This window comes from Streptomyces sp. NPDC044044 (genome assembly GCF_056434405.1).
On the sequence record NZ_JBWKFG010000009.1, the window covers coordinates 509,474 to 564,992 of the forward strand.

Genomic DNA, 55,519 nt, shown 5'->3' on the forward strand with positions numbered 1-55,519 from the left:
CACGTTTACGGGTGAGGGCGGTACGGCTCATCGGGCTCACGGGAGGTCCTCCGTCTGCGGTGCCTGTGCCCGGTCCCTCCGGGCGGGATCAACACTCCCGTGGGCCGGCGCCCCGCACATCGCACGTGAGGCGGTGACCGCCTCCGCCGCGTGGCGGGGGCGGCGGCTTCCGGGACCCTCCTCGGGGAGGAGCCGCCCGACCCCTGTACGGGTGGCTCCCCGGTTCCGTGGCTGTCGCGGTCGGGTGTCAGTTCGTCGGGTACGGCACCTTCCACGGCACGACGTCGAAGTCGCCGGTGCCCTTCTTGACCTTCTCGTGCGGCGCCGAGCTCGTGCACTTGGTCAGCTTCTTGGTGTTGTCGGGGACGCCCGTCGCGGCCCAGCTGTACCCCACACGGTCCTGCCCGCCCTGGTCGTGGACGGTGAAGCCGACGCGGCCGCCCTTGATCTGCTTCAGGTTCGTGTCCGTGATGACGCCGGTTGCCGTGGCGACCTTGCCGCCCGTCATCAGGCAGTCGATGCGGCCCTTCGCCCAGCCGCCCTCGCCGCCCGGCTTGTCCAGGTGGACGAAGTGGAAGGTGCCGGTCGCCTTGGTCGGGTCACCGTTGTTCTTCGCCGCCAGGTGCGCGTCGAAGGTGAACGTCACGTCCTCGGTGGTCTTGCGGTACATCTTCGCCGAGCCGGTGAGCGCGGCCGCCTCACGGGGCTTGGCCTGGGCGTCGGTGGGTGACGCGGAGCGCGCCGTGTCCCTGTGCGCCGTGCCGGGGTGCGCCGCGTCGTCGCCGGACGCGACGGCCACGCCCGCGGCCCCGGCGGTCAGAAGCAGCGCGGCGCCCACGGCGATGGCGCGGGGGTAGTTGCGGTGGCGGGGCGAGGTCGTGCGGCTCATGGGAGCCCTCCGTCTTCGAGGCCGTTCACCCGGCGTTTCCGGGTGGGATCACGCTCTCGCGGAAGGGGGTCCGGCACGTCAGGCCACGGGCGGGACCCCGCTTCCGCCGCGCGGCGGGGACCCGAGGCGGACCCCTGCGCCTGGAGGCGGACACCCCCGATACCCGAGGCGCACGGCACCGCGCAACGAATCGCCGCAGAGGGCCCCGCACGCGCAACGGATCGAGCATCTGCCCGCAACGCTCGCGCCTTGTCCGGCCAGGCCCGCCGACCGTACGGTCTAACGGTCCCCACCAGTCCGTCAGTCCCTTCGCATGCCCCGAGGTCCCGCCATGCCCCCGCTGCGCACCGCCCTGCTCCAGAGCTCGGGCCGCCCCGGCTCCGTCGCCGCCAATCTGAAGGCGCTCGACGAGGCCGCCGCCCGTGCCGCCGCTGCGGGCGCGGGCCTCGTGGTGGCCCCCGAGATGTTCCTGACCGGGTACGCGATCGGCGACGACGTGGCACGCCTCGCCGAGCCCGCCGAAGGGGCGTCCGCCACCGCGATCGCCGAGACCGCCGTACGCCACGGCGTCGCGGTCGCCTACGGCTACCCGGAGCGGGACGGCGAGCGGGTCTTCAACTCCGTCCAGCTGATCGGTCCCGACGGCGCGCGCCTGGCGAACTACCGCAAGACCCACCTCTTCGGCTGCTTCGAGCGCGACTCCTTCACCCCCGGCGAACAGGCCGTCGTACAGGCCGAGTTGGGCGGTCTGCGGATCGGCCTGATGATCTGCTACGACGTGGAGTTCCCGGAGAACGTCCGCGCGCACGCCCTCGCGGGCACCGACCTGCTGCTCGTGCCCACGGCCCAGATGCACCCCTTCCAGTTCGTCGCCGAGTCCGTCGTGCCGGTGCGGGCCTTCGAGAACCAGATGTACGTCGCGTACGTCAACCGGGTCGGCAAGGAAGGGGAGTTCGAGTTCGTCGGGCTCTCCACGCTGGCCGGTCCCGACGGCGTCGCGCGCACCCGCGCCGGACGGGACGAGCAACTGGTGTTCGCCGACGCCGACCCGGCCTTCCTCGCCGCGTCGCGCGAGGCCAACCCCTATCTGCGCGACCGCCGCCCGGGTCTGTACGCGTCCCTGATCTGACCCTCCCCCCCTTCGAGCTCGCCCTTCTTCTGTTCTGCCGTTCCCGCAAGGAGTCCGTACCCCATGACGTCCACGGTGCCCACAGCCGTCCAGCACACCGACGCGCAGCCGCCGATCACCATGTTCGGTCCGGACTTCCCTTACGCGTACGACGATTTCCTCGCGCACCCGGCGGGCCTGGGCCAGATACCCGCGACCGAGCACGGCACGGAGGTCGCGGTCATCGGCGGCGGCCTCTCCGGTATCGTGGCGGCGTACGAACTGATGAAGATGGGCCTCAAGCCCGTCGTCTACGAGGCCGACCAGATCGGCGGGCGCCTTCGCACCGTCGGCTTCGAGGGCTGTGACGGCGACCTGACCGCCGAGATGGGCGCGATGCGCTTCCCGCCGTCCTCGACGGCGCTGCAGCACTACATCGACCTGGTGGGCCTCAAGACCCAGCCCTTCCCCAACCCCCTCGCGGAGTCGACCCCCTCGACGGTCGTCGACCTCAAGGGCGAGTCCCACTACGCGACCTCCGTCGACGACCTGCCCCAGGTCTACCGCGACGTGATGAACGCCTGGAACTCCTGCCTGGAGGAGGGCGCCGACTTCTCCGACATGAACCGCGCCCTGCGCGAGCGCGACGTTCCCAAGATCCGTGAGATCTGGTCCAAGCTCGTCGAGAAGCTCGACAACCAGACCTTCTACGGCTTCCTCTGCGACTCCGAGGCCTTCAAGTCCTTCCGGCACCGCGAGATCTTCGGCCAGGTCGGCTTCGGCACGGGCGGCTGGGACACCGACTTCCCGAACTCCATCCTGGAGATCCTGCGCGTCGTCTACACCGAGGCCGACGACCACCACCGCGGCATCGTCGGCGGCAGCCAGCAGCTGCCCCTGCGGATGTGGGACCGCGAGCCGCAGAAGATCGTGCACTGGGCGCCCGGCACGTCCCTGAGCTCGCTGCACGAGGGCGGTGTGCCCAAGCCCGCCGTGACCCGTCTGGACCGCACCGCGGGCAACCGCGTCACCGTCACCGACTCCTCGGGCGACATCCGCACCTACCAGGCGGCGATCTTCACCGCCCAGTCCTGGATGCTGCTCTCCAAGATCGCGTGCGACGACACGCTCTTCCCCATCGACCACTGGACGGCGATGGAGCGGACCCACTACATGGAGTCCTCCAAGCTCTTCGTGCCGGTCGACCGGCCGTTCTGGCTGGACAAGGACGAGGAGACCGGCCGTGACGTCATGTCGATGACGCTCACCGACCGCATGACGCGCGGCACCTACCTCCTGGACGACGGCCCGGACAAGCCCGCGACCATCTGCCTCTCCTACACCTGGTGCGACGACAGCCTGAAGTGGCTGCCGCTGTCGGCGAACGAGCGCATGGAGGTCATGCTCAAGTCGCTCGGCGAGATCTATCCCAAGGTCGACATCCGCAAGCACATCATCGGCAACCCGGTGACGGTGTCGTGGGAGAACGAGCCGTACTTCATGGGCGCCTTCAAGGCGAACCTGCCGGGCCACTACCGCTACCAGCGGCGCCTGTTCACGCACTTCATGCAGGAGAGCCTGCCGGCGGACAAGCGGGGCATCTTCCTCGCCGGTGATGACATCTCCTGGACGGCCGGATGGGCCGAGGGGGCGGTCACGACCGCCCTGAACGCCGTGTGGGGCGTCATGCATCACCTTGGCGGGGCCACGGACGGGACCAACCCCGGTCCCGGTGACGTGTACGACGAGATCGCTCCCGTCGAGCTGCCTGAGGACTGACGGCGCCGTTCTTCCTGGGGCGCGTGGGAATCCGACTGGCCGTCGTGGCTGGTCGCGCAGTTCCCCGCGCCCCTGAGGCTGCGCCCCTTCGGGGCGGCTGCCTCTATACCCCGGCTGCCCGCGCCGCCTCGTAGACCTCCGCCGCCAGGTCCTTCAGCTCCTCCGCGTCCCGCGTGCTGCCCGCGAGCTCGATGAGGATCTCCTCCACCGCGCCCACCGAGGCGTGTGCCTCGATGTCCTCGACGATCTGCGCGACGTTGCCCCGGAAGGGCGCGCGCTTCTCGCCCTCGTACGCGGCCGGTGTGTACCGGGCGTTGACCCGCAGGACGCTCTGGACCGGGCGCGTGCGGCCCCGCTCGGCGGCCAGTTCCTTCAGGGCCTGCGCCTGCTCGGCCAGCTTCTCGGCGCCCGCGCCCACCGGCATCCAGCCGTCGGCGCGGTCGACGAGCCTGCGCAGCGCGCGCGGGCTGCCCGCGGGCAGCAGGATCGGGATGGGGCGCGCGGGCTTGGGGCCGACCACCGAGGGCGCGATCGTCGTCAGCTCCCCTTCGTACGACACCGGGTCCGGGCCCCACACCGCGTGGCAGACGTCGATCAGCTCGTCCAGGACCTTGCCGCGCTTGTCGAAGGGGGCCACCCCCGCGGCCGCGTACTCGTCGTGGGACCAGCCCGTGCCGAACCCTGCGACGACGCGGCCGCCGCTCGCCGCGTCCAACGTGGCCAGGGAGCGCGCCAGTTGGAACGGCACGTGCAGCGGGGCGACCAGGACGCTGGTGCCCAGGCGGGCCCGCTCGGTGACCGCGGCGGCGAGCGTCAGCGTGATCAGCGGGTCGGCCACCGAGCGGTACGAGTCGGGCCAGGGCAGGCCCTCGATGCCGTACAGACCCTGGGTCGCGGGCTCGGGGAACAGGACGCGTTCATAGACCCACAGGCTCTCGTACCCGATCTCCTCGGCCGCGCGGGCCACGGCCGGGACGTCACGGCCGAGGTGATACTGCCGGCCCTGCGGGAGGCCGAGTCCGAGTCGTGTGGCCATGCTGGTGCTCCTTCGCATCCGGGGTCACTGCATTCAACGTACAGCTATCGCCGGGGAGTTCCTCGGCGGCGGACGCGGGGCGGCCGGATCAGTCGGGCAGGGGCGTCAGCAGCATCCGGCCCACCAGGCCGACCGCTCCGTCGAGGCGACCCTGGAACTCCTCGGCGACGGCGGGCAGTTCGCGCAGGGCCCGCAGCGCGAGCGCCGTCGCCCACGCGCTGTCCCTGGCCCGCTCCAGGCTCCAGGAACCCAGCAGGTGGGTGAGCGGATCGGCGATCTGGAAGAGATCGGGGCCCGGCATCAGCTCTTCGCGGATGCGCTCCTCCAGCGAGACGAGGATGTCGCCCACGCGGTCGAACTCGTCCTCCAGGTCCGCCGGTTCGCAGCCGAGCGTACGACAGGCGTCCATCACGGCCAGCGGAAGGTCGTGCCCGATGTGCGCATTGATGCCCGCGAGCGCGAACTGCAGGGGGCGTACGCCGGGATGGCGCCGCAGCTGGAACAGCGGCCGCCAGCAGGCGGGCGGTCTGCGGTCGGCCGCCACCGTCTCGACCGCCGTCAGATAGCGCTCGGCGAACAGGACGTCCAGCGTGATCGCGGCTCCGGTGTCCGGGAATCGCCCCCTGTCGAGGTGCCGGCCGACCTCTTCGGTGACCGCGAGATAGACCCGGTTGAAGACCCCGACCCCGTCGCCCGAGGGGAAGCCGGCGCCCAGCGCGCGCATCCGCGTCACCACGCCGTCAACCCCGTGTGCCGAGCCTGTGAACTCCGCGAACCGCTCCAACTGCGCCATGGTGGCAGGGTCCCAGTCCTAGGCTGGCCGGAATGCCGCCGCACCGGCCGCTTCCCCAGAACGAGGGAACGGCGACCGTGTGTGCCCCTGAGGAGGGGAGCCGGCGCGCCGTGTCAGGGGGACACGGGGGAGGGGAGGGGCCGCATCGTGTCAGGCAACCGCGCGCGACACCGCGCCGAACGGCGGGCCGGACGGAGGCACGCCGCCCGCCGTGGGGTCATGGTCGCGGCGGCCTCGGTCGTGGCCGCGGTGGGCGCCGTCGCCGGAATGGTGTCCGCCCTGGACGAGGGCGGCGGCAGGGACCGGGCGCGCCCGAAGGTGACGAAGTCGCCGACGCTCGAACCGCTGCCCGCGGTGCCGACACCGTCCGCGTCGGCGTCATCGGCCAAGCCGTCACCCGTGAAGTCCTCCGCATCGCCGGTGCCGAAGCCCAAGCCGAAGCCTGCGACCCCGCGTCCGAAGAGGACCACCGCCGATCCCTCGGCCAACTCCCTCTACCGGCACGGCGATTCGCAGGTCATCGACTGGGTCAGGGCTCATCGGGGCGACCCGCGCCGCCCGCTCATCGAGTCACGGATCGCCGACCGCCCCGCCGCCGTGTGGTTCGCGGAGTACGCGCCGGGGACCATCACCTCGCGGGTGCGCGCGGTGACGTCGCGGGCCGGAAGCCGGGTGCCCGTCGTCGTGCCGTACGCGATACCGGACCGCGACTGCGGGGGCGCGTCGCAGGGCGGGGCGCCGGACCTGGCCGCGTACGACGCGTGGATCGGGAAGTTCGCCGCGGGCCTCGGCTCCGGCGAGGTCGTCGTCATCCTCGAACCGGACGCGATCGCGCTCTCCGAGTGCCTCTCGGCGAAGCAGCGCACCGCCCGCGATGCCTCGCTAGCCCGCGCGGGCCGCACCCTGAAGGCCGCCAATCCGAAGGCCAGGGTCTACTTCGACGCCGGGCACTCCGGCTGGAACGCCGCGGCCGAGCAGGCCGGACGGCTGCGCGCGGCGGGCGCCGCGTCGCCCGCGTCGTCCGACGGCATCTTCACGAACGTCTCGAACTTCCACCGCACCGGCGACGAGGCCGCCTACGCCCGCAAGGTCCTGTCCGCACTCGGCGGCCCGCCCGGCCTGGGCGCCGTCATCGACACGAGCCGGAACGGCAACGGCGCCCCCGCGGACGGCGAGTGGTGCGACCCGGCGGGACGCGGGCTCGGGCCGAGCCCGACGCTGCGGACCGGCGAGGCCCGCATCGACGCCTATCTGTGGATCAAACTGCCGGGCGAGTCCGACGGCTGCAAGGGCGCGCCCGGCACGTTCACGCCCGGCTACGCCTACGACTTGGCGCGCGGCTGAGAGCCGTCGCCGCCCGCTTCCGGGGACCCGTCGCCCTCGTCGTACGTGGACGTGCCCGAATCGAGCAGCGGTTCCTGCGACTTGAGGTGGGGCGGGGCGAAGGCACGCAGGACGTGATAGCCGGTGATGACGACGATCGTGCCGAGCGCGATGCCGCTCAGCTCGAAGTTGTCGCTGATCTTCAGCGAGACGCCACCGACGCCGATGATGATGCCCGCCGCGGCCGGGACGAGGTTCAGCGGATTGCGCAGATCCACCCCGGCGTTGATCCAGATCTGGGCGCCGAGCAGGCCGATCATGCCGTAGAGGATGACGGTGATGCCACCGAGCACGCCGCCCGGGATGGCCGCCACGACCGCGCCGAACTTGGGGCAGAGGCCGAAGAGCAGGGCGAAGCACGCGGCGGCCCAGTACGCGGCCGTGGAGTAGACGCGGGTCGCGGCCATCACGCCGATGTTCTCGGAGTACGTCGTGTTGGGCGGGCCGCCGACCGCCGTCGAGAGCATGGACGCGGCGCCGTCGGCGGAGATCGCCGTGCCGAGCTTGTCGTCCAGGTTGTCGCCGGTCATCTCGCCGACCGCCTTGACGTGCCCGGCGTTCTCGGCGACGAGGGCGATGACGACGGGCAGGGCGACGAGGATCGCCGACCACTCGAAGCTCGGCGCGTGGAAGGACGGCAGGCCGATCCAGTCGGCGTTGCCGACGGCGGAGAGGTCGAGGCGCCAGTGGTCGACGACCTTGCCCGAGCCGTCCGCCGAGTGGATCTTGCCGAAGACCAGGTCGAGGGCCCAGGACAGGGCGTACCCGAAGATCAGCCCCAGGAAGATCGCGACGCGTGACCAGAACCCGCGCAGGCACACCACGGCCAGACCGGTGAACAGCATCACCAGGAGCGCCGTCCACTGGTCCTGCGGCCAGTACGTGGAGGCGGTGACCGGCGCCAGGTTGAAGCCGATCAGCATGACGACGGCGCCGGTGACGATCGGCGGCATCGCGGCATGGATGATCCGCGCCCCGAACTTCTGGACGGCGAGGCCCACCAGGAACAGCGCCGCGCCGACCACGAAGACCGCGCCCGTCACGGTCGCCGATGAGCCGCCCTGCGCGCGGATGACCGCGGCCACGCCCACGAAGGAGAGCGAACAGCCCAGGTAGCTGGGCACCCGGCCACGCGTGGCAAGCAGGAAGATGACGGTCGCCACGCCCGACATCATGATCGCGAGGTTCGGGTCGAGGCCCATCAGGACCGGCGCCACGAACGACGCGCCGAACATGGCGACGACGTGCTGGGCGCCGAGCCCGAAGGTGCGCGGCCACGAGAGCCGCTCGTCGGGACGGACGACGGCTCCGGGCGCGGGGGTGCGCCCGTCGCCGTGCAGTCTCCAGCGCACGCCGAGATCCATGGTTGTGTTCCGCCTTCTGTGCGCCCGACTTTGTCAAGACCTGAATGAGTCAGCGCAATGTTAATCCGGCATAAGTTCCCCGGTTTCACACCGGCCACTGGCGGGGCGCCCGCCAGTGGCCCGCGGAACCGCTGGTTCAGGACTTCGGGCCGGGAACCTTCGCGTCCACGGGAGCGCTCGGTGTGGCCTCGCGGCTGTCCGTGCGCAGGACCCCCGCGAACACCGCGAGCCCGCAGGCGAGCACCGTCACCAGGCCGAAGGAGACCACCAGGCTCGTCGCGTCGGCGAGCGTGCCGATCGCGGACGGGGCGATCAGGCCCGACGTGTACGTGATGGTGGCGACGCCCGCGATGGCCTGGCTCGGGTTCGGGCCGCTGCGCCCGGCCGCGGCGAACGCGAGCGGCACCACGACCGCGATGCCGAGCCCGAGCAGCGCGAAGCCGAGCATGGCGAGCGCCGGATGCGGTGCCACCACCACGAGCAGCCCGCCGAGCGCCGCGACCACGCCGCCCACGCGCACCGTGCGGACGGCCCCGAAGCGGTCCACCACCGCGTCGCCCGCGAGCCGCGCGATCGCCATGGTGAGCGTGAACCCGGTGGTGGACGCGGCGGCGACACCGGCCGAGCTGTCCAGGACGTCCCGCAGATAGACCGCCGACCAGTCCAGGCTCGCGCCCTCCGCGAAGACCGCGCAGAAGCCGACAGCGCCGATGAGCAGCGCCGACTTCGGCGGCAGCGAGAAGCGCGGCGGCGCCTCGTCCTCGGGCTCCGCCTGCAGGTCGAGCACGCCCTGGCAGGCGACCAGACCGATCGCGGTGAGCGCCACGGCGGCCAGCGCGTGGTGCAGCCGGGCGTCCGCGCCCAGATGGGCGGCGACGGTTCCGGCGGCGGAGCCGATCAGGGCGCCGACGCTCCACATGCCGTGCAGGCCCGACATGATCGACTTCTTCATGCGGGTCTCGATCTCGACACCGAGGGCGTTCATCGCGACGTCCGACATGCCCGCCGTCGCCCCGTACACGAACAGGGCCAGGCAGAGCGTGAGCAGATTCGGCGCGAGCGAGGGCAGGATCAGGGCCGTCGTCCACAGGGCGAGCAGCCCGCGCAGCGCCGTCCGGGCGCCGAAGCGGTGACTGACCCAGCCCGCGAGCGGCATCGCCACGGAGGCGCCGATCGCCGGGAAGGCGAGCGCGAGGCCGAGAAGACCGGCGCTGAGGCCGGCGTGCTCCTGGATCCAGGGCACGCGCGTCGCGAAGGAGCCGGTGACGGCGCCGTGCACGCAGAAGACGGCGGCCACGGCATACCGCGCCCGCTTCAACTGACGTACGTCGTGGACCACTTCACTCATCGTTGCCCCGTCCCTCCCAAGGTGCCTCCCCGCTACGGCGACGTAAACTATCAGGAACCCTGCCTGATAAATAGCAGCTTTATGGAAGGATCCCCGGCATGCCCGCATCACCGAGCACCGCCCGGGCCATCAACGACCGGCTCGCCCTGGGGCTCCTGCAGCGCGAAGGACCGCTGACGGCGAACCAGTTGAAGCAGCTGACCGGCCTGTCGAGGCCCTCGGTCGCCGACCTGGTCGAGCGCCTCCAGGGCTCCGGCCTGATCGCGGTCGTGGGGGAGGCGGGTGCCCGGCGCCGGGGCCCCAATGCCCGGCTGTACGGGATCGTCGCCGACCGGGCGCATCTCGCCGCCCTCGACGTACGCACCGGTGGCGTCTCCGTGGTCGTCACCGACCTGCTCGGCGCGGTGCTCGCCGAGGCCTCCGCGCCCATCGGCGGCGACACCGGCACCGGAGCCGCCGTCGAGCGCGCCGTCGCCCTCGTGGAGCGCACCGCGAAGGACGGCGGCGTCCAGCGGCTGCACACCGTGGCGATCGGCGCCCCCGGCCTCATCGACCCCGCCACCGGCGAACTGCGCGACACCACCTCGCTCCCCGCCTGGCACCGGCGCCTGGCGGGCGCCCTCCAGGAGCGGTTCCCCGCGCGCGTGCTCGTGGAGAACGAGACCAACCTCGCCGCCCGCGCCGAACAGCGCGACGGCGCCGCCCACGACCGCGACACCTTCGTGCTCCTGTGGCTCGGCGAAGGCGTCGGCGCCGCCGTCGTGCTCGACGGAAGCCTGCGCCGCGGTGCGTCGGGCGGCACCGGGGAGATCGGCTTCCTGCCGGTCCCCGGCACAGGCGTACTGCCCTCCGCCACCGGCTGCGAGGGCGGCTTCCACTCGCTGGCCTGCGCCGCCGCGCTCCGTGACCTCGCCGCCGAGCACGGGATCCTGAAGCCGGGCGCGAGCGCCGCCGACGTGGTGCGGCACGCCGCCGAGTCGGGCCACGGGGCCTACCTCGACGCGGTCGCCGACCGGATCGCCGTCGGCGCCGCGGCCATGGCCGCGATCCTGGACCCCGGCTGCGTGGTCCTCGGCGGCGAGATCGGCCGAGCGGGCGGCGACGCGCTCGCCGCCCGTGTGGCGGAGCGTGTCGCCGCCATGTCACCGCTGCGCACCGAGGTGCGCGCCAGCGTGCTCGGCGGCTCCGCGGTGCTGCGCGGCGCGCTGCTCGCCGCTAGGGACTCGGCGCAGGACGAGCTGTTCGGCCCGCGTCCCTAGCCGCGAGCAGCAGCAGCCAGGCCGGGAGCAGGACGGCGCCCCCGAGGAGCGCGAGCAGCGTGGCCGCGGAACCGGCGGACAGGTGGCCCGAGTACGCCGAGTGGAAGACCAGGTGCGGCACGGTGAAGGTCAGATCGGCGGCGAGCGCGACGGAGACGAGCCGCGGCTCCATGCTCCGCGCGGCCGCCGCCACGACCACCCCCAGCGCGAGCACCATCGCGCCCAGGTCGCGCATCAGGTGTTCGTTGTACGGGGGCAGGGTGGAGACCCAGAGCACACCGAAGAAGGACCGGGGCGCCAGCAACTGCCAGAATCCGACGGCGAATTGGGTGAGGGCGAGAAAGGCAAGGCCGCAGCGGAGCAGCGGCGAGCCAAGCTCGGTCCGTCCCACGGTGCGGCTGCCCTCGCCGGAGCCCTGCCTCCGCCCACCGGCGCCTGCGAGGGCCCCAGGGGCCGCAGACCGCTGGTCCGAGGCCTTCCGGGGCGTGGGTGCCTGATCACGCGCACCGCCGGCGGGAAGGCCCCGATCCCTCCCGCCCGCCGCGAGCAACTTCTCCAGGCCCGCGAGATTCCCCTCCCGGGCAGCCGAGACGAACGACTCCAGGAACGCGTCCCGCCGCTCGGCCACCGCGTCGAACCGCACCCGCTCGTCGGCCACGGCCCGCGCCGCCCTGCGGTACAGCTGGCGGCAGTTGGCCTCGCCGATGTCCAGGACACCGGCGGTGTCCCGATGGCTGTACGCGAACGCCTCCCGCAGCACGAACACCGCGCGCTCCACCGGGGTGAGCCGCTCCAGCAGGATCAGCAGCGCCATCGACACCGCGTCCCGCTGCTCCGCCGACTCCAGCGGGCCGAGCGCGCCGCCCGACGTGACGACCGGCTCCGGGAGCCAGGGACCCACGTACTCCTCGCGCCGCGCACGCGCCGAAGTCAGCCTGTTCAGACAGAGGTTGGTGACGACCTTGGCCAGCCAGGCGGCGGGCCGGCCGATGTCCGCGCGGTCCGCGCCGCTCCAGCGCAGATACGCGTCCTGAACGGCGTCCTCCGCCTCCTGGGCGGAGCCGAGCATGCGGTAGGCGAGCGAGAACATACGGGGGCGATGGGACTCGAACTCATCGGCCGGAGCTGCGGTCGTCACGCGCTCAGCGTGCCAGAGCGGCGGCCGTCACCGCCGGTCAGGGGCCTGTCACGGGCTGCTGTGAGCCAGGCCACAGGGGTTCGCCCGTATGGGCGTCGATCAGGCGTGGCACACTGGCTACGTACCAAAAGCAGCGCACTCCGGGGTCGGTGTAATTCCGAACCGGCGGTTATAGTCCGCGACCCGGCCGCCTCCAGCGGTCGGTTGACCAGGTGAAACTCCTGGACCGACGGTGAAAGTCCGGATGGGAGGCAGTGCGCGGCGGGCGGGCATTCGTGCACGTCGCCGAGTGGCTTGTTTTTGGGATACCCGTCTCTTCGGGTTCCCAGGGAGAAGTCTCGTTTCCGGCGTCGCTCCCGGTGCCGCAGTCCGTACATTCTGTCGTCATCGACAGGCCCCGGAGTCCGTGCCCTATGAGGCAGGAGGACCCGGTGGCCACCGCAGCCGCAGTCACAGCGAATGAGCACGAGCGTGCCGCCATGCGCCGCGCCGTCGCGCTCGCCGCCCTCGGACTCGGCTCCACCAGCCCCAACCCGGTCGTCGGATGCGTGATCATCAACGCCTCCGGAGAGACCGTCGGCGAGGGCCACCACCAGCGCGCGGGCGGCCCCCACGCCGAGGTCCACGCCCTGCGCGCGGCCGGCGAGCAGGCCCGTGGCGCCACCGCCCTGGTCACCCTCGAACCCTGCAACCACACCGGACGCACCGGCCCCTGCGCCCAGGCGCTCATCGACGCCGGAATCGCCCGCGTCGTCTACGCGGTCAGCGACCCGAACCCCGCCGCGACCGGCGGCGCGCAGCGACTGCGGACCGCCGGGGTCGACGTGGAGTCGGGCCTCCTTGAGGCCGAGGCCGCCGCGGGGAACGCCGCCTGGCTGACCTCCGTCCGCCTCGGCCGCCCGCACGTCACCTGGAAGTACGCCGCGACGCTCGACGGCCGCATCGCCGCCGCCGACGGCAGCAGCCGCTGGATCACCTCCGCCGAGGCCCGCGCCGACGTCCACCGGCTGCGCGCCGAGTGCGACGCGGTCGTCGTCGGCTCCGGCACCCAGCGAGCCGACGACCCGCACCTCGCCGTGCGGGGCATCGAAGGCGCCGTCCAGCCGCTGCGCGTCGTCGTCGACACGAACGGCACCGCCGTGGCACCCGGCGCCCGCGTCCTGGACGACGCGGCGCCCACGCTCGTCGCGGTCGCCGACGACGTGAGCGCCGGGGGCGAGGCCGAGACGGTGCGACTCCCGCGCACGGACGGCGGGTTGGACATCCCCGCCCTCCTCGACGCACTGCACGCGCGCGGCGTGCGCTCCGTCCTCCTCGAAGGCGGTCCGACGCTCGCCGGAGCCTTCGTCGCCGCGGGCGCCGTCGACCGCGTCGTCGCCTATCTCGCCCCCGTCCTGCTCGGCGCGGGGCCCGCCGCCCTCACCGGCGGCGGAATCACGACCATCACCGAAGCGTTGCGGCTCGACGTGAGCGAGACCGTCCGTATCGGCCCCGATCTGCGCGTCACCGCGACCCTCGTAACGAAGGAGCACTGAAGTGTTCACCGGAATCGTCGAAGAGCTGGGCGAGATCACCGCCGTCGAGAACCTGGACGACGCATCGCGCTTCCGTGTCCGTGGCCCCGTCGTCACCGAGGGCGCGAAGCACGGCGACTCCATCGCGGTCAACGGCGTCTGTCTGACGGTCGTGGAGCACGAGGGCGACGAGTTCACCGCCGACGTGATGGCCGAGACCCTGAACCGCTCCAGCCTGGGCGCCCTCGCGGCGGGATCGCGCGTCAACCTGGAGCGGCCCACCGCGGTCGGCGACCGCCTCGGCGGCCACATCGTCCAGGGGCATGTCGACGGCACCGGCGAGATCGTCGAGCGCAAGCCTTCCGAGAACTGGGAGATCGTCAAGATCTCGCTCCCCGCCGACCTCTCCCGCTACGTGGTGGAGAAGGGCTCGATCACCGTCGACGGCGTCAGCCTGACGGTGGTCGACGCCGGGCCCGACTACTTCACCATCAGCCTCATCCCCACCACCCTCGCCCTGACCACGCTCGGCATCAAGCAGCCCGGCGACCCGGTCAACCTCGAGGTGGACATCATCGCGAAGTACGTCGAGCGGATGCTCGGCGACCGCGCAGGCGCCCCGGCTGCCGCTCCCGCTCAGGAGGCCACGAAGTGAACTGGCTCAACTCCGAAGCCTTCACGGCCTTCGGGCAGCACGTGATCTGGTCCGACATGGTGGGCAACACCGTCGGCCTGATCGCCCTCGCGCTCGGCTGGCGGCGCTCCATATGGACCTGGCCCGCCCAGTTCCTCTCGGGCGTCATCCTCGTCGGCGCGTACGCCTCCGCCCACCTCTCCGGCGGCGTCGGCAAGCAGCTGCTCGTCATCGGCGTGGCCCTGTGGGGCTGGCGTCTGTGGGCCAACGGCAAGCAGCAGGCGCAGGACGGCTCCATCGCCGTCCGGTTCGCGACCTGGAAGGAGCGCGGGGTGCTGCTCGGCGGCACGGCCGTCGGCACCCTCGCGGTCGGCGCCCTGTTCTCCGCCGTCCCCGACCTGTCCTGGAACCCCTGGCCCGACGCCTACATCTTCGTCGGCACCCTCGCCGCGATGGTCGCCCAGGCCCGCGGCCTGGTCGAGTTCTGGTTCGCCTGGCTCCTCGTCGACGTGGTCGGGGTACCGCTCGCGTTCAGCAGCGGCCTGGCCTTCTCCGGCCTCGTGTACGTCATCTACCTCGCTCTTGTCCTGTGGGGCATGCGCGACTGGTGGCTGCGGTCGCGCACTGCGTCCTCGCAGGCCTCGCAGCCCAACATGGAAGGAGCCCCGGCATGAGCGCGGCACCTGTTTGGTACAGCACGGGTCACGAAGAAGACGCCTCTGACCTCGCACTCGACCCCGTCGAGGCGGCCATCCGCGACATCGCCGCCGGGCGGCCCGTCGTGGTCGTCGACGACGAGGACCGCGAGAACGAGGGCGACCTCGTCATCGCCGCCGAGAAGGCGACGCCCGAGATCATCGCGTTCATGATGAGCGAGTGCCGCGGCCTGATCTGCGCGCCCATGGAGGGCGACGAGCTGGACCGCCTCCAGCTCCCGCAGATGGTCGAGAACAACACCGAGTCGATGCGGACGGCCTTCACCGTCTCCGTCGACGCGAGCGCCGCGCACGGCGTCACCACCGGCATCTCGGCCGCCGACCGCGCCACCACGCTCCAGATGCTCGCCGCGGGCAGCTTCGAGCCCACCGACTTCGTGCGCCCCGGCCACATCTTCCCGCTGCGCGCCAAGTCCGGCGGCGTCCTGGTCCGCAACGGCCACACCGAGGCCGCGGTCGACCTGGCCCGGCTCGCGGGCCTGCGCCCGGCCGGCGCGATCGTGGAGATCGCGGGCGAGGACGGCACGATGCTCCGCCTTCCGGAGCTCATCCCGTTCGCCCGCAAGCACGGCCTGACGATCATCTCCATCGAGGACCTGATCGCCTACCGCAGCAGCTCCGAGCCGAAGGTCCGCCGCGAGGCCGAGGTCCGCCTGCCCACCGCCTTCGGCGACTTCACGGCGTACGGCTACCGCTCCACCGTCGACGGCGTCGAGCACGTCGCCCTCGTCCACGGCGAGGTCGGCGAGGGCGAGGACGTCCTTGTCCGCATCCACTCCGAGTGCCTGACCGGCGACGTCTTCCACTCGCTGCGCTGCGACTGCGGCCCGCAGCTCGAGGCGTCCATGCAGCGGATCACGGACGAGGGACGCGGCGTCGTGGTCTACCTCCGCGGCCACGAGGGGCGCGGCATCGGCCTGCTCTCCAAGCTGCGCGCCTACGAGCTCCAGGAGCGCGGCAGCGACACCCTGGACGCCAACCTGGAACTCGGCCTGCCCGCCGACGCCCGGGACTACGGAGCGGGCGCGCGGATCCTGGACGACCTCGGCATCCGCAGCGTGCGCCTGATGACGAACAACCCCGACAAGACCGACGCGGTGATCCGGCACGGCCTGAAGGTCACCGGACGCGAGCCCATGGCGGTCCAGGCGGGCGAGCACAACCTCCGGTACCTGCGCACCAAGCGGGACCGGATGGGGCACGACCTGCCCTGGCTCGACACCCCTGAGGTGTCAGCCTGCGGCAATCAGTAAGTACCGGCCCACGAGAACAGACGAGAACCAGGAGAAGCGCGTGAGCGGCAAGGGTGCACCCGAACTGAGCGTGAAGAACTGCGGAGACCTGCGGGTCGCGGTGATCGCCGCCCAGTGGCACGAGAAGGTCATGGACGGCCTCGTCGACGGCGCGCTGCGCGCCCTGCACGAGCTCGGCATCGACGAGCCGACCGTCCTTCGCGTGCCCGGCAGCTTCGAGCTGCCGGTCGTCGCCAAGGTCCTCGCGGGCCGCGGCTACGACGCGATCGTGGCGCTCGGCGTCGTCATCCGCGGCGGAACCCCGCACTTCGAGTACGTGTGCCAGGGAGTCACCCTGGGCCTGACCCAGGTCACGGTGGACACCGGGGTCCCCGTCGGCTTCGGCGTCCTCACCTGCGACACCGAGGAGCAGGCCCTGGACAGGGCGGGCATCGAGGGCTCCCGCGAGGACAAGGGGCACGAAGCGGTCACCGCCGCCGTCGCCACCGCGACCACGCTGCGTACGATCTCCGAACCCTGGCGGTGAGCGGGGGCGAGGAGCCGCGTAAAGTAAGCGACATCATGTCCAAGAAGACTTTCGAGGAGCTCTTCACCGAGCTCCAGCACAAGGCCGCCAACGGCGACCCCGCCACGTCGCGCACCGCCGAGCTGGTCGACAAGGGCGTCCATGCCATCGGCAAGAAGGTCGTCGAGGAGGCCGCCGAAGTCTGGATGGCCGCCGAGCACGAGGGCAAGGAAGCCGCGGCCGAGGAGATCTCGCAGCTCCTCTACCACGTACAGGTGATGATGGTCGCCCGCGGCATCTCCCTCGACGACGTGTACGCGCATCTCTGAGCCGTACGCCCTCCTCCACCCAACTCCCCCTGAACGCAAAGGAATCCGTCCTCATGCTGCGCATCGCCGTCCCCAACAAGGGTTCACTGTCCGGACCTGCGTCGGCGATGCTCCATGAGGCCGGATACCAGCAGCGCAAGGAGTCCAAGGAGCTCGTCCTCGTCGACCCCGACAACGAGGTGGAGTTCTTCTACCTGCGGCCCAAGGACATCGCGATCTATGTCTCGGCCGGCAAGCTCGACATCGGCATCACCGGTCAGGACCTCCTGATCGACTCCGGTGCGAACGCCGAGACGATCCTGCCGCTCGGCTTCGCACGCTCCACCTTCCGCTTCGCCGCGAAGCCGGGCACCGCGAGCACCATCGCGGACCTCGCGGGCAAGACCGTGGCGACCTCGTACGAGGGCATCGTCGCCAAGCACCTCGCCGACAGCGGCATCGACGCCTCCGTCGTCCACCTGGACGGCGCCGTCGAGACCGCCATCGAGCTGGGCGTCGCCCAGGTCATCGCGGACGTCGTGGAGACCGGCACCTCGCTGCGCAACGCGGGCCTCGAGGTGTTCGGCGAGCCGATCATGAAGTCCGAGGCGGTCGTCATCCGGCGTACCGGCGCCGAGACCGACGACCCCAAGGTCGAGCAGTTCCTGCGCCGCCTGCAGGGCGTCCTGGTCGCCCGCGCCTACGTGATGATGGACTACGACTGCCGCGCCGAGCACCTGGAGCAGGCCGTCGCCCTCACCCCGGGCCTCGAATCGCCGACGATCTCGCCCCTGCACAACGAGGGCTGGGTCGCCGTCCGCTCCATGGTCCCGGCCAAGGAGGCCCAGCGGATCATGGACGACCTGTACGCCATCGGGGCGCGGGCCATCCTGACCACGGCCATTCACGCCTGCCGCCTCTGACCGGCAGGAGAACCCGCCTCATGTCCGAGCTTCCCGCTCTCCCCGCCCTGCCCGTCACCTTCCGGCCGAAGCGGACCCGGGCCGTCCTGATCACCGCGGGCGCCGCCATCTTCGTGGTCCTCACGGTGGTCTCCCTGCTCATCCCGACCCTCAGCCCGGGTGAGCGGATCAGCTTCATCTTCACCGGCGCGCTGCTCTGGGGCGTGCTGATGCTCCTGAGCAGGCCCAAGGTCGTCGCCGACGAGTCCGGCGTGACCGTCGTCAACATCGCCACCAGCAGGCACCTGGCCTGGGCCGAGATCGTCCAGGTCAACCTGCGCCCCGGCGACCCCTGGGTGTTCCTCAACCTCAGTGACGGCACCAGTCTCCCCGCCATGGGCATCCAGCCGGGCATCGCCAAGCAGCGGGCCATCAGCGACGCCCGCGCGCTGCGCGCCCTCGCCGACGCCCGCACCGCGCAGGGCTGACGTTTCTGGCCGGGTCTTGATTAATCTGGTGGCGGGGCACGCATGGTGTGCCGCCCCGCCCCTGTCGGGCCCGCCCGGTCCACAGGGGCTCCTGCTACCCGAGGAGTGACTCCCTCCGGCGATGGACGGTTCGTCCTGTAGTACATGCGCCGCCCCCTCCCGACATACCGGGACTGGACACACCAGGGAGGCGGCGGCATGACGACTTCCCTGCTGCTTCTCGGGGCGGCATTCCTGCTGATCCTGGCCAACGGCTTCTTCGTGGCCGCCGAGTTCGGACTCGTCACCGTCGAGCGCCCGGACGCCGAGAAGGCCGCCGCCGAAGGCGACCGACGGGCCCGTACGGTCGTCGACGCCCTCAAGGAGCTGTCCTTCCAGCTCTCCGGCACCCAGCTCGGCATCACCATCACCTCACTCGTGGTCGGCATGCTCGCCGAACCGGCCCTCGCGCATCTGCTCGCGGGCCCCTTCACGGCGACCGGCCTTCCGGAAGGCGCCGTACCGGGCGCCTCCGTAGTGGTCGGCATGCTGCTCGCGTCCGCCGTGCAGATGGTGATCGGCGAGCTGGTCCCGAAGAACTGGGCGGTGTCCAAGCCGCTCCAGGTCGCGCGATTCGTCGCGGGCCCCCAGCATGTGTTCTCGCGCCTCTTCAGGCCCGTGATCTCCCTCCTGAACGCCACGGCCAACCGGCTCGTGCGGCTGTTCGGCGTCGAGCCCGCCGACGAGCTTGCCTCGGCCCGCACCCCCGGCGAGCTGGTCTCGCTCGCCCGGCACTCGGCGCAGGCCGGCACCCTCGAACAGGACACCGCGGACCTGTTCGTCCGCACGCTCTCCCTGGGCGAGCTGACCGCGCAGCACGTCATGACCCCGCGCGTGAAGGTCAGCGCGCTGCAGACGTCGGCGACCGCCGAGGACGTGGTGAACCTGACCCGTGCCACCGGGCTCTCGCGCTTTCCCGTGTACCGCGAGCGCATCGACGAGATCGTCGGCATGGTGCACCTCAAGGACGCCCTCGCGGTCCCGGCCCACGAGCGCCTGAGGACGCCCGTGAGCCGCATCGCGCAGGCGCCGCTCCTGGTCCCGGAGACGCTCCCGGTGCAGCAGCTCCTGGAGCAGCTGCGCAGCGAGCAGCCGATAGCCGTCGTCGTCGACGAGTACGGCGGCACGGCAGGCGTGGTCACGCTGGAGGACATCGTCGAGGAGCTCGTCGGCGAGGTCCGCGACGAGCACGACGTCCACGACCTGCCCGAGCTCGCCGTGGCACCGGCCGAGGACGGCCGCCCCGCGTGGGACGCCGACGGCAGCTGCCGCGTCGACACGCTCCAGCGGATAGGGCTCGACGTCCCCGAGGGGCCGTACGAGACCGTGGCCGGACTCGTCGCCGATCTGCTGGGCCGTATCCCGGCCCCCGGTGACCGGGCCGAGCTCCCGGGCTGGCGGCTCGCGGTGCGCCAGGTGGACCACTACCGCGCCGAGCGGGTACGGCTCGTACGGGCCCCGGAATCGACAGAAGCCCGGGACGCCACAGATGCCACAGAGTCCATGAGCGTGGCGGAGGCCGCCCGATGAGCATGCTCCAACTCCTGTTCGCCCTCCTCCTCGTCCTCGCCAACGGCTTCTTCGTGGGGGCCGAGTTCGCGCTCGTCTCCGTGCGCCGCAGCCAGATCGAGCCGCTGGGCGGCAAGCGGGCCCGCCAGGTCCTCTACGGCCTCGAACATCTGCCGCAGATGATGGCGGCCGCCCAGTTCGGCATCACCATGTGCTCGTTGACGCTCGGCGCGGTCGCCGAGCCCACCGTCGCGCACCTCCTGGAGCCCGTCTTCGAGGCGGCGCACATCCCCGAAGGGGCGATCCATCCGCTCGGGTACGCCATCGCGCTCGCCGTGGTCGTCTTCCTGCACCTCGTCGTCGGCGAGATGGTCCCGAAGAACCTCGCGATGGCCGCACCGGAGAGGACCGCGCTCTGGTTCGGCCCCGGCCTCGTCGCCTTCGCCCGCCTGTGCCGTCCGGTCACGGTGGCGCTCGGGGCGTGCGCCAGGCTCGTCCTGAAGCTCTTCGGGGTCGAGCCCAAGGACGAGGTCGAGGCCGTCTTCACCAGCGAGCAGCTCAACCGGCTCGTCGGCGACTCGGGCCAGGCGGGGCTGCTCGACCCGGAGGAGCAGGAGCGCCTGGAGGACGCTCTGGAGCTCGGCTCGCGCCAGGTGACGGACGTCCTGCTCGACCGGGCCTCCCTGGTGACCGTGGGCGCCGGGGTCACCCCGTCCCAGGTCATCGAGCTCACCGGGCGCACCGGCTACTCCCGTTTCCCGGTCTGCGCGGAGAACGGCGCCTTCATGGGCTACCTCCACGTGAAGGACGTACTCGATCTCACCGAGGGCGCCGACACGGACCGCGCGGTGCCGCAGCAGGTCTGGCGGCCGATGACGACGCTGCGCGCCGAACTCCCCCTGGACGACGCCCTGACGGTGATGCGCCGCGCCGCGACGCATCTGGCGCAGGTCGCCGACGCGTCGGGCAAGGTGCTCGGCCTGGTCACCCTGGAGGACGTACTGCAGCTCCTCGTCGGCGAGGTCCGCGACCCGGCGCACCGGGTCTCCGTGCCGCGCAAGCCCCAGGAGTCCAGGAACGGCGCTCTGGTGTGAGCGGCCGGGGCGGGGGCCTCAGACCCTCGGCGGGTCCTGTGGCCCCCGCCCCGAGAGCACCTCGCCGTACGCCTGCATCAGGTCGGGGAGCCGCAGGGTCGACAGGTCGTCACGGCTCGGATCACCGGGATAGCCGGAGAGCCGCAGGTCCCGATAGGCGCAGCTCTTCTCGTAGAGCGTGCGCAGGAAGCGGCCGTTGCCCAGCTCGTCGATCCATGACTGGTCGACGACGTGTCCGCTGATGGAGCGCAGCTCGTCCAGCGCCTCCTCGTCCCACACGTCGCCGTTCTCCGCGGCGAGCACCTCGCCGATGGAGGTGAGTTCCAGGGGGCGGTACGAGGGGAAGTCCACGCGGGTGGTGAAGCGGGACGAGAGCCCGGGGTTGGCGGCCAGGAGGCGGTCCATGCCCTCGGGGTAGCCCGCGAGGATCACGACCAGGTGGTCGCGGTTGTCCTCGGCGCGCTTGAGGAGGACCTGGAGGGCCTCGTCGCCGTACGCGTCGCCCTTGCCGTAGCCCGAGTTGGACAGGGAGTAGGCCTCGTCCACGAACAGGACGCCGCCGATCGCCGAGTCGATCAGTTCATTGGCCTTCACCGCGGTCTGGCCCAGATACTCGCCGACCAGGTCCGCGCGCTGCGCCTCCACCAGGTGGTCGCCGCCGAGCAGGCCGAGTGCGTAGAACGCCCTGCCCAGGATGCGGGCCACCGTGGTCTTGCCGGTGCCCGAGGGGCCTGAGAAGACGAAGTGTCGTTTCGGCGGCTGCACGGGCAGCCCCTGCGCGGCCCGCAGGCGCGCCATGTTCAGCTGCGCCGAGAGCGCCTTGACCTGCCGCTTCACCGGTTCGAGGCCGACCATCCCCTCCAGCTCGGCGAGTGCGGCCTCCAGGAGTGCGGGGTCGGTGGGCCCCGGCGGGAGCTGCGGCAGCCCCGGCTGGATGGGGATCACGGCCTTCTCGCGCACCGCGTCGGTCTCCGCGGGACTGCTGCCCGTGGGCAGATCCGGCTCGGTGACCTTGAGATCGCGGCCTTCGGTGCCGAAGAGCGGGTCGATCCCGTCGGGGCCGTCCATCGCGTCCTGCCCGAAGCCGGTCAGGGCGATGGCCGCCAGGTCGGTGACCTCGTCGTACCCGTCGCCCTCCGAGATCGCCGCGAGCCGCGCGGAGGTGTCCATGAAGGAGGGATCCACCCGGTGCACCGCGCGGTAGAGCGGCAGGGCAGCCGCCGAGCGGCCCGTGCCCTCGTGCGCGCGGGCCAGCCAGTAGCGAAGCTCCTTGCGCTGCGGCTGCTCGCTGCGGCAGCGCATCAGAGCGGAGGACAGGAGCGGCTCGGCGTGGCCGAACATCTCCAGGCGTACGCGGGCCATGCCGCCGAAGAGCCCGGCCTCGATGCCCAGCATCGCGTCGTCGATCAGCGAGTCCGTGTGCCGGACCAACTGCTCCCAGTCCTTGACCAGATAGGACCGGCAGGCGTGCAGAAACCGCACCTGCGGATCCGCGTCGACCGGCGGAAGGCCCGCCAACGCCCGGTCGAGCTCGGGGACATGACGCCCGTCGAGCCAGTGCGAGGCGTGCGCGAGGAGCAGGTCGCGCGTGCTCTCCAGGACGGGCTGGACCCACCAGCCGAGCCAGTACCAGGAGTTGAGCGTACGCCCGTGCCGTGTGCGCTGTTCCCCGAACCTGTCCCGGTGCTGGAACATCCGAAGGAGCGCCGTCGTCGTGTCGATGCGCAGCGCGTGCAGTCCGAGCCAGCCGTCGGCCATCCCGGGATCCATCCGCACCGCCGCCCGGAACTCCTCCTCCGCCTGCGGATAGGCGCCCATCGTGTAGGCGTCGACGCCCCTCAGCCAGGCGAGGTCGGCCGGGGCGGGTGAGCCCACCGCGTCGAAGTCCATCACGTCCCCCACAAACCGTGCCCCCGTTTGTGTACCGCCGGACCGGTGCCCGTCGGCAACTTCGCTGAACCGCCGTGCTGCGGACGGACGTTGAACCGGTGCGCCGAGCAGCCGTCCGTAAGTCGCACCGAAAGGCATCGTACCTGCGGGGGAGCGCTCGGCCGTAGGGTGCCGCAGCGCGGGATCGGGCGGGCGAGGGGGATCGCTTCGTCACCGAGGGTGAGCGAAAGGCCGCTCGCAGCGCCCGGAATGCGAGGTCGTAGGGCAGAACGAAGCCCCCGATCACGGGGGAACAACCGGGGGCTTCGCGTCTGCGGGCGGCCTCGAACGACCGCACATTCAGAACGTAAGTCCTGTAAGGGCCCTCGGTCAAGCCGAGTTGAGGCACTCATGGAAACTCGTGAGAACTTCCGGAAGGCACTTTCCGCGGGTTCAGCGCACCGCCTCTGGTCCCTCACTCTGCGTGACGGTTTGGCTCGGCGCAGCAGCCTCATTCGGGCCCTGCAGCACCTCATATCCCTCGCGCCACTGTCGCACCAAAGACTGAGCAAAGGGGCGCGAAGGGTCTTCGGCGAAGTGCCGGCGCTCCGCGGGCTCCCACCCGTCCCAGAAGTCGCTCTGAACCGTTCCGTCGCGGTGACGCCCCCGGCCCCAGGCCTCCTCGCGGGGCAACTCCATCCACAGCAGCCGCGCCAGGAACGGGCGCAGTGCGCGGCGGCCCGCGCCGACCCCCTCGACGAGGACCACGGGCGCCGGCGGCAGGGTGCGGACCTCGGGGCCGAAGCGGCGCGCGTGCCAGTCGTACGTCTCGTAGCGCGCCGTCTCGCCGCGCGAGAGCGGCACGATGACCTCCCGCCGAAGCCGCTCCGTCCAGCCGAAGAGGGCGTCATGGCTCGCGATGTCGTCGAGGTGCAGGACGGGCGCACCGCCCAGGGCCTGCGCGAGGCGGTCGGCGAAGGTCGACTTGCCGGAGCCCGCGTGACCGTCGACGGCCACGAGGCGGACGGGGCCGCAGGAGGGCGGCAGCCGGATCAGGGTGCGCGCGAGGCGGGCGAGGGGAGCGGGTGTGGAGTGCGGCTGTGCGGTCATCGTCTACCAGCGTACGGGTGCGGAATGCTCGGTTCCGCGCGCCGTCGCAGCTCACGCCAGTGGTCGAGGCCAATATTGGCGGACGCGGTGGTGGTCGAAGCGCTGGCAGAAGTCGGCGTCGAGCAGCCATAGTTGGCCTACCGCCGTGCACTTGACCTGCCCCTTCCGGATCCGTCCGGAGCCCACGTCGACTGGGGGTCCCGCCATGGACCGAGCTGATGACATGTCCCGCAGAACCGTCCTCGCCGCTGCCGCCACCGCTGCCGCCGTGGCCGCCGTGGCCGCGACCGCGAGCCCCGCGCTCGCGGCGGGCGGCCTGCGCGGCGCCCCGCGCGCGAAGCGTCCGGTGAGCAACCGCTTCTGGACCTCGCACGCGGACTGGAGCGCAGGCACCGCCGACGGCACCCGTGCCGTCTCCGGAGCCCGCCCCGCCGTGGAGATCGCCGAGGCCGCGGGCGAAACCGAGTACGCCGATCCGCACACCGGCAAGACCGCCACCTGGGAGTACGCCCGGTGGACCTCGCCCGTGCACCGCCCCACCGTCCCCGCGACGGAGGTGGTCGCCTCCTGGAACGCCCGCACGCCCACCGGGACGTGGCTCCAGGTCGAGCTCCAGGGCACGTACTCGGACAAGAAGAAGACTCCTTGGTACGTCCTCGGCCGCTGGACCTCGGGCGACGACAAGGACAAGGACATCCGCCGTACGTCGGTCGACGACCAGAGCGACGGCAGGTCGAGCATCTGGACGGACACCTTCTCCATCGACGACACGACGACGGGGCTGCGCCTCGCCTCGTACCGCCTGCGCCTGACCCTGTACCGCAAGCCGGGCGCCACGGCGACGCCCACGGTGTGGCGGCTCGGCGCGATGGCGTCCGCCGTCCCGGACCGCTTCACCGTTCCGGCGTCCAAGCCGGGGCTCACCAAGGAGCTGACGGTCCCGCGCTACTCGCAGGAGATCCACGCCGGTCAGTATCCGGAGTACGACAACGGCGGCGAGGCCTGGTGCAGTCCCACCTCCTCGCAGATGATCATCGAGTTCTGGGGCCGCAAGCCGACCGCAGACGACCTCGCCTGGGTCGACCCCTCCTACGCCGACCCCCAGGTGTGCCACGCGGCGCGGTACGTCTTCGACTACCAGTACGCGGGCTGCGGCAACTGGCCTTTCAACGCGGCCTACGCGTCGACGTACAAGGACCTCCAGGGCGTCGTCACCCGCCTCGCCTCGCTCACCGAGCTGGAGTCCCTGATCGCCGCGGGCATCCCGGCCATAACGTCCCAGTCGTTCCTCAAGGAGGAGCTGACGGGTGCCGGTTACGGCACGGCGGGGCACCTGATGACGGTGATCGGCTTCACGTCGACGGGCGACGTGATCGCCAACGACCCGGCCTCGCCCAGCAATCCGGCGGTGCGCCGGGTCTACAAGCGGCGCGAGTGGGAGAACATCTGGCTCAGGACCAAGCGCTACAACTCCACGGGCAAGGTCGTCTCCGGCACCGGAGGCGTCTGCTACCTGTACTTCCCGGTGAAGCTCTCCGCCAAGCAGAAGGCGGCCCTCGCCGACGTGGGGATTCACTGACAGGACCGCGACGGCCCCTCCCGCAGGAGGGAGGGGCCGTCGCCGGCTACTTCGCGTCGGGTGTGCCCCGGCGCAGCCGGGCCGCCTTCTCGTCCACCTCTGCCTGGGACGTGCCGGCCCTCACGACGATCACCGCCTGAGAGCCGTCGGGCAGCGTCGCCTCCCGCATCTCCGTGCCCAGCAATTCGGGCCGCTTCCGCTCCTGCTCGTGGTCCGGCATAAGACCTCCCAGCTCGACGGGGGCCCACCGTAACCACGGATCACCGGCTGACCCCGCCGCACAAGCGTCCGACAGGCCACTTCACACGAACGCCGCCGCCAGACGACGGACACCGGACGGGTCTCAGCCCTGGACCGGATCCACCACCCAGTCCGGATGCCCCGGCATGGGCGGCGTCTTCGCGCCGTACAGCCACGGCCGCAGGAAGCCCTCCAGATCCTCGCCCGCGACCTTCGACGCCAGGTCGATGAACTGCTGCGTACTGGCGGTCTTCCCCCGGAAGCCGCTCACCCACGCCCGCTCGATCTTCTGGAACGTCGCGTCGCCCACCTGCTCCCGCAGCGCGTACAGGACGAGGGCGGAGCCGTCGTACCGCATGCGCTTGAAGAGGTTCGGTTCGGTCGGCTCGGCGGGGGCGCCGACGTCGTGGCGCCACTGGTCGTGAGCGGCGTACGCCGTCTTCATGGCGGCCTCGAAGCTGTCGCCGCCGTGTTCCTCGGAGTACATCCGCTCGTAGAAGCGTGCGTGGCCCTCGCTGACCCACAGGTCGGACCAGCTCTTCAGGGCGACGCTGTCGCCGAACCACTGGTGGGTCAGCTCGTGCACCATGTTCCGCTCGGCATCGACCTTCGTGCCGAGCAGGTCGGCCTTCGGGATGAGCGAGAGCGTCTGGGTCTCCAGGGCGACGGCCAGGTCCGTGTCGCCGACCAGGAGGCCGTAGCGGTCGAAGGGGTAGGGGCCGAGCTTCTCCTGGAGCCAGGCGAGGTGGTCGGGGGTGAGTCTGCGGTACTCCGCCGTCGGCTCGACCAGGGCGTCCGGGACGACGTCCCGCAGCGGCAGACCTCCCGGTCCCTCGCCGTCGACCAGCTTGAACTTGCCGACCGCCAGCTGCACCAGCTGCGTGGACAGCGGCTGTTCGGAGTCGTACGTCCAGCGCACCCGGTCACCGGGGCGCTCCGTGCGGTCGACCAGCTTGCCGTTGGCGACCGCCGTCAGGTCCTTCGGCGTCGTGATACGGAAGGTGATCGGCGCCCGCTGGCTGGGATGGTCGTTCGCCGGGAAGATCAGCCGGGCCCCGTTCGGCTGCGGATAGACCACCGTGCCGTCGGCGGTCGGAATCCAGCCGTAGTCCTCGATGGCGTCGTCGCGGTGCCGTGTCTGCGTCGGGTCGGCGGTGTACGTGACCCTGGCGGTGAACGTACGGCCCTTGGCGATCGGGGACTTGGGCGTGACCGTCAGCTCGTCACCGGCGCGGGACGTGCGCGCGGCCGAGCCGTCGATCTTCACGCCGTGCAGGGTGTTGCCCCCGAAGTCCAGGTTGAACCGGGAGAGCGACTGGGTGGCGGTGGCCTTGATCGTCGCCGTCGCCTCGAACGGCGTCCTCGGGGCCTGCCAGTCGAAGTCCAGGGTGTAGCGGTCGACGCGGTACCCGCCGTTCCCGTCGAGCGGGAACATCGGGTCGCCCAGGCCGGCCGCGCCGGGCGAAGGTGTCCCGGATGCGGAGGGCGCGGCCTGCGACACCGTGCCGGTGAGGGCGGCCGTCACGGTGAGGGCGGCCGCGAGGGCGAGCCGTGCTCTGCGGCGGGGCGTCCGGTACGTGCTCATCGGAAACCTTTCGGTTGGATGGTGCGCGAACGGTCGTCCTGAGGGACGTACAGCCTTAGACGCACAGCATCCCGCCGCAGTTGTGGGTGACCAACATCTCTCTCGCACGAGCCGGTCCTGCTGGCATGGTGGATGGGTCAGTGGGGGGAGTCCACTGCCGGACGTCACGCCGAGAGACGTGACGCATACGTATTGAGTGATGCCCATGACCGCGACCACTGCCACCGCCACCGCACCGACGCGTGCGACCACGCGCACCGGCGGCCCCGAGGAAGACGGCCCGAAGGTGCTCGAGCACGTCCTCGGCTGGACGCTCGTCGTCGTCCTCGCGATGCTCGTCACGCAGACCGGTCTGATGTGACCCCGCTCTCGTAGCCCGCGCAGCCCTCCCCGTCCCGGTCGAGGTCCCGATCGAGATCCGCCCGCCAGTGCCGGTCCGGCACGCCCACCAGGCCGTAGAGCAGGCGCACGGGCGAGCGCCGGGACAGCAGCGTGAGCCCCGCGATGACCGCGAACAGCGGCAGGCCGAGCCAGCCGCCCAGGAGGCGGACGAGGACGCTGGCGGCCAGCGCGCCGGCGAACGGCAGGCCGTAGACCCCGGCCGCCGCGATGGCGATCGCCAGGAACCGGTGCACCTTGCGGTCCTCGTCCGCGCCGGGCAGCGACCAGCCCTCCATCAGCCAGCCGATCTCCGTGAGCAGCATCGTGCCGATCACGGCCGCGCCGAACACGAGCAGCGCGAGGAACGTCCCGGACGTCAGGAAGTCCAGTACGTGGTTGACCACGCTGTCCCGCCGCCAGTCGGCGAAGTCGCGCGCGCCGGGGGACAAGAAGCGCTCGTACCCCCTGCCGTCCCAGCCGTGGACCAGGGTCCCGAAGAGCAGGAAGTACCCGCCCACGCACTGCAGATAGGCCCAGTAGCCCGCCCCCACCAGGACGAGCGACTGCGCCACCAGGAAGCCGAGGATCGCGGCGACGGGGATCCCGCCCGCGTAGAAGAGCACGAACCCCGCCCACACCCCGTCGTGCCCGTCCGCGACGTGCATCGTCGCCCAGGCCGGGTTCTGCCAGAGCAGGAAGAGACCCGTCGGCACCATCAGGACCGCCGCGAAGAGGGCCGTGAGCGCCAGATACGGATTGGCGGCACGGCTGCGCGTGCGCGGCCCCTCACCCGCGTTGATCCGCTCCCACACCTGGAGCTGCCGGCCCGCAGCGAGCGCGAACGTGGCGCCGATCGCGTACGCCCAGAAGAGGGCGGACTGAATCTGGATCATGCCGACGCCTTCAGGGTGAGACCGCCCGCGACGATCAAGTCCGATGTGACGAGGGCCTGTTCGGCCTCGACGTCGGTCATGAAGACGAACGGCGGCACGACGGGCGGCACCGGCAGCTTGTCGGGCGTGAAGGTCAGACAGAGCAGCCCTTCGAGGCAGCCCTTGAACTTGGTCAGATAGAGCGTGACGGAGCCGCTGAGGTCCAAGGTGTCGGCTCCCAGGGCGAGTTCATCGCTCCCGTCGCGCGTCTTGAGCCGGTAGTCGGTGAGCGATGCGGCCTTCATCCTCAGGACCATGACCTTCAACGGCCCGTCGGCCGTGGGGATCTCGCGTACGCCGGCCAGGAGGAAGCCCTGCGGCGAGAAGAGCGTGGTGGTGACCGTCGGCGGTGTCCTCGCCGCCTCGATCGCGTCGCCGGGGGCGGCCTTCGCAGGGCTTCCGCCCCACAGCGTCGCCCCGACGATGACGACGGGAAGCAGCACGCCGAGCGTCCGCGTGCCCTGCCCGTCCCGCACCTTCGGCCGCTCGGGATCCTCCACGGAGTTCTCGGGGCCCTCGGGCACCGGCGTCCAGCCGAAGCCCATGGCGCTGCCCACGATGCCGAGCACCATGCCCACCAGGAACCCGCCGAGATTCGTGGCCGCGAACGAGAGCACCGACAGGATCAGGGCGTTGACGCTCACATAGTGGTGGGCGTGCGGCAGGAGCCACAGGAAGATCCCGGCGGCGATCAGGGCGAGGCCGATGCCGATCGCCGCGAGCCCGCCGAGCCCCAGGCTGACCAGGACCGTCAGCGGCGAGAGCGGCACGAGGAGCAGCTCGGCGCCGCCCAGGACGAGCAGCAGCCCGCCCCAGAACGGCCTGGTGCGCCGCCATCTGCGCAGCACCCGGCGCGCCTCCGGCAGCGGCAGGCGCTCGTCCAGCCAGCCACCGCCGTCCCTGCCCCACGCCCTGACACCGGCTCTCCGGCCGCCGGTCAGAAGCACTTCTTGCCGCCGACGCTGACATCGAGCTTCATGCCCTTGAGCCGGAAGTTCCCGCCGGTCGCCGACCAGGCGTGGGACTTCACGCCGGAGACGGTGATGTCCCCCGCCTGCAGCCCGAACTTCCCCTTCTCGCCCTTGACTCCGGGCACCTCGTCGAGGGTCGAGGCGTCCCGGCCGATCTCGGCGGTGCCGAAGCGGGCGTCGCCCTCCAGGTCCTCGCCGTCGATGATGAGATTGCTCGCGGTGACCTCGCCCGCGGCGCCGCCCGCGGTCAGCTTGAACACCACGGTCCCCACCGGGGTCTTGACCTCGGCGGCCTGGCAGATGTCGGACAGGGTCGCGTCACCGATCCCGAGGAGCGCCACCGGGTGCCCCTTGCCGTCGATGTCCCGGTCGGTCTGTACGTAGGAGGACAGCCCCTTGCTGGTGAGCTTGCCCGACGACACCTGGAAGCTCGTCCCGGAGACGGCGAAGGAGGCGGCGAGCGCCCCCTCGGCCATCACGGAGGCCATCGCTCCGACGGCCAGAACGGCCGGCAGGGCCACGACCGCGGTCTTCTTCCAGGAGGTTCTGCCTTCACGTAAAGGGGTACGCGCCGCGCTCATAGGTCTTCCTCCCGTACGTCGTCCACGTGCGCAGGGGGAGTGCGTGAGAGAGCGCCTTCGGACGCAGAACCGGCAGGTGGCGTGCTTCTGCCATACTGCGGATACCCGAGGCAGTTGGAGACTAGGGCCGAAATTGAATAATAGTCAACAGCGCGGTACGGACCGTCCCGTGGACGCTCGCCCGCAGGCGCGCGGCACCGACCGCTCCGTGGCGCGCCGCGCCGAACTCATCAGCATCGGGCGGAGGTTGTTCGCCGACACGTCCTACGACGCGCTCTCGATGGACGACATCGCCAAGCAGGCGAGCGTCGCCAAGGGGCTGATCTACTACTACTTCAAGTCCAAGCGCGGCTACTACCTCGCGATCATCGAGGACTCCGTCGCGGAGCTGGTCGCGCGCGCCGGGCGCCACGACGACCTGCCGCCCGTGGAGCGGGTGCACCGCACCATCGACGGCTATCTGCGCTACGCCGAGCACCACCAGGCGGCGTACCGCACCATCATCAGCGGCGGTGTCGGCTTCGACGCCGAGGTGCACGCCATACGCGACGGTGTGCGGGGGGCGTTGATCGGGACGATCGCCGACGGGGCGTACGGCCGCCGCGACATCCCGGAGCTCGCGCGCACGGCGCTGCTCGGCTGGCTGTGCAGCGTCGAGGGCGTCACGCTCGACTGGATCGGCCGGCGGGGTCTGGCGCGCGAGACGGTCTGCGACCTCCTCGTGCGGACCCTCGGCGACTCCCTGCGGGTCATCGAGGAGTTCGAGCCGTCCTTCCCCGCTCCGCCGCGGCCATGACGAAGGGGCGGGAGCCCCGCGGCTCCCGCCCCCAACTCGTCCGGAGAAGCGATCAGTTGATGGCCTTGATCAGCTCGCCGTCCGCCGTGTCGCCGCTGAGCTCCCAGAAGAAGGTGCCGCCCAGTCCCGCCTGGTTCTTGTAGTCCATCTTCCCCGCGATGGTGGCCGGGGTGTCATAGCTCCACCAGTTGGTCCCGCAGTGCGCGTACGCGGTCCCGCCGACCGTGCCGTTGGCCGGGCACTTGGTCTTGAGTTCCTTGTAGTCGTCGATGCCCGCCTCGTACTTGCCCGCGGCGGCCCCGGTCGCGGTGCCGCCGGGCTCCTTCTGCGTGACGCCCGTCCAGCCGCGTCCGTAGAAGCCGATGCCGAGCAGCAGCTTGTCGGACGGGACGCCGAGACCCTGGAGTTTCTTGATCGTGGAGTCGGTGTTCCAGCCGGCCTTGGGCGCACCCTCGTACGCCTTCAGGGGGGAGTGCGGGGCGGTCGGGCCCTTCGCCTCCCAGGCGCCGAAGTAGTCGTACGTCATCGGGTTGTACCAGTCGACGTACTGGGCGGCGCCCGCGTAGTCGGCGGCGTCGATCTTGCCGCCCTCCTCGGCGTCGGCCGGGATGGCCGCGGTGACGAGGTTGTCGGCGCCGAACTTCGAACGCACCGCGGACATCAGGTCCTTGTACGCCGCGCGCCCGCTCGTGTCACAGGTCAGACCGCAGGCGTTGGGGTACTCCCAGTCGATGTCGATGCCGTCGAAGACATCGGCCCACTTGGAGTTCTCGACCAGGTCGTAGCAGGACTGGGCGAAGGCCGCGGGGTTCTTGGCGGCCTCGGTGAAGCCGCCGGACCAGGTCCAGCCGCCGAAGGACCACAGGACCTTGAGGTCGGGGTGGAGCTTCTTGAGCTTGCGCAGTTGGTTGAAGTTGCCGCGCAGCTCCTGGTCCCAGGTGTCGGCGACGCCGTCGACGGACTGGTCGGCGGTGTAGGCCTTGTCGGTCGCCGCGTAGGCGTCGCCCGTCGTGCACTTGCCGCCCTGGACGTTGCCGAAGGCGTAGTTGATGTGCGTGAGCTTGTCGGCGGAGCCGGACGTCTCGATGTTCTTGACGTGGTAGTTCCGGTCGTAGACACCCCACTCGGTGAAGTACCCGACGACCTTGGAACCGGCGGCGGCCTGCGAGCTCGCGGCCTTGTCGGACCCGGTGTCGGGACCGGCGGTCGCGGTGCCCGCGCCGGCGAGCAGACCTCCGCCGAGCACGGCACAACACGCGGTGGCGACGAGCGCCCGGAAGGGGGCGCGGGGGAGGTGCGGTCTGAGCATCGTTTCTCCTCGTGGGGGGAGAGGGCGCATGGGGGGACATGGTGCTGTTGACCTGCGGATGCCAGATGACATCGGTGAATCTTGAATTGGCATGAACGCGGAAAGGCGCTCGGCTGGACTCTAGGAGGACTAGACCAGTGGGGTCAATGGTTCGGACCAATTCCGCGCCCCTCTTGCGGCCGTCGGCTATCTTTTGAGTAAGCGGTCGTTAACTAGTGACTGGCCGCCGCCGATCGGGCATACTCAACGCGCCACAGCCGCTGGTCACAGCACCTTCCGCGACCCGGAAGCGCGCCACCGGCCGGGCCGAAAGACACGGTGGCGCCGCACTACCCCGCGGGCCCGCCGCAGTGCCGAAAGGGAGGATGCGATCGCCATGCCTGAGCGAACCTTGCAGCAGTCCGTGGACCGTCAGCTGCCCACGGACGAGGCGCGGGATCTGTTCTCGCTCGTCCGTGAACTCGTCCAGCGGGAGATAGCTCCCCGCGCGGCCGAGGAGGAGGACGCCGGGCACTTCCCGCGCGAGGTCTTCACCCTCCTGTCCGAGTCCGGACTGCTCGGCCTTCCGTACGCCTCGGAGTTCGGCGGCGGAGACCAGCCCTACGAGGTCTATCTCCAGGTCCTGGAAGAGCTCGCCGCCGCCCGGCTCACCGTCGGCCTCGGCGTCAGCGTCCACTCCCTGTCCTGCCACGCTCTCGCGGGCTACGGCACCAAGGAGCAGCAGGCGGAGCACCTGCCCGCGATGCTCGGCGGCGGACTGCTCGGCGCGTACTGCCTGTCCGAACCGGCGTCGGGCTCGGACGCGGCCTCCTTGAGCACGAAAGCGGTGCGCGACGGCGACGACTGGGTGATCAGCGGCACGAAGGCGTGGATCACGCACGGCGGAGTCGCCGACTTCTACACCGTCCTCGCCCGCACCGGCGGCGAAGGCGCCCGCGGCATCTCCGCGTTCCTGGTGCCGGGCGACGCAGAGGGCCTGCACGCGGCGCTGCCCGAGAAGAAGATGGGCATGAAAGGCTCACCCACCGCCCAGATCAACTTCGACGGCGTACGGCTCTCTGACGCCCGCCGCATCGGCGAGGAGGGCCAGGGCTTCGCGATCGCGCTCTCCGCGCTGGACTCGGGGCGGCTCGGCATCGCGGCCTGCGCCATCGGCGTGGCCCAGGCGGCACTGGACGAGGCGCTCCGATACGCCACCGAGCGGCGGCAGTTCGGGCGGCCGATCGCGGACTTCCAGGGCCTTCGGTTCATGCTCGCGGACATGGCGACGCAGATCGAGGCGGGCCGCGCGCTCTACCTCTCGGCGGCGCGGCTGCGCGACGCGGGCAGGCCGTTCTCCAAGCAGGCGGCCATGGCCAAACTGATGTGCACGGACGCCGCGATGAAGGTCACGACGGACGCCGTTCAGGTGCTCGGCGGCTATGGCTACACCGCGGACTTCCCCGTGGAGCGCTTCATGCGCGAGGCCAAGGTGCTGCAGATCGTCGAGGGCACCAATCAGATCCAGCGGATGGTCATCGCCCGTCACCTCGCGGGTCCCGACTCGCGCTGAACTGCCCGAGCCTGACCGCGGGCGCCGCGAGCCGCACCCACTCAGGGTCGTGACGCCCCGGCAGGGTCTTGCCCCGCTCGGCCCAGTTCCGGATGAGGGCGCGGTAGATGGGCGGGTCGAGCAGGTGCGGCTGCTGGGGCTGGGGCGGTGGCGGCTGAGGTGGTTGCGGGCGCTGAGGCGGCTGCTGCGGGTATTGCGCGTGCTGGGGGTGCTGCGCGTGCTGGGGGTGCTGCGCGTGCTGGGAAACCGATTCTGCGGACGGCGGGGGAGCCGTCAGGAGGGTGCGCCTGCGGCGGCCGGTCGGCGGATGCGTGGTGGGCATCGGCGTGGGCGTGGTCATACGTGGCCAACGCGCGCCGCGGGGGGCGGGTCACCGCCCGTGGAATTCGAGCGTCAGTTCGCGACCTGCCCGTGCGGCCGCCCGGGGTGTGCCCGCGATGCCCTCGCGTTGCCCCGCGCCGCCCCCGCGTCCGCGCGTTCCACGCCGGGCCGGCGGCGCTGCGAACGCGGGCTGACACGTGTCTGGCTCCGTCACGCGGTCTGACGTACCGTCAACTCCGCGCCGGGGGCCCGGTCTCCGCCCCGTGCCAGCCAACTGCCGTGCACCCAGGGAGGTTTGCCGTGGCAGAGGACCGTCCCGTCCCGCTCGACGAGTACCCGATCCATCAGGTGCCGCTGTCCATGAAGCAGGTCGCGACGGGCGACCGCAATGCCTACGACCGCTGCATCTTCCACCTCTTCGACCACGAGGGCCACGCGCTCCTCATCCTCGGTCTCGGCGTCTACCCGAACGTCGGTGTCATCGACGCGTACGCCACTTTGCGCATCGGGGATACGCTCCATGCCGTACGGGCGTCGGACGCGCTCGGCGACGACCGGATGAACCTCTCCGTCGGCCCCCTGACCATCACCGTCGAGGAACCGCTGCGGCGGCTGCGCCTGAGGTGCGCCGCCGATCCGGACGACCCAGCCTCCCTCTCGTACGACATCACGTGGACCGCCGGCTTCCCCGCCCTCTGGGAGCCGCACCACATCCAGCGGCGCGGCGACCGGCTCTCCCTCGAAGGGCGCCGCTTCGTCCAGGCGGGTGGCTGCTCCGGGGTGATCCGAGTCGGCGGCGAGGAGATACCGGTGACCGCGGGGGAGTGGACCGCGACCCGCGACCGCAGCTGGGGTGTGCGGCCGATCCCCGGCGAGGAACGCGGGCGCCTGGAGGAGGAGTTCGGCACCGAGGGCTTCCACTGGATCTGGAGCCCGGTGCGCTTCGACGACTGCTTCCTGATGGTCATCGCCCAGGAGGACGCGGACGGCCACCGCTCCCTCAACGAGGCGACGCTCGTGCGCCACGGCGCGCGTGACCGCCAACTCGGCTGGCCCCAGACCGACATCACCTACCGCTCCGGCACCCGCCACCCCGAGCGCGCCGTCATTCACCTCACCGACCCCGACGACCGCAAGCCCCTGGAACTCGGCGTCGAGGTCCTCGCCTCCCTGCCGCTCGCCGTCGGCGCCGGCTATCCGCCCGCGGACGACTGGCAGCACGGCACCTGGCAGGGGCGCGGCTGGACCGACCGCCGCGACTACGACCTTTCGGACCCGTCGGCGCACCCCCGGGCCGCGTATGGCGTCATCGACCACGCGGCCCGCTTCACCCTGGGCGGGCAGACGGGGTACGGGATCTTCGAGCACGGCAGCTTCGGCCGCCACGACCCGAGCGGCTTCACCGGCTTCGACTCCGTGGCCCCCTGAGATCCCGTGAGGCTTCTTGAGATCCCCTGAGATCCACACCTGAGAGGAGCTCGGCGATGGCGACAGCACCGCGTCCCCGCACCACCACCCGCGACCCGGAGGAGCTCGCCCGCAGGCTCACGGCCTGGCTCGCCGCGCGCCTGCCCGGCGCCAAGGCCACCGGAGTACGGGTCCCCGAGTCCAACGGCATGTCGAGCGAGACCCTGCTCTTCGACATCGAGCACCCTGAACCGCCCCTGCGGGCCTGCGCGTTGCGCGTGGCGGCGGACCCGGCCGCGTACACGATCTTCCCGGTCTACGACCTGCCGCGCCAGCACCGCACGATGCGGCTCGTCGCCGAGCGCACCGACCTGCCCGTGCCGCGCGTGCTGTGGCTGGAGGAGGATCCGGGGCCGCTCGGCGCGCCCTTCTTCGTCATGGAGCGGGTCGAGGGCCGTGTGCCGCCGGACGTCATGCCCTATACGTACGAGGGGAATTGGCTCCATGCGGCGAGCGACAGCGAACGCGCGCACCTGGAGGAGGCCTCGATCCGCCTGATCGCGCACCTGCACGACCAAGTGCCCGTGGCGGAGGCGGAGTTCCTGGCCCTGCCCGGCGAGGGCAGCCCGCTGCGCCGGCACGTCGACGCCCAACGCGCCTACTACCACTGGGTGGTCGACGGACTGCCCCGCTCGCCCCTCATCGAGAGCGCCTTCGACCGGCTGGAGGAGTGGTGGCCAGGCGACGAGGGCGAGACCGTCCTCAACTGGGGCGACGCGCGCATAGGCAACGTCATCTACGACGGCTTCGACCCCGCGGCCGTACTGGACTGGGAGATGGCGGCGCTCGCACCCCGCGAGGTCGACCTCGGCTGGATGGTCTATCTGCACCGCTTCTTCCAGGACCTGACGGTGAGCTTCGGGCAGGAAGGACTGCCCGGCTTCCTGCGCCGCGAAGCCATCGAGGAGGGCTACGCCCGGCTCACCGGCCACACACCGCGGTCCATGGACTTCCACACGCTGTACGCGGCGCTGCGGCACGCCATCGTCATGCTGCGCGTCGCCTACCGCCAGGTGCACTTCGGCGAGGCGGCGGTCCCCGATGACCCGGACACGCTGATCCTGCACCACGCCAGCCTGGCGGCCATGGTGCAGGGCAGCTATTGGTAGCGGCTGTCGGCGGGCGTCAGGCCGCGGATCGCCCGTCCTGCTCCGGTACGCGGCGCGGGCGCGAGCCCTGGCCGCCGACGTGCGAGAAGGGCTGCGTCCGCCAGTCGAGGCCCTGAGGGAGCGTCAGGAGCAGGGCGGTGTCCTGCTCCTGAGCCTCCATCGTCTCGTCCGCGGGCTCCGCTTCGGCCGCGGCGCGGCCTGTGCCGGGGCACACCGTGAGGCCGAACGGATTCCACCGCGTGGCGCACAGTGCGTGCTCGGGCAGGACGTCCTCGTCGGCGAGGAGCGCGATCGGCTGCGCGCAGTCGGGGCACGTCACCCTGTACATCTCGAAGGTGTCGTACGCGTCGAACTCGGATTCGGCCGGTTCGACGCCCTCCGATACGGGTGCGGGCGCGGATTCGTCGGAGCGCTGCTGCTTGCTGCGGGCAGGGCGACCGGGGCGCTTCAAGTTCTGCATGGGATTCTCCCCCTTGGGTGGGCCGAGAAGGCGCTGCGGCCTCGACCACAGCAAGCACTTCCCGTCCCGTCGTAGAGGTAATCGTGGCATCCCTTTGGACACGGTCACAGGTATGTGGCGTTCGTCACATGCCCGGAGAAGATGTCGCTGCCGCGCCGACAGGTATCCGGAGGGATCAAGAGCCCTGTAGGTTCAGCGCATGGAGGAGCTGGACCGACAGATTGTGCAGCTGCTCGTCAAGGACGGGCGGATGAGCTACACCGACCTGGGCAAGGCCACGGGCCTGTCCACATCGGCCGTGCACCAGCGGGTGCGCCGCCTCGAGCAGCGGGGCGTCATCCGCGGCTATGGCGCGGTCGTGGACCCGGAGGCCGTCGGCCTTCCGCTCACGGCGTTCATCTCGGTGAAGCCGTTCGACCCCAGCGCACCCGACGACATCGCCGAACGCCTCGCGGGCGTCCCGGAGATCGAGGCGTGCCACAGCGTGGCGGGCGACGAGAACTACATCCTCAAGGTGCGCGTCGCGACCCCCCTGGAACTCGAACACCTGCTGAGCCGCCTGCGCGCACTCGCCGGCGTCTCCACGCGGACGACGGTCGTGCTCTCCACGCCGTACGAGGCGCGGCCCCCGCAGGTCTGAGCCGCCCGTGGCAGCCCCGTGCGCGGGGCCCGCACCCGCAGGGGCCAGACTGTTCCCATGAGCCAGAGCACCACCCCCCAGAACGGCCCTCAGGGCCACCGCACCGTGCTGCTGCGCGGCGGAGACGTCCACAGCCCCGCCGATCCGTTCGCCACGGCCATGGTCGTCGAACGCGGGCACGTCGCCTGGGTGGGATCCGAGGGCGCGGCCGACGCGTTCGCCGACGGCGTGGACGAGGTCGTCGACCTCGAAGGAGCTCTTGTCACCCCGGCGTTCACCGATGCGCATGTGCACACCACGGCAACCGGACTCGCCCTGACGGGACTCGACCTGACGGGCTCCCGCTCCCTCGACGACGCGCTGGCCCTCGTACGCGAACACGCCGCCGCCCGGCCGCACGACCGGGTCCTCCTGGGGCACGGCTGGGACGCCGCCCGCTGGGTGGGAGGCCGTCCGCCCACGCGCGCGGAGCTCGACGAGGCGTCCGGCGGACGTCCCCTCTACCTCTCCCGCATCGACGTCCACTCGGCCGTCGTCAGCACGGCGCTGCTCGACCTGGTCCCCGGCGTCACCGGGCGCACCGGTTTCCACGCGGACGCGCCGCTGACCGCCGACGCCCACCACGCGGTGCGCGCCGCCGCCCTCGGCGCCCTCACCCCGCAGCAGCGCACCGAGGCCCAGCGCGCGGCGCTGCGGCATGCCGCGTCGCTCGGCATCGGCTCCGTGCACGAGTGCGCGGGGCCCGAGATCTCCGGTGAGGACGACCTCACGGGGCTGCTTCGCCTCGCCGCCGACGAGGCCGGTCCCCGCGTCGTCGGCTACTGGGCGCAGCAGGGCGAGGAAGGCGTCGCCCGTGCAAAGGAGCTGGGTGCCATCGGCGCCGCGGGCGATCTGTTCGTCGACGGCGCCCTCGGCTCGCACACCGCCTGCCTGCACGAGCCGTACGCCGACTCCGGCCACACCGGCACCGCCTACCTGGACGCGGCCGCCGTCACCGCGCATGTCGTCGCCTGCACCGAGGCGGGGGTACAGGCGGGCTTCCACGCCATCGGTGACGCCGCGGTGACCGCCGTCGTCGACGGCATCCGCGCGGCCTCCGAGAAGGTCGGCCTGGCCCGCGTGCGCGCCGCGAGGCACCGCGTCGAGCACGCCGAGATGCTCACCCCGGAGACGATCGCCGCCTTCGCCGAACTCGGCCTCACCGCCTCCGTGCAGCCCGCCTTCGACGCCCTGTGGGGCGGCGACGACGGCATGTACGTCCAGCGCCTGGGCGCCGAACGGGCCCGCACCCTCAACCCGTACGCGGCCCTCCTGCGCACCGGCGTCCCGCTCGCCTTCGGCTCCGACAGCCCGGTCACCCCGCTCGACCCCTGGGGCACCGTCCGCGCCGCCGCGTTCCACCAGAACCTTGAGCACCGCGTGTCGGTGCGCGCCGCGTTCACCGCCCACACCCGGGGCGGCTGGCGGGCCATCGGCCGGGACGACGCGGGCGTCCTGGTGCCGGGGGCGCCCGCCGACTACGCCGTCTGGCGGACCGCGGATCTGGTGGTCCAGGCCCCCGACGACCGGGTCGCGCGCTGGTCGACCGATCCGCGCTCCGGCACGCCCGGTCTGCCCGACCTGACCCCGGGCGCCGAACTCCCCGTCTGCCTGCGCACGGTCGTCTTCGGAAAGACGGTCTTCGTACGGCCACAAGAGTGATGTCCCGGCGGTGCGTACCGCCGATCGCGGCCCGTTGGCGCGTCGCACGACCTGCGTATCGTCGGCACTGACCTGGCGCTCTTTGGAATCGGCCCAGGTCAAACGGCTATTGACAGAACGCGGCCGTCGGCCGGTAGGTTCGGCCGGGTCCACCACAGGACGTCCGACCGGAGAATCTCCACGCAACCGTCGAACGCCGCTGGGCCATGGGTGGTGGTGTGCCGCACCGGCGCACCGCCACTGGGAGCCAGGTCCAGCGCCCGCGCCGCGGATGCGAGGGAACGTTCCACCGGGCCGGCAGGTGTGACCCGGGTGGGGCCCGGACGCTCAGTAGACAACGGCTCTCGGTCGACCCGCAGCCAGCGGGCCCCAGGTCGGCCCGAAGGGTGCCGGGCCCCGATCCGCAGTACTCCCCTCAACCGCACGTGCCGCCGCGTCCCTGATGGAGGCGGCCACTATGGTGGTCCTCTGCGTACGAACGAAGGGGCAGTAGTGAACGACGGCGGTGGGGTCTCCGAAACCGGTGACCAGGGGAGGCAGTTCGGCCCGCTCGGCATGGCCTTGGTGATCATTCCGACCTACAACGAGGCGGAGAACATCCAGTCCATCGTCGGCCGTGTCCGGGTCGCCGTGCCCGAGGCGCACATCCTCGTCGCCGACGACAACAGCCCCGACGGCACCGGCAAGATCGCCGATGAGCTCGCGGTCGACGACGACCACGTCCACGTACTGCACCGCAAGGGCAAGGAAGGCCTCGGCGCGGCCTATCTCGCGGGCTTCCAGTGGGGCCTGGACAACGACTACGGAGTGGTCGTCGAGATGGACGCCGACGGCTCCCACCAGCCCGAGGAGCTGCCCCGGCTGCTCACCGCGCTCAAGGGCGCCGACCTCGTCCTCGGCTCCCGCTGGGTGCCGGGCGGGCGGATCGTGAACTGGCCCAAGTACCGCCAGTACATCTCCCGCGGCGGCAGCACGTACTCCCGGCTGATGCTCGACGTGCCGATCCGTGATGTCACCGGTGGCTATCGCGCCTTCCGCCGCGAGACCCTCGAAGGCATCGGCCTCGACGAGGTCGCCTCGCAGGGGTACTGCTTCCAGGTCGACCTGGCGCGCCGGGCGATCAAGGCGGGCTATCACGTGGTCGAGGTGCCGATCACCTTCATCGAGCGAGAGCTCGGCGACAGCAAGATGAGCCAGGACATCGTCGCCGAGGCGCTGTGGCGCGTCACGGCGTGGGGCGTGGGGGAGCGGGTCGGCCGCGTGGGTCGCGCGCTGGGCCGCAAGGACGCCGGGGGACCCCAGGGACCCCAGGAGCCCCAGAAGGGCCGCCAGAACCCCTGATCACCGCTCGTCCCGCGGTCGCTCGTCGATCATCCCCCTTATGCCGGTCTGAGCCGGGTCCAGGCACACTGGACCCATGACGACTGGCGTACCGCCCACCCGACCCGCCCGGCCCCGGCGCTCCCGCGTCCTGAGGTTCCTGCCGCTCGGCATCGCCGCGTGGCTGGTCCTGGAGATCTGGCTGCTCACCGTGGTGGCGGGCGCCGCAGGCGGGCTCACGGTGTTCCTGCTGCTCGTGGCCGGTGTGGTGCTCGGCAACATAATCATCAAGCGCGCCGGGCGCCGTGCCTTCCGCGAGCTGAGCGAGGCGCTGCAACAGCAGCAGCAGGGCGGTCTGGCGCCGCACCCCTCCGAGCGGGGCGGTGGCAACGCCCTGACGATGCTGGGCGGCCTGCTGATCATCCTGCCGGGGCTGATCTCCGACGCCCTGGGACTGCTCCTGCTCGTGCCGCCCGTCCAGAAGGCCGTGAGCCGTACGGCGGAGAAGACTTTCGAGCGCAAGGTCCGCGAGGCCGGCACGCAGGGCGGCCTGGGTGACGCGTTCCAGCAGGCGCGCATCCACCGCCCGGACGGCAAGGTCGTCCAGGGCGAGGTCATCAGGGACGACGAGCGGCCGGCGCGCGGCCCGCACCCGGACGACCCGCAGCTGCCGCCCCGCTGAGCGGCCGGGCCGCCCGCGCGGGCGGCCCGGAGACAGCACGAAGGCCGGGGCCACTGCTGAGCAGTGGCCCCGGCCTTCGTGTGCGGTGTTCTTCAGTTCGCCGTCAGGCGGACTTGCGGCTGTCCCGCGGATGCACCGCGATGTTCATGGCTCCTGAACGGAGAACCGCAAGGCGCTCCTCCAGGACCTCCTCGAGTTCTTCCCGAGTCCGGCGCTCCATGAGCATGTCCCAGTGCGTACGCGCAGGCTTCCCCTTCTTCTCTTCAGGTCCGTCGCCGTCTACGAGGAGTGCCTGGACCCCGCAGACCTTGCACTCCCACTCCGGCGGGATTTCCGCCTCCACCGAGAACGGCATCTCGAAACGATGTCCGTTCTGGCATGCGTACTCCACGGCCTGGCGCGGAGCCAAGTCGATGCCGCGGTCGGTCTCGTAGCTTGTCACCACGAGGCGCGTGCCGCGAAGAGCTCGCTCACTCATGAATCGTGCCTCCCGGGCTTGTCGCCCACAGGACAGGTGTCGCTGTCGTCGTCATCCGGTCAACGTCCGGTCGGCGGTAAAGATTCCCGTTCAGGGTCATGCGTCGCCGTCGTATGCCGCCCCTTGTTGTACCCACCAGCGCCCGGTATGTCACATCTGACAGAGGATGTCACCCTGCGATTCTGAATCTTCAGCGCGCAGTAACGGTCCGCCTGGTAAGCCAAACGCGTACACTACCGCCCTTTGCCTTCAGTTGCTAAATCCTGTCGGGTACGGAATTTCCCGCGTCGCGGATCGCGCGCCGTACGGGTACCCGCGCGAGCAGGACGAAACCGATCACGAAGAAGGCCACCAGCGAGACGATCGCGTCCCGGTAGCTCCCCGTGAGCTGGTACGTCAGGCCGAAGATCAGCGGCCCGAGCCAGGCCATTCCGCGGTCGCTGATCTCGTACGCGGAGAAGTACTCGGCCTCCTTGCCCGCCGGCACCAGATGCGAGAACAGGGACCGGGAGAGCGCCTGCGAACCCCCGAGCACCAGGCCGATCCCCGCCGCGAGCACGAAGAACCACACCGGCGCGCCCGCGGGCAGGAAGAACCCGGCCCCGATCGTCACCGTCCAGGCGACGAGCGAGCCGAGGATGGTGCGCTTGGCGCCGTACACCCGTGCGAGGCGCCCCATGGCGAGCGCCCCCGCCACCGCGAGCACCTGCACGAGCAGGACCGCCACGATCAGCGTGGACTGGCCAAGGCCCAGCTCCTCGGAGCCGTAGACGGACGCCTGGGAGATCACCGTCTGCACGCCGTCGTTGTAGACGAGATAGGCGAGCAGGAAGGACAGGGTGTGAGGGTGGCGGCGCATGTCGCGCACGGTCGACGCCAGCTGCCGCCACCCGCGTGCCGACGCCTCGGAAGGCGGCACCTTGCGGTCACGGAGCCGCCGCAGCGGTACGAGCGTGAAGGCGCCCCACCACACGCCCGCCGACGCCAGGCAGATGCGCACCGCCGTCGACTCCGAGACACCGAAGGTGTCATGGGCCAGGAACAGGACCAGATTCGCGACCAGGACGAGTGCGCCCGCCGCGTAGCCGAACGCCCAGCCACGCGAGGAGACCGCGTCACGCTCCTGCGGAGGCGCGATCTGCGGCAGATAGGAGTTGTAGACCACCATCGAGACGGCGAGCGCGGCGTTGGAGACGATCAGCAGGAGGCCGCCGAGGAGATAGCGGTCGCCGTCCAGGAAGAACATGCCGGCCGTCGACGCGGCCCCTACGTAGGCGGCCACGGCGAGCAGCGGCTTCTTGCGGCCCGTGCGGTCGGCGGCGGCGCCCGCGAGCGGCATGACCAGGACCGAGACGATCACCGACGCCGACACCGCGTAGGCGAAGAAGGACCCGGCGCTGACCGGGATGCCCAGCGGGTGGACGTACCCGTCGCCGTCCGCGGCCGACTTGGCGATCTCCGTCAGGTACGGGCCGAGGAACACGGTCAGGACGCTCGTCGAGTAGACCGAGCACGCCCAGTCGTAGAAGTACCAGCCGCGCTGCTCGCGCCGCCGCTCGGCAACGCCCTCGTCCGCAGGTGGTGTCGCTCGCACGGTGTCGGTGCCCACCCGTGCCCCCTCGCTGATCCCCGTGGTCCGCCGCCCGCGAGGCGGTCAGGCCCAGGCTCCCCGGTCCTTCAGCACGTCGCGCAGCGTCTCGATGTGATCAGTGATGATGCCATCCACCCCGAGGTCGAGAAGGGCGGCCATGCGTTCCGCGTCATTGACCGTCCAGACGTGCACCTGCAGCCCGCGCGCGTGGGCCGCGCGCAGGAAGCGGCGGTCCACCACCCTGATCCCGGCGTGCGTCTCGGGCACCTGCGCGCACACCGCGGAGCGGCGCACGGGGACGGGGACGCCGTACGAACCCAGCCGCAGGCCCGCCACGCCGCGCGTACCGAACGAGGTGGCGAGGCGTGGCCCCGCGAGCCGCTGGGCGCGGGCCACGCGTGCCTCGGAGAACGAGCCGACGCACACGCGGTCCCAGGCGTCGGTGCGGCGCAGCAGTTCAAGGAGCGGGAGCAGGGCGGGCCCGGCCTTGACGTCCACGTTCCAGCGGACGTCGGGGAAGGACTCCAGGAGCTCTTCGAAGAGGGGCACCGGCTCGCTGCCCGCCACGCGCGCGTGGCGCACGTCGCTCCAGGGGAGGTCGGCGATCCGCCCGGCCGCGTCCGTCACGCGGTCGAGCGTCGCGTCGTGGAAGGCCACAAGGCGGCCGTCCGATGTGGCGTGCACATCCGTCTCGATGTAGCGGTACCCCAGGTCCACCGCGCGCCGGAACGCGACGGCGGTGTTCTCCAGGCCGTCCGCCGCCCCGCCGCGGTGGGCGAAGGGCAGCGGGCCGGGGTGGTCGAGATAGGGATGGCGTACGGGCGTGGTCACCGCTGCAGTATCGCCTGCTTCGATTGACCGCCGGCAGCCACCACGCCTCCCCCGGATGGAGCGGGGACGGCGAAGAAGCGCAGGAAGAACTGGGCCGAGGGACCGATCGCCAGCGCGTACAGGACCGTTCCGATGCCCACCGTGCCGCCGAAGGCGAAGCCGGTGGCGACCACCGCCACCTCCACCAGTGTCCGCATCAGCCGGATCGAGCGCCCTGTCCGCTGGTGCAGGCCCGTCATCAGGCCGTCCCGCGGTCCCGGCCCGAACTTGGCGGCGATGTAGAGCCCGGTCGCCGCGCCGTTCAGGACGATCCCCGCCACGAGGAGCGGTATGCGGGCGCCGAGCCCGTGTGCGTCCGGCATCAGGGCGAGGGTGCCGTCCAGCGCGAGGCCGACGACGAAGACGTTGGACACCGTTCCCAGGCCGGGGCGCTGCCGCAGCGGGATCCACAGGAGGAGCACCGCGGCACCGATGACGATCGAGACGACGCCGATGGACATCCCCGTCAGTTCGGCCAGGCCCTGGTGCAGCACGTTCCACGGTTCGAGGCCGAGGCCGGACACCACCAGGAGCCCGGAGCTCGCGCCGTACAGGGCCAGACCCACGTACAGCTGGACGAGCCGACGCGCGAGGCGCGGTCTCACCGGCTGTGGCTGCCCGGACGCCCCGGTCGTGAGTGGCTTCGTCGTGGACAAGAGATGCCCCCTGCTGGTGGTAGTGGCCTGACACATGACACTCTGTGGCTCGTAAAGGGATGCCAACCATGGCCAATTCCAGGAAGGTGGACTGGGAATCATGGCTCAGTGGACTTCGGCGGTGGGCGCCACACAGCTCGCCCGGCTGCTCACCTCCCAGCAGACGCGCCCCGCGGGCCCCGGCACACGCCGTCCGCCCGCCTATCGCGCCCTCGCCGACGGCATCCGCATGCTCGTCCTCGAAGGCCGCGTCCCGGTCGCCGCGCGTCTGCCCGCCGAGCGCGAGCTCGCCGTCTCCCTCGCGGTCAGCCGGACCACGGTCGCGGCCGCGTACGAGGCGCTGCGCACCGAAGGCTTCCTGGAGTCCCGCAGGGGAGCGGGCAGCTGGACCGCCGTCCCGGCCGGGAACCCGCTGCCCGCACGCGGGCTCGAACCCCTGCCGCCCGAGGCGCTCGGCTCCATGATCGACCTGGGCTGCGCGGCGCTGCCCGCGCCGGAGCCCTGGCTCACCCGCGCCGTGCAGGGCGCCCTGGAGGAACTCCCTCCGTACGCGCACACGCACGGCGACTTCCCGGCCGGTCTGCCCGCGCTGCGCCAGATGCTCGCCGAGCGCTACACCGCGCGCGGCATCCCGACGATGCCCGAACAGATCATGGTCACGACCGGGGCGATGGGCGCCATCGACGCGATCTGCCATCTGTTCGCGCCGCGCGGTGAACGCATCGCCGTCGAGTCCCCGTCGTACGCGAACATCCTCCAGCTCATGCGCGAGACGGGCGCCCGTCTGGTACCCGTCGCCATGTCCGAGGGGCTCGAAGGGTGGGACATGGACCGCTGGCGGCAGGTGCTGCGGGACGCCGCGCCCCGCCTCGCCTATGTGGTCGCGGACTTCCACAACCCCACGGGAGCGCTCGCCGACGAGGACCAGCGGCGCAAGCTGGTCGACGCCGCGCGCTCCGCGGGAACGGTCCTCGTCGTCGACGAGACCATGATCGAGCTGCAGCTCGACGACGACGAGCCGATGCCGCGCCCCGTCTGCGGCTTCGACCCGGCGGGCTCGACCGTCATCACCGTCGGCTCGGCGAGCAAGGCCTTCTGGGCGGGCATGCGCATCGGCTGGGTGCGGGCCGCGCCCGACGTGATCCGGAGCCTTGTCTCGGCACGCGCGTACGCCGACATGGGCACCCCTGTCCTCGAACAGCTGGCCGTGAACTGGCTCCTGAGCACCGGCGGCTGGGAGTCGGCCGTGCAGGTGCGCAGGGACCAGGCCCGCGAGAACCGCGACGCCCTGGTCGCCGCCGTCCGCCGCGAGCTGCCCGAGTGGGAGTTCGCGGTACCGGCGGGCGGCCTCACCCTGTGGGCACGTGCCGGAGGGCTCTCCGGCTCCCGCCTCGCCGAGGTGGGCGAGCGGGTGGGGGTCAGGGTCCCGTCAGGGCCGCGCTTCGGAGTGGACGGAGCCTTCGAGGGGTATGTGCGGCTGCCGTTCACCGTGGGCGGCGCGGTGGCGGAGGAGGCGGCGGTGCGCCTCGCGGCGGCCGCGCGCCTGGTGGAGACGGGGGCGGGCGGGGGCGTGGAGACGCCGCGGGCCTTCGTGGCCTGAGCGTCAGCTCTTCCTGGGCGCCCGTTCCCGGCGGGTCTCCCTACCTGGGCGTCCGTTCCCGGCAGGTCTTCTTGCGCGTCACTTCTCGGCGGGCACGGGCTCCGGCGTCGCGTCGGGTTCCGTCGCCACGGTGTCGGCCTCGGCGTCCGCCTCGGTGCCGGTGCCGGTACTGGCGTCGGCGTCGGCAGGGGTGCTTCGTGCGGGCAGCAGCTCCGTCACCGCCTGCCGGTGTGCCTCGCTCGTCGCGTCGTCGTACGGATCGGGCGTCGCGGGCACCTGGAGCCGGTGCACCGGACCCGTGCCGAGCCGGGCGTACCCGCGCCCTGGCGGGACGTCGGACGTGGGCGTCGTGCGGGGCGGCACCCCGAGGATGTCCTCGACCTGGTCGGGCGTCGTGGGGCCGAGGACCACGCGCGCGCGGGTGTGCTGGCGCACCGGGTCGCTCAGCGCGTCCAGGCTGTCGAACTGATCGGCCACGACCACCGTGACATGGGCCGCCCTGCCGTGCCGCAGCGGCACCTGGAGCAGCGACTGCGGGTCCTTGCGTCCGTCGGCCGCCGCCAGGTGACCGAGCACGCTGGGGCGGTCCAGGAGGATCCACAGGGGGCGCCTGGTGTCGTCCGGGGCGGGGTGGCCCGCCTGCCGGGCGCGGTTGGCGGAGATCAGGCGCCGCTCCGTCTCGTGCGCGGCCCACTCCAGGCTCGCCAGAGCTCCGGCGAGCCCGCACTCGATGGCCAGGACGCCGTCGCGTCCGGTCAGGCAGGCGTAGTCGCCGATGCCGCTGCCCTCGACGATCAGGACGTCTCCGTGCACCAGGGCCTGCAGGGCGATGGAGCGCAGCAGGGTCGTGGTGCCGCTGCCCGGCTCGCCGACCACCAGGAGGTGCGGCTCGGTGGAGCGGGGGCCGGTGCGCCAGACGACCGGCGGGACGTCGCGCTGCTCGTCGCCGTCCGTCACGGGGAGGGTGCGCTGGACGCCGGTGGGATCGGTGAAGCCGAGGACGGTCTCGCCGGGGGAGGTGACGAACCGCTGGGCGGCGATGTCGGTGGGCAGCGGGGGCAGCACGTTCACCGTGAGCTGGTTGCCCTCCTCGTCCCACTCGAAGTGGTACTCGCGGCCGCGGCCCGCCTTCGCGTGCAGCAGCTGTTCGATCCGTGCGCGTGAGTCGGCCTCGCCGTCGGTGAAGTACGCGGGGTAGCGCACCACCAGATGGCAGACGCGTCCGTTCTCGTCGAACTCGTACGACGTGAGGGCCTTGTCCCACTCGCCGCCGTGCGCGAAGAGCGGCGCCGGATCCTCGGGGACGGAGAAGTACGGGACGAGCGCTTCATAGAGGGACTGCAGCCGCTGGGTCTGCGCCTCGTCGGGACCGGTGGGCGCCGGAGCCGTGCGTTCCCTGCCGGTCCACGCGGCGGCCGCCATCAGGCAGATGGCGGCGAGCAGCGGACCGTACGGAATGAGGGCCACGACCAGGACGACCGAGGCCACCAGGAACAGCAGCGGTCCGCGCCGGTCCTTGGGGGTGTCGGCCCACTTGCGCCGCCCGGCCGCTGCCAGCCGGCGCAGTCCACGAGTGATCGTGATCAGCGGGTGGAGGACGTCGGTGGCGCTGTCGGCGGCCGACCGTGCGAATTCCCGGCTCCGGGCGATCGAGGCGGTGCCGTTGCTCAGGATGCGGGGGAGGGGGCGCCGGGCCACGTCAGTCTCCAGATGGTGCGAACGAGTTGCTACCGGGGGCAGGCAGCAGGGGACGTCAGAACTTGATCCCGCCGAGGAGGCTCGCCAGGCTCGCGCTGCCGGCCTTGATGCTCGGGGCGATGGCGGTGCCCGCCATGAAGAAGCCGAAGAGCGCGCAGACCAGCGCGTGGGACGCCTTGAGGCCGTCCTTGCGGAAGAACAGGAAGACGATGATTCCGAGCAGCACGACGCCGGAGATGGACAGGATCATGAGGATTCTCCTGGTTGGTGGGGACAGTCACCATGAGTTGTTCCAGGTTCACAGCATGTATCCATACGATAAAAGGTGCAAATGGGCGAATTTCCAGGAATTTCCCTCGAATGGCGGAGCTCTGCTGGGCCGCCCGAGCGGGGGTTCGGAGGGCGTCCGGGTCCCTTCGTGATCTTTGCCGCGGGCGCGCCCCGTCATGTACCCGGACGGGCAGTACCCTGTCGATTCACTCGTACGGCCGCACCGGGCGGCGTACGACCCCCGAGTCATCCCGCAGTCGAAAGGCGGTCAGGTCCATGAGCGAAGCCCCCGACCCGGAAGTCGTGGAGCTGGCGACCAAGATCTTCGATCTGGCGCGTCAGGGCGACACCGCGGCCCTCGTCGCGTACGTGGACGCAGGCGTTCCGGCCAACCTCACGAACGACAGCGGCGACTCCCTCGTGATGCTCGCCGCCTACCACGGCCACGCGGACGCGGTCCGGGCGCTCCTGGAGCGGGGCGGTGACGCCAACCGTGCCAACGACCGGGGGCAGACGCCGCTCGCCGGTGCCGTCTTCAAGGGCGAGGACGCGGTGATCAGAGCGCTGCTCGACGGAGGCGCGGATCCGGCCGCGGGCACGCCGTCGGCGGTGGACACCGCCAAGATGTTCGCCAAGACAGAGCTGGTCGAGCTGTTCGGGGCAGCCTGAGCGGGGTAGCTGACCAGCAACAACGGGGGCGCTGGAAATGTGGTCGCGGCGGGTTGAACCGCTGGGTCATCATGACGACGTGATTCACGGACGCGACGGCGGGGCAGGAGTTGCCGCACCGCGCGGACCGTGAGCGGCCCGCCCCCGGACCTCCCGTCCGGGATCCCTGCGGGCCACCGACGAGAGGCAGAGGAAGATGGTCTACAGCAAGCAAGAGACGGCGGGCGGCCCGACGTGTTGGCGCACGGCCAGGTAATTCACGATTCCCGGTTGCGTCGACGCTTGATGTGAGGCTGTTTCCCATGTTCGATCCGGTCATAGCGCCCAGCGGTACGCTGCTCGGCCTGCTGCAGCGGGGCCGCGGCGACGGCACGCTGCACGCACTCACCGCCCCCCGCTCCGAGGCGCTCGCCGCCCTCGAGACCTGCGTGCTCCACGACCCACGCCACGACTGGCAGGTGGAGAACCGCTCCCTCTACTACGCCCGGCTCTACCTCGATCTCCGCGGCGGGATCGAGGTGATCGAGCGGCACCTCTTCGACCCCGAGGACGTCCTGGACACGGACGACTCACGCACCGGCCTCGCGCTCGCCGTCCTGGGGCACCTCGCCTCGTACGGCAGGCACGACGCCCTCGAACTGCTGCGCAGGTACGCGGCCTTCGGCGCCAACTGGGCCTGGGCCCTGGACGAACTGGCGCTGCGCGACGACGACGCGGGCCTGCGCGCCCTCGCCGTGCCCGTGCTCGCCCGATTCCCCTCGGACGCCGAGGGCGAGGCCGAACTGGCCGCCGCCGTGCGCGACGCCTACGAACCCCGGCCCTGGCGGCTGTGGGAGGAGGACCCGCGCGAGGCCGTCGGCGCCCGTGTGAGGACCGCCCGGGAGCAGGGCTCCTTCGACCGATGGCAGCGCCAGATGCGGCCATCGGGCCCACGCCCGGGATGGAGCGTCCAGGCCGTCTTCGACTGGGCGCAGGAAGGGCTCGAACGCGGCGCCGTCCTGCATGTGCCCGCCGCCCGCTGCCTGAGCGCCGTGGCCGGGCCCGAGGACCGCGCCGAGATCCTCGAAGCCGCCCGCACCGGCTCCGACGGGGCGCGCGGCACGGCCCTTCGCTACCTCGCGGACGCCCATGATCCCGATGTGTTCGACCTGATCGAGTACGCGGTCCAGAGCCCGTCACGGGCCGTCGTGGACGCCGCGGCCGAGTCTTTCGAGCGGATGCGCTCCGTCGCCGCCGTGGAGCGGGCCCGCCGCTGGGCCCTGCGTCCCGACGCGCTCGGCGCCGCCGCCGGACGCGTGCTCGCCTGCAGGGGAGGCGCCCAGGACAGCAAGCTCGTCCTCGCCGCCCTCCGCGAGGCCGTCCGGGGCGAAGGCCCGGACGCACCGACCCTCTGGACCCTCGTCGACGGCGCCGGGCGCCTCGGCATCGCCTGCGCGGCCCCCGTGCTTCGACACGTCTACCGCGAGACCGCCTCCTCCCACCTGCGCGGCCGCGCCGCACGCGCCCTCGCCGCCACCGACCCCTCCTTCGCCGCCGGATTCGCCGTCGAATGCCTGTGGGACTGCGAGGAGTCCACCCGCGAGGTCGCCGCCCGGCACGCCGAGACCGGAGACGCCCGCGTGGTCACCCAGCTCAGAAGGCTCGCCGCGGACCCCGCCGAGGAGGACGAGGTGCAGACCGCGGTACGGAGCAGGATCGGCCCCGACGCGGCCGAGGTGTAGCCGGGCGCGCCGTCGACGCGGCGGCGGGACGGTCGACGCTGCGGCGGAACGGCTGGACGCGCCCCCGGGGCGGGCGCGTGCGGAGCGGAACGCTCATGGGACGTTCCTCGCCAGGAAAGATCCACGTTGACGTGACCACGCCCCGCACGACGACAACACGGGTATGCGTGTCGTCATCGTCACCGAATCCTTCCCTCCCGACGTCAACGGCGTGGCGCACTGCGCCCTGCAGACCGCCCGGCAGCTCGCCGCGCACGGTCACGACCCCCTGGTCATCGCCCCGGCCCCCGCGGCCGGGGCGGACGCCGCAGCCGATGCCAGTGCGCCCTGTCCCGTCATCCGTGTCCCCTCCCTGCCCCTCCCTGGATATCCGCAGGTCAGGGTGGCACTGCCCAGCAGGCGTCTGTCGGCCGCGCTGAGCGCGCACCGCGCCCACATCGTCCATCTGGCCAGCCCGTTCGTCCTCGGTGCGCGCGGCATGGCCGCCGCCGCGCGCCTGGGCATTCCCGCCGTCGCCGTCTACCAGACGGATCTGGGCGGCTACGCGCGTACGTACATGGGGATGGGGGAGTCCACCGCCTGGCGGCGCATCCGCGCCGTCCACGCCGCGGCCGACCGCACCCTCGCCCCCTCGTCGGCCGCCCTGCGCGATCTCGTGACGCACGGCGTGCCGCGGGTGCGGCTGTGGCCGCGGGGTGTGGACACCGCCCGGTTCGGGCCCGCCCTCCGGGACGAGGCCGTACGCCGTGAACTCGCCCCGAACGGTGAGCTGATCGTCGGCTACGTGGGGCGTCTGGCTCCCGAGAAGCAGGTCGAACTCCTTGCCGGGGTGTGCTCCCTGGAGGGCGTACGCCTTGTCGTCGTCGGCGACGGCCCCAGCGAGGGCTCCGTGCGGGCGGCGCTGCCGGGCGCGCTCATGCTGGGGCGCCGCACCGGGGCCGAACTGGCCCGGATCTTCGCCTCGTTGGACCTCTTCGTGCACACCGGGCCCTACGAGACGTTCTGCCAGACCGTGCAGGAGGCCATGGCCAGCGGTGTGCCGGTGGTCGCGCCCGCCGCAGGAGGACCGCTGGACCTCGTCGTCCCCGGCCGTACCGGCGTCCTGGTGGCGCCCCACGACGCCCTCGCGGTGCGTGACGCCGTCTGGGCGCTCGCCGCCGATCCGGGGCTGCGGGCTGCGTACGGGAGGGCCGGGCGCGCGGCCGTCGAGGGGCGGACCTGGGAGGCGGTGGGAGAGCAACTCGTCGACCACTACGCCCAGGTGCTCGCCGCGCGGACGGTGGTGGCGGCATGAGGGCGGCCCTGTACAGGGAGACCACGGTGCGGCCCGGTGGGCCGCGTTCCGCGTCCCTTCGGATCGTGCGGCTCGCCAACTTCGTCGCCCCCTCGTCGGGCGGACTGCGCACCGCGCTGCGTGAGTTGGGGCGCGGCTACCTCGCGGCAGGGCACGAGCCCGTGCTGATCGTGCCCGGCGAACGGCCCGGGGTCCGGGACACCGACCAGGGCCGCGTCGTGACCCTGCCGGGCACGCTGCTCCCGGGCACCGGCGGCTACCGCGTCCTCACCGACCGCCGCAGGGTGGCCCGGCTCCTCGAACGCCTCGCGCCCGACCGCATCGAGGTGTCCGACCGCACGACACTGCGCTGGACCGGAGCGTGGGCCAGGCACCGCAGGATCCCTGCCGTGATGGTCTCCCACGAGACGGCGGACGGCGTCCTCAGGTCCTGGGGCATGCCCCAGGAGGCCGCCCTGCGCGCGGCCGACGCACTCAACTCCCGTACCGCGCACGCGTACGCGCGTGTCGTGTGCACCACGGAGTGGGCCGAGCGCGAGTTCGTCCGGATCGGGGCGCGCAACGTCGTCCGTGCGCCACTCGGCGTCGACCTGGCGGGCAGCCGTCCGGGGCTGCGTGATCCACGCGTGCGTGCCCGCTTCGCGGGAGGGGGCGAGGTGCTTCTCCTGCTGTGCTCCCGGCTCTCCGTGGAGAAGCGGCCGGGCATGGCGCTGGATGCCCTGGAGGTGCTCCGTGGCAGGGGCGTGCCCGCGGCGCTCGTGGTGGCGGGGGACGGCCCGCTGCGGACGCGCCTGGAACTGCGGGCGCGCGAGCGGCGGTTGCCGGTGACGTTCCTGGGGCACGTCGCGGACCGCGCGGCCCTGGGGGCGCTGCAGTCCACGGCCGACGTCTGCCTGGCACCAGGGCCCTGCGAGACGTTCGGGCTCGCGGCCCTGGAGGCGCTGGCGTGCGGTACGCCGGTGGTGGCCAGCGCGTCGTCGGCGCTCCCGGAGATCGTGGGCGGTGCGGGCGCGGCGGCGACGGACAGCGGCGAGGCGTTCGCGACGGCCGTGCGTACCTTGCTCGCGCGCCCTGAACGTCCACGCAGGGAGGCGGCACGCGCGCGTGCGGAGTGCTTTGGGTGGGAGGGGGCGGTGGAGGGGTTCTTGGGGGCGCATGACGCGGGGCTCGGCGACCGCTCTGGTTGCGGGCCGGCGCCCCACGAGGGACGTGCCTCGTGAAGCGGCTGAGGTTTGTGGCCATGGGTGACTCCCTCACCGAAGGCATAGGGGACCCCGTGGAGGCGGGGTGGCGGGGCTGGGCCGCGCTGCTCGCCCCGTCCTGCGGGGCCGTCGAGTTCCACAACCTCGCCGTCAGCGGTGCCCAGACCGGGGACGTACTGAACCGGCAGCTCCCCGAGGCGCTGAAGCTGCGGCCCGACCTGGTCTCCGTGATCGTCGGCGTCAACGACACCCTCCGCTGCACGTTCGACATCCGGGCCGTGGCGGCACACCTCGACGAGGTCTACGCCGCCGCCGCGCGGAACGGCGCCCAACTGCTCACCGCCTGCCTCCCGGACCCGGGGGCCATGCTCGGCCTCCCGGGCGCGCTGGCCCGCCCCCTCGCCCGGCGGCAACGGGCGGTCAACGCCGTCGTGCACGCCCTGTCCGAGCGGTACGGCGCCGTCCACCTGCACCTCGCGGAGGACGAGTGGGTCACCGACCGCACCCTGTGGAGCGCGGACCGGCTGCATCCGGGCGAGCGGGGCCACCGTCTCGTCGCCGCCCGTTTCCACGCACTGCTCGCGGCGCGGGGCCTTGCGGCGGGCAGCCCGCCCTCGTGCGAGCCCCAACTGCCCTCACCCACGCGGTCGGCGAGCCTGCTGTGGCTGGCCACCGCGGGGACCGGCTGGGTGGCGCGCCGGTGCACCGATCTGCTGCCCCAGCTGCTCACCCTCGCGGCCGACGAGGTACGTCACCAAGTGCGGGGCAGCAGCGCCCGGCTCGACCTGAGCGCCACCCACGCGGTGACGGCGGCGCTCGCTGCCCTCAGTGCGGCCGAGCAGCCGGACGCGGCGTAGGGGTCCGTGGGTGGCCCGGGGCGAGTGGCCTCACCGCCGCCCCGCCGGGACGAAACGCACCGGTGTGCCCGGCACCGCCTGCGCGGCCCCGGCCAGGTCCGCCTCCCTGACCACCGCGATCACCGGATAGCCCCCGGTCGTCGGGTGGTCGGCGAGGAAGACCACGGGCCGGCCGTCCGGCGGCACCTGGACGGCGCCGAGGACCATGCCCTCGCTGGGGAGTTCATCGGTGAACGCCCGCTCCAGGGAAGGCCCTTCGGTGCGCAGGCCGATGCGGTTGCTCGCCGATGACACCCGGTACGCGCGCGTGGTCAGCGTGCGCAGGGCCGATGCGGTGAACCAGTCGGCTCGGGGTCCGGACGTCACCCGCAGGACCAGTTCGTGCGGTGGCGCCTGATGCGGGACGGTGTCCACGCGCGCGTGGGGCGCGGCAGCGTGCCCCAGAGGGATCACGGTTCCGTCCGCGAGGGGCGGCGGGCCGAGCCCCGAGAGCAGGTCCGTGGAGCGGCTCGCGAGCACCGGGTCGACACGCACTCCGCCGCCGAACGCGACGTAGCAACGTACTCCGGAGACGGCCGCTGCGACGTCGAGCAGCGCACCGGCCGGTACCCGCACGGGCTCACCCCACGCCACCGGGCGGCCGTCGACCGTCACCGGGCAGGGCGCACCCACGACGGCCACCGTCACCGCGCAACGCGGCCGCACCGAGCAGCCGTTGAGGGTGGTCTCCAGGACGGCGGCGCCGGACGGGTTGCCGACGAGACGGTTGGCGAGGCGCGCCGCGGCCGGGTCGAGGGCTCCGGAGCGCGGCACTCCGAGGTGCGCGTGCCCGGGGCGGCCCTGGTCCTGCACCGTGGTCAGCGCCCCGGCCCGCACGACGGCGAAGGCACGGTCGGTCATCGTTCCTCCGGGACGGGGACGAAGCGCACCCGCACGCCAGGGGTGAGCA

Annotated in this window: 55 protein-coding genes and 1 riboswitch (2 of these 56 cut by a window edge); of the genes, 30 read left to right on the forward strand and 25 right to left on the reverse strand. The window is 71.8% G+C overall.

The window, feature by feature from the left end; translation table 11 throughout:
- Positions 1–31, reverse strand: partial view of a hypothetical protein gene (locus tag AC07AG_RS33085; protein WP_478759810.1) — the 5' portion only. 128 nt of this gene lie to the left of the window's left edge; the window shows 31 of its 159 coding nt (coding positions 1–31); the start codon lies at positions 29–31; its stop codon lies off the left edge, out of view.
- Positions 32–247: 216 nt separating this feature from the next.
- A complete protein-coding gene (locus AC07AG_RS33090; protein WP_478759812.1) occupies positions 248–889 on the reverse strand; it encodes a Repetin in 642 nt (213 codons plus the stop codon).
- Positions 890–1,229: 340 nt separating this feature from the next.
- On the opposite strand from AC07AG_RS33090, the gene AC07AG_RS33095 reads away from it, so the two are divergent.
- Both AC07AG_RS33095 and AC07AG_RS33100 read left to right on the forward strand, forming a co-directional pair.
- A complete protein-coding gene (locus tag AC07AG_RS33095; protein ID WP_478759966.1) occupies positions 1,230–2,018 on the forward strand; it encodes a carbon-nitrogen hydrolase family protein in 789 nt (262 codons plus the stop codon).
- Positions 2,019–2,081: 63 nt separating this feature from the next.
- On the forward strand, positions 2,082–3,776 hold the full coding sequence (locus tag AC07AG_RS33100) for a flavin monoamine oxidase family protein (protein ID WP_478759814.1): 1,695 nt from the start codon (positions 2,082–2,084) through the stop codon (positions 3,774–3,776).
- 103 nt (positions 3,777–3,879) lie between these two features.
- Here AC07AG_RS33100 and AC07AG_RS33105 read toward each other — a convergent pair whose 3' ends face one another.
- Positions 3,880–4,812 carry an LLM class F420-dependent oxidoreductase gene (locus AC07AG_RS33105; protein WP_478759816.1) on the reverse strand — a complete coding sequence of 311 codons (933 nt, stop codon included), beginning with the start codon at positions 4,810–4,812 and terminating at the stop codon, positions 3,880–3,882.
- A gap of 88 nt (positions 4,813–4,900) precedes the next feature.
- Complete coding sequence (locus AC07AG_RS33110; protein ID WP_478759818.1) at positions 4,901–5,605, reverse strand: DUF5995 family protein; 705 nt, start codon at positions 5,603–5,605, stop codon at positions 4,901–4,903.
- Positions 5,606–5,752: 147 nt separating this feature from the next.
- Between AC07AG_RS33110 and AC07AG_RS33115 the strand changes: the two genes are divergently transcribed.
- On the forward strand, positions 5,753–6,949 hold the full coding sequence (locus AC07AG_RS33115; protein ID WP_478759820.1) for a glycoside hydrolase family 6 protein: 1,197 nt from the start codon (positions 5,753–5,755) through the stop codon (positions 6,947–6,949).
- Here the strand turns inward: AC07AG_RS33115 and AC07AG_RS33120 are convergent.
- Together AC07AG_RS33120 and AC07AG_RS33125 are read right to left on the reverse strand one after the other, a co-directional pair.
- Positions 6,928–8,352, reverse strand: a complete 1,425-nt coding sequence (locus tag AC07AG_RS33120) for a uracil-xanthine permease family protein (protein WP_478759822.1) — start codon at positions 8,350–8,352, stop codon at positions 6,928–6,930. The two genes, AC07AG_RS33115 and AC07AG_RS33120, sit on opposite strands and share 22 nt — an antisense overlap.
- A gap of 136 nt (positions 8,353–8,488) precedes the next feature.
- On the reverse strand, positions 8,489–9,700 hold the full coding sequence (locus AC07AG_RS33125) for an MFS transporter (protein WP_478759824.1): 1,212 nt from the start codon (positions 9,698–9,700) through the stop codon (positions 8,489–8,491).
- 98 nt (positions 9,701–9,798) lie between these two features.
- On the opposite strand from AC07AG_RS33125, the gene AC07AG_RS33130 reads away from it, so the two are divergent.
- Positions 9,799–10,959 (forward strand): ROK family transcriptional regulator, encoded by a 1,161-nt coding sequence (locus AC07AG_RS33130; RefSeq protein WP_478759825.1) that lies wholly within the window; start codon positions 9,799–9,801, stop codon positions 10,957–10,959.
- On the opposite strand, the gene AC07AG_RS33135 is transcribed toward AC07AG_RS33130, so the two are convergent.
- Complete coding sequence (locus AC07AG_RS33135; protein ID WP_478759826.1) at positions 10,916–12,097, reverse strand: sigma-70 family RNA polymerase sigma factor; 1,182 nt, start codon at positions 12,095–12,097, stop codon at positions 10,916–10,918. The two genes, AC07AG_RS33130 and AC07AG_RS33135, sit on opposite strands and share 44 nt — an antisense overlap.
- A 131-nt stretch (positions 12,098–12,228) precedes the next feature.
- Positions 12,229–12,359, forward strand: a riboswitch (FMN riboswitch).
- A 169-nt stretch (positions 12,360–12,528) separates the two neighbouring features.
- Here AC07AG_RS33135 and ribD point away from each other — a divergent pair.
- The 10 genes from ribD to AC07AG_RS33185 all read left to right on the forward strand — a co-directional run bounded on the left by ribD (position 12,529) and on the right by AC07AG_RS33185 (position 21,059).
- Positions 12,529–13,632 (forward strand): bifunctional diaminohydroxyphosphoribosylaminopyrimidine deaminase/5-amino-6-(5-phosphoribosylamino)uracil reductase RibD, encoded by a 1,104-nt coding sequence (ribD, locus tag AC07AG_RS33140; protein WP_478759827.1) that lies wholly within the window; start codon positions 12,529–12,531, stop codon positions 13,630–13,632.
- A gap of 1 nt (position 13,633) precedes the next feature.
- Positions 13,634–14,266: a riboflavin synthase gene (locus AC07AG_RS33145; protein WP_478759828.1), complete on the forward strand. Its 633-nt coding sequence runs from the start codon at positions 13,634–13,636 to the stop codon at positions 14,264–14,266.
- Positions 14,267–14,322: 56 nt separating this feature from the next.
- Positions 14,323–14,919, forward strand: a complete 597-nt coding sequence (locus tag AC07AG_RS33150) for a nicotinamide mononucleotide transporter family protein (RefSeq protein WP_478759967.1) — start codon at positions 14,323–14,325, stop codon at positions 14,917–14,919.
- Complete coding sequence (locus AC07AG_RS33155) at positions 14,916–16,214, forward strand: bifunctional 3,4-dihydroxy-2-butanone-4-phosphate synthase/GTP cyclohydrolase II (RefSeq protein ID WP_478759829.1); 1,299 nt, start codon at positions 14,916–14,918, stop codon at positions 16,212–16,214. Before AC07AG_RS33150 ends, AC07AG_RS33155 begins: the two co-directional genes overlap by 4 nt.
- A gap of 40 nt (positions 16,215–16,254) precedes the next feature.
- The gene (ribH, locus tag AC07AG_RS33160; RefSeq protein ID WP_249591166.1) at positions 16,255–16,740 is read left to right on the forward strand and encodes a 6,7-dimethyl-8-ribityllumazine synthase; all 486 of its coding nucleotides are present in this window, start codon (positions 16,255–16,257) and stop codon (positions 16,738–16,740) included.
- 35 nt (positions 16,741–16,775) lie between these two features.
- Positions 16,776–17,048 (forward strand): phosphoribosyl-ATP diphosphatase, encoded by a 273-nt coding sequence (locus AC07AG_RS33165; RefSeq protein ID WP_055564821.1) that lies wholly within the window; start codon positions 16,776–16,778, stop codon positions 17,046–17,048.
- 53 nt (positions 17,049–17,101) lie between these two features.
- Positions 17,102–17,950: an ATP phosphoribosyltransferase gene (gene hisG / locus AC07AG_RS33170; RefSeq protein WP_160503730.1), complete on the forward strand. Its 849-nt coding sequence runs from the start codon at positions 17,102–17,104 to the stop codon at positions 17,948–17,950.
- A gap of 20 nt (positions 17,951–17,970) precedes the next feature.
- The gene (locus tag AC07AG_RS33175) at positions 17,971–18,417 is read left to right on the forward strand and encodes a PH domain-containing protein (protein ID WP_478759830.1); all 447 of its coding nucleotides are present in this window, start codon (positions 17,971–17,973) and stop codon (positions 18,415–18,417) included.
- A gap of 198 nt (positions 18,418–18,615) precedes the next feature.
- Positions 18,616–19,986: a hemolysin family protein gene (locus tag AC07AG_RS33180; protein ID WP_478759831.1), complete on the forward strand. Its 1,371-nt coding sequence runs from the start codon at positions 18,616–18,618 to the stop codon at positions 19,984–19,986.
- On the forward strand, positions 19,983–21,059 hold the full coding sequence (locus AC07AG_RS33185; protein ID WP_478759832.1) for a hemolysin family protein: 1,077 nt from the start codon (positions 19,983–19,985) through the stop codon (positions 21,057–21,059). The genes AC07AG_RS33180 and AC07AG_RS33185 overlap by 4 nt, the downstream gene beginning before the upstream one ends.
- A gap of 18 nt (positions 21,060–21,077) precedes the next feature.
- Here AC07AG_RS33185 and AC07AG_RS33190 read toward each other — a convergent pair whose 3' ends face one another.
- Both AC07AG_RS33190 and AC07AG_RS33195 read right to left on the reverse strand, forming a co-directional pair.
- Entirely contained in the window at positions 21,078–22,949 is a 1,872-nt protein-coding gene (locus AC07AG_RS33190; protein ID WP_478759833.1) for an AAA family ATPase, read from the reverse strand.
- A gap of 432 nt (positions 22,950–23,381) precedes the next feature.
- Positions 23,382–24,038 (reverse strand): uridine kinase family protein, encoded by a 657-nt coding sequence (locus AC07AG_RS33195; protein ID WP_478759834.1) that lies wholly within the window; start codon positions 24,036–24,038, stop codon positions 23,382–23,384.
- A 205-nt stretch (positions 24,039–24,243) separates the two neighbouring features.
- Here AC07AG_RS33195 and AC07AG_RS33200 point away from each other — a divergent pair, with 205 nt between their 5' ends.
- Entirely contained in the window at positions 24,244–25,617 is a 1,374-nt protein-coding gene (locus tag AC07AG_RS33200) for a peptidase C39 family protein (protein WP_478759835.1), read from the forward strand.
- Between the two features lie 46 nt (positions 25,618–25,663).
- Here AC07AG_RS33200 and AC07AG_RS33205 read toward each other — a convergent pair whose 3' ends face one another.
- Both AC07AG_RS33205 and AC07AG_RS33210 read right to left on the reverse strand, forming a co-directional pair.
- Positions 25,664–25,837: a hypothetical protein gene (locus AC07AG_RS33205; protein WP_478759836.1), complete on the reverse strand. Its 174-nt coding sequence runs from the start codon at positions 25,835–25,837 to the stop codon at positions 25,664–25,666.
- A gap of 123 nt (positions 25,838–25,960) precedes the next feature.
- A complete protein-coding gene (locus tag AC07AG_RS33210) occupies positions 25,961–27,442 on the reverse strand; it encodes a M1 family metallopeptidase (RefSeq protein WP_478759837.1) in 1,482 nt (493 codons plus the stop codon).
- A gap of 205 nt (positions 27,443–27,647) precedes the next feature.
- On the opposite strand from AC07AG_RS33210, the gene AC07AG_RS33215 reads away from it, so the two are divergent.
- On the forward strand, positions 27,648–27,803 hold the full coding sequence (locus tag AC07AG_RS33215) for an SCO1431 family membrane protein (RefSeq protein WP_478759839.1): 156 nt from the start codon (positions 27,648–27,650) through the stop codon (positions 27,801–27,803).
- Here the strand turns inward: AC07AG_RS33215 and AC07AG_RS33220 are convergent.
- Genes AC07AG_RS33220 through AC07AG_RS33230 form a run of 3 tightly spaced genes read right to left on the reverse strand, consistent with a single transcriptional unit; the run spans position 27,781 to position 30,307 of the window.
- The gene (locus AC07AG_RS33220) at positions 27,781–28,716 is read right to left on the reverse strand and encodes a hypothetical protein (protein WP_478759841.1); all 936 of its coding nucleotides are present in this window, start codon (positions 28,714–28,716) and stop codon (positions 27,781–27,783) included. The genes AC07AG_RS33215 and AC07AG_RS33220 overlap by 23 nt on opposite strands.
- Positions 28,713–29,639, reverse strand: a complete 927-nt coding sequence (locus tag AC07AG_RS33225; protein WP_478759969.1) for a DUF6114 domain-containing protein — start codon at positions 29,637–29,639, stop codon at positions 28,713–28,715. Before AC07AG_RS33225 ends, AC07AG_RS33220 begins: the two co-directional genes overlap by 4 nt.
- 53 nt (positions 29,640–29,692) lie before the next feature.
- Positions 29,693–30,307: a DUF6230 family protein gene (locus AC07AG_RS33230; protein WP_478759842.1), complete on the reverse strand. Its 615-nt coding sequence runs from the start codon at positions 30,305–30,307 to the stop codon at positions 29,693–29,695.
- A gap of 133 nt (positions 30,308–30,440) precedes the next feature.
- Here AC07AG_RS33230 and AC07AG_RS33235 point away from each other — a divergent pair, with 133 nt between their 5' ends.
- Complete coding sequence (locus AC07AG_RS33235; protein WP_478759843.1) at positions 30,441–31,103, forward strand: TetR/AcrR family transcriptional regulator; 663 nt, start codon at positions 30,441–30,443, stop codon at positions 31,101–31,103.
- 52 nt (positions 31,104–31,155) lie between these two features.
- Here the strand turns inward: AC07AG_RS33235 and AC07AG_RS33240 are convergent, their stop codons facing one another.
- Positions 31,156–32,412, reverse strand: a complete 1,257-nt coding sequence (locus AC07AG_RS33240; RefSeq protein WP_478759844.1) for a glycoside hydrolase family 18 protein — start codon at positions 32,410–32,412, stop codon at positions 31,156–31,158.
- Between the two features lie 376 nt (positions 32,413–32,788).
- Between AC07AG_RS33240 and AC07AG_RS33245 the strand changes: the two genes are divergently transcribed.
- Complete coding sequence (locus AC07AG_RS33245; protein WP_478759846.1) at positions 32,789–33,964, forward strand: acyl-CoA dehydrogenase family protein; 1,176 nt, start codon at positions 32,789–32,791, stop codon at positions 33,962–33,964.
- Here AC07AG_RS33245 and AC07AG_RS33250 read toward each other — a convergent pair.
- Positions 33,927–34,304, reverse strand: a complete 378-nt coding sequence (locus tag AC07AG_RS33250; protein ID WP_478759848.1) for a hypothetical protein — start codon at positions 34,302–34,304, stop codon at positions 33,927–33,929. The genes AC07AG_RS33245 and AC07AG_RS33250 overlap by 38 nt on opposite strands.
- A 281-nt stretch (positions 34,305–34,585) precedes the next feature.
- On the opposite strand from AC07AG_RS33250, the gene AC07AG_RS33255 reads away from it, so the two are divergent.
- Positions 34,586–35,713 (forward strand): Rv3169 family protein, encoded by a 1,128-nt coding sequence (locus AC07AG_RS33255; protein ID WP_478759850.1) that lies wholly within the window; start codon positions 34,586–34,588, stop codon positions 35,711–35,713.
- A 56-nt stretch (positions 35,714–35,769) separates the two neighbouring features.
- Positions 35,770–36,861, forward strand: coding sequence for a phosphotransferase family protein (locus AC07AG_RS33260; RefSeq protein WP_478759852.1), 1,092 nt, complete (start codon positions 35,770–35,772; stop codon positions 36,859–36,861).
- Between the two features lie 16 nt (positions 36,862–36,877).
- Here the strand turns inward: AC07AG_RS33260 and AC07AG_RS33265 are convergent, their stop codons facing one another.
- Positions 36,878–37,321 carry a hypothetical protein gene (locus AC07AG_RS33265; protein ID WP_478759853.1) on the reverse strand — a complete coding sequence of 148 codons (444 nt, stop codon included), beginning with the start codon at positions 37,319–37,321 and terminating at the stop codon, positions 36,878–36,880.
- 199 nt (positions 37,322–37,520) lie between these two features.
- Between AC07AG_RS33265 and AC07AG_RS33270 the strand changes: the two genes are divergently transcribed.
- The 4 genes from AC07AG_RS33270 to fxsA all read left to right on the forward strand — a co-directional run bounded on the left by AC07AG_RS33270 (position 37,521) and on the right by fxsA (position 41,664).
- Entirely contained in the window at positions 37,521–37,961 is a 441-nt protein-coding gene (locus AC07AG_RS33270) for an Lrp/AsnC family transcriptional regulator (RefSeq protein WP_249591185.1), read from the forward strand.
- Between the two features lie 57 nt (positions 37,962–38,018).
- On the forward strand, positions 38,019–39,662 hold the full coding sequence (locus tag AC07AG_RS33275; RefSeq protein WP_478759856.1) for an amidohydrolase: 1,644 nt from the start codon (positions 38,019–38,021) through the stop codon (positions 39,660–39,662).
- 492 nt (positions 39,663–40,154) lie between these two features.
- Positions 40,155–41,003: a polyprenol monophosphomannose synthase gene (locus AC07AG_RS33280; protein ID WP_478759857.1), complete on the forward strand. Its 849-nt coding sequence runs from the start codon at positions 40,155–40,157 to the stop codon at positions 41,001–41,003.
- Positions 41,004–41,079: 76 nt separating this feature from the next.
- A complete protein-coding gene (gene fxsA / locus AC07AG_RS33285; RefSeq protein ID WP_478759859.1) occupies positions 41,080–41,664 on the forward strand; it encodes an FxsA family membrane protein in 585 nt (194 codons plus the stop codon).
- A 103-nt stretch (positions 41,665–41,767) separates the two neighbouring features.
- Here the strand turns inward: fxsA and AC07AG_RS33290 are convergent, their stop codons facing one another.
- From AC07AG_RS33290 to yczE, 4 genes are all read right to left on the reverse strand, one after another.
- Positions 41,768–42,142: an RNA polymerase-binding protein RbpA gene (locus tag AC07AG_RS33290; protein ID WP_249591189.1), complete on the reverse strand. Its 375-nt coding sequence runs from the start codon at positions 42,140–42,142 to the stop codon at positions 41,768–41,770.
- A gap of 256 nt (positions 42,143–42,398) precedes the next feature.
- Positions 42,399–43,751, reverse strand: a complete 1,353-nt coding sequence (locus AC07AG_RS33295; RefSeq protein ID WP_478759860.1) for an MFS transporter — start codon at positions 43,749–43,751, stop codon at positions 42,399–42,401.
- A 45-nt stretch (positions 43,752–43,796) separates the two neighbouring features.
- Positions 43,797–44,564: a glycerophosphodiester phosphodiesterase family protein gene (locus tag AC07AG_RS33300; RefSeq protein ID WP_478759862.1), complete on the reverse strand. Its 768-nt coding sequence runs from the start codon at positions 44,562–44,564 to the stop codon at positions 43,797–43,799.
- A complete protein-coding gene (gene yczE / locus AC07AG_RS33305; RefSeq protein WP_478759865.1) occupies positions 44,561–45,295 on the reverse strand; it encodes a membrane protein YczE in 735 nt (244 codons plus the stop codon). Before yczE ends, AC07AG_RS33300 begins: the two co-directional genes overlap by 4 nt.
- 64 nt (positions 45,296–45,359) lie before the next feature.
- Between yczE and AC07AG_RS33310 the strand changes: the two genes are divergently transcribed.
- A complete protein-coding gene (locus tag AC07AG_RS33310) occupies positions 45,360–46,859 on the forward strand; it encodes an SCO1417 family PLP biosynthesis transcription factor (protein ID WP_478759866.1) in 1,500 nt (499 codons plus the stop codon).
- Between the two features lie 78 nt (positions 46,860–46,937).
- Here the strand turns inward: AC07AG_RS33310 and AC07AG_RS33315 are convergent, their stop codons facing one another.
- Together AC07AG_RS33315 and AC07AG_RS33320 are read right to left on the reverse strand one after the other, a co-directional pair.
- On the reverse strand, positions 46,938–48,557 hold the full coding sequence (locus AC07AG_RS33315) for an ATP-binding protein (RefSeq protein WP_478759868.1): 1,620 nt from the start codon (positions 48,555–48,557) through the stop codon (positions 46,938–46,940).
- 55 nt (positions 48,558–48,612) lie between these two features.
- On the reverse strand, positions 48,613–48,807 hold the full coding sequence (locus AC07AG_RS33320) for a hypothetical protein (RefSeq protein WP_249591193.1): 195 nt from the start codon (positions 48,805–48,807) through the stop codon (positions 48,613–48,615).
- A 296-nt stretch (positions 48,808–49,103) separates the two neighbouring features.
- Here AC07AG_RS33320 and AC07AG_RS33325 point away from each other — a divergent pair, with 296 nt between their 5' ends.
- The 5 genes from AC07AG_RS33325 (at position 49,104) to AC07AG_RS33345 (ending at position 54,570) form a co-directional block, all read left to right on the forward strand.
- Positions 49,104–49,496, forward strand: a complete 393-nt coding sequence (locus tag AC07AG_RS33325; protein WP_478759870.1) for an ankyrin repeat domain-containing protein — start codon at positions 49,104–49,106, stop codon at positions 49,494–49,496.
- Between the two features lie 302 nt (positions 49,497–49,798).
- Positions 49,799–51,217: a HEAT repeat domain-containing protein gene (locus tag AC07AG_RS33330; protein WP_478759872.1), complete on the forward strand. Its 1,419-nt coding sequence runs from the start codon at positions 49,799–49,801 to the stop codon at positions 51,215–51,217.
- Between the two features lie 163 nt (positions 51,218–51,380).
- Entirely contained in the window at positions 51,381–52,511 is a 1,131-nt protein-coding gene (locus tag AC07AG_RS33335) for a glycosyltransferase family 4 protein (protein ID WP_478759874.1), read from the forward strand.
- Complete coding sequence (locus AC07AG_RS33340) at positions 52,508–53,731, forward strand: glycosyltransferase (protein ID WP_478759876.1); 1,224 nt, start codon at positions 52,508–52,510, stop codon at positions 53,729–53,731. Before AC07AG_RS33335 ends, AC07AG_RS33340 begins: the two co-directional genes overlap by 4 nt.
- Entirely contained in the window at positions 53,728–54,570 is an 843-nt protein-coding gene (locus AC07AG_RS33345) for an SGNH/GDSL hydrolase family protein (RefSeq protein WP_478759878.1), read from the forward strand. Before AC07AG_RS33340 ends, AC07AG_RS33345 begins: the two co-directional genes overlap by 4 nt.
- A gap of 30 nt (positions 54,571–54,600) precedes the next feature.
- Here the strand turns inward: AC07AG_RS33345 and AC07AG_RS33350 are convergent, their stop codons facing one another.
- Both AC07AG_RS33350 and AC07AG_RS33355 read right to left on the reverse strand, forming a co-directional pair.
- Complete coding sequence (locus AC07AG_RS33350; RefSeq protein ID WP_478759880.1) at positions 54,601–55,470, reverse strand: 5-oxoprolinase subunit C family protein; 870 nt, start codon at positions 55,468–55,470, stop codon at positions 54,601–54,603.
- Positions 55,467–55,519, reverse strand: the end of a protein-coding gene (locus AC07AG_RS33355; protein WP_478759882.1) for a 5-oxoprolinase subunit B family protein. It continues 568 nt past the right edge of the window; the window shows 53 of its 621 coding nt (coding positions 569–621); the start codon falls outside the window, past its right edge; it ends in the stop codon at positions 55,467–55,469. Before AC07AG_RS33355 ends, AC07AG_RS33350 begins: the two co-directional genes overlap by 4 nt.

Bases quoted from the DNA above. Each gene is read 5' to 3' on its own strand.
- AC07AG_RS33275 (WP_478759856.1), top strand. From the start codon at position 38,019: ATGAGCCAGAGCACCACCCCCCAGAACGGCCCTCAGGGCCACCGCACC.
- AC07AG_RS33350 (WP_478759880.1), bottom strand. From the start codon at position 55,470: ATGACCGACCGTGCCTTCGCCGTCGTGCGGGCCGGGGCGCTGACCACG.
- AC07AG_RS33325 (WP_478759870.1), top strand. From the start codon at position 49,104: ATGAGCGAAGCCCCCGACCCGGAAGTCGTGGAGCTGGCGACCAAGATC.
- AC07AG_RS33150 (WP_478759967.1), top strand. From the start codon at position 14,323: ATGGTGGGCAACACCGTCGGCCTGATCGCCCTCGCGCTCGGCTGGCGG.
- AC07AG_RS33220 (WP_478759841.1), bottom strand. From the start codon at position 28,716: ATGATCCAGATTCAGTCCGCCCTCTTCTGGGCGTACGCGATCGGCGCC.
- AC07AG_RS33165 (WP_055564821.1), top strand. From the start codon at position 16,776: ATGTCCAAGAAGACTTTCGAGGAGCTCTTCACCGAGCTCCAGCACAAG.
- AC07AG_RS33185 (WP_478759832.1), top strand. From the start codon at position 19,983: ATGAGCATGCTCCAACTCCTGTTCGCCCTCCTCCTCGTCCTCGCCAAC.
- hisG (WP_160503730.1), top strand. From the start codon at position 17,102: ATGCTGCGCATCGCCGTCCCCAACAAGGGTTCACTGTCCGGACCTGCG.
- AC07AG_RS33215 (WP_478759839.1), top strand. From the start codon at position 27,648: ATGACCGCGACCACTGCCACCGCCACCGCACCGACGCGTGCGACCACG.
- AC07AG_RS33270 (WP_249591185.1), top strand. From the start codon at position 37,521: ATGGAGGAGCTGGACCGACAGATTGTGCAGCTGCTCGTCAAGGACGGG.
- AC07AG_RS33210 (WP_478759837.1), bottom strand. From the start codon at position 27,442: ATGAGCACGTACCGGACGCCCCGCCGCAGAGCACGGCTCGCCCTCGCG.
- AC07AG_RS33105 (WP_478759816.1), bottom strand. From the start codon at position 4,812: ATGGCCACACGACTCGGACTCGGCCTCCCGCAGGGCCGGCAGTATCAC.
- fxsA (WP_478759859.1), top strand. From the start codon at position 41,080: ATGACGACTGGCGTACCGCCCACCCGACCCGCCCGGCCCCGGCGCTCC.
- AC07AG_RS33175 (WP_478759830.1), top strand. From the start codon at position 17,971: ATGTCCGAGCTTCCCGCTCTCCCCGCCCTGCCCGTCACCTTCCGGCCG.
- AC07AG_RS33330 (WP_478759872.1), top strand. From the start codon at position 49,799: ATGTTCGATCCGGTCATAGCGCCCAGCGGTACGCTGCTCGGCCTGCTG.
- AC07AG_RS33120 (WP_478759822.1), bottom strand. From the start codon at position 8,352: ATGGATCTCGGCGTGCGCTGGAGACTGCACGGCGACGGGCGCACCCCC.
- AC07AG_RS33250 (WP_478759848.1), bottom strand. From the start codon at position 34,304: ATGACCACGCCCACGCCGATGCCCACCACGCATCCGCCGACCGGCCGC.
- AC07AG_RS33155 (WP_478759829.1), top strand. From the start codon at position 14,916: ATGAGCGCGGCACCTGTTTGGTACAGCACGGGTCACGAAGAAGACGCC.
- AC07AG_RS33340 (WP_478759876.1), top strand. From the start codon at position 52,508: ATGAGGGCGGCCCTGTACAGGGAGACCACGGTGCGGCCCGGTGGGCCG.
- AC07AG_RS33245 (WP_478759846.1), top strand. From the start codon at position 32,789: ATGCCTGAGCGAACCTTGCAGCAGTCCGTGGACCGTCAGCTGCCCACG.
- AC07AG_RS33190 (WP_478759833.1), bottom strand. From the start codon at position 22,949: ATGGACTTCGACGCGGTGGGCTCACCCGCCCCGGCCGACCTCGCCTGG.
- AC07AG_RS33200 (WP_478759835.1), top strand. From the start codon at position 24,244: ATGGACCGAGCTGATGACATGTCCCGCAGAACCGTCCTCGCCGCTGCC.
- yczE (WP_478759865.1), bottom strand. From the start codon at position 45,295: ATGTGTCAGGCCACTACCACCAGCAGGGGGCATCTCTTGTCCACGACG.
- AC07AG_RS33310 (WP_478759866.1), top strand. From the start codon at position 45,360: ATGGCTCAGTGGACTTCGGCGGTGGGCGCCACACAGCTCGCCCGGCTG.
- AC07AG_RS33290 (WP_249591189.1), bottom strand. From the start codon at position 42,142: ATGAGTGAGCGAGCTCTTCGCGGCACGCGCCTCGTGGTGACAAGCTAC.
- AC07AG_RS33240 (WP_478759844.1), bottom strand. From the start codon at position 32,412: ATGCTCAGACCGCACCTCCCCCGCGCCCCCTTCCGGGCGCTCGTCGCC.
- AC07AG_RS33205 (WP_478759836.1), bottom strand. From the start codon at position 25,837: ATGCCGGACCACGAGCAGGAGCGGAAGCGGCCCGAATTGCTGGGCACG.
- AC07AG_RS33130 (WP_478759825.1), top strand. From the start codon at position 9,799: ATGCCCGCATCACCGAGCACCGCCCGGGCCATCAACGACCGGCTCGCC.
- AC07AG_RS33260 (WP_478759852.1), top strand. From the start codon at position 35,770: ATGGCGACAGCACCGCGTCCCCGCACCACCACCCGCGACCCGGAGGAG.
- AC07AG_RS33125 (WP_478759824.1), bottom strand. From the start codon at position 9,700: ATGAGTGAAGTGGTCCACGACGTACGTCAGTTGAAGCGGGCGCGGTAT.
- AC07AG_RS33335 (WP_478759874.1), top strand. From the start codon at position 51,381: ATGCGTGTCGTCATCGTCACCGAATCCTTCCCTCCCGACGTCAACGGC.
- AC07AG_RS33265 (WP_478759853.1), bottom strand. From the start codon at position 37,321: ATGCAGAACTTGAAGCGCCCCGGTCGCCCTGCCCGCAGCAAGCAGCAG.
- AC07AG_RS33320 (WP_249591193.1), bottom strand. From the start codon at position 48,807: ATGATCCTGTCCATCTCCGGCGTCGTGCTGCTCGGAATCATCGTCTTC.
- AC07AG_RS33195 (WP_478759834.1), bottom strand. From the start codon at position 24,038: ATGACCGCACAGCCGCACTCCACACCCGCTCCCCTCGCCCGCCTCGCG.
- AC07AG_RS33230 (WP_478759842.1), bottom strand. From the start codon at position 30,307: ATGAGCGCGGCGCGTACCCCTTTACGTGAAGGCAGAACCTCCTGGAAG.
- AC07AG_RS33110 (WP_478759818.1), bottom strand. From the start codon at position 5,605: ATGGCGCAGTTGGAGCGGTTCGCGGAGTTCACAGGCTCGGCACACGGG.
- AC07AG_RS33100 (WP_478759814.1), top strand. From the start codon at position 2,082: ATGACGTCCACGGTGCCCACAGCCGTCCAGCACACCGACGCGCAGCCG.
- AC07AG_RS33180 (WP_478759831.1), top strand. From the start codon at position 18,616: ATGACGACTTCCCTGCTGCTTCTCGGGGCGGCATTCCTGCTGATCCTG.
- AC07AG_RS33090 (WP_478759812.1), bottom strand. From the start codon at position 889: ATGAGCCGCACGACCTCGCCCCGCCACCGCAACTACCCCCGCGCCATC.